Source organism: Gilliamella sp. W8126, from assembly GCF_016102185.1.
GTDB classification, from domain to species: Bacteria; Pseudomonadota; Gammaproteobacteria; order Enterobacterales; family Orbaceae; genus Gilliamella; species Gilliamella apis_A.
In genome coordinates this window covers 1-57,671 of record NZ_JACFPE010000007.1, presented here as the reverse complement: position 1 = coordinate 57,671, position 57,671 = coordinate 1, and the positions used below count along the sequence as shown (strand labels likewise).

55 protein-coding genes (1 of these 55 running past the window's edge) are annotated in these 57,671 nt (G+C 35.6%); 40 read left to right on the top strand and 15 right to left on the bottom strand.

Features of this window, described 5'->3' with window-relative positions; translation table 11 throughout:
• The 5 genes from H3S74_RS10910 to galU all read left to right on the top strand — a co-directional run.
• Positions 1-823, top strand: the 3' portion of a protein-coding gene (locus tag H3S74_RS10910; protein ID WP_198247872.1) for an amino acid aminotransferase. It extends 374 nt beyond the left edge of the window; only the last 823 of its 1,197 coding nucleotides appear in the window; the start codon falls outside the window, past its left edge; the stop codon is at positions 821-823.
• A gap of 24 nt (positions 824-847) precedes the next feature.
• Positions 848-997 carry an entericidin A/B family lipoprotein gene (locus tag H3S74_RS10905; RefSeq protein WP_110448575.1) on the top strand — a complete coding sequence of 50 codons (150 nt, stop codon included), beginning with the start codon at positions 848-850 and terminating at the stop codon, positions 995-997.
• A 102-nt stretch (positions 998-1,099) separates the two neighbouring features.
• Positions 1,100-1,549: a hypothetical protein gene (locus H3S74_RS10900; protein ID WP_110448574.1), complete on the top strand. Its 450-nt coding sequence runs from the start codon at positions 1,100-1,102 to the stop codon at positions 1,547-1,549.
• A gap of 10 nt (positions 1,550-1,559) precedes the next feature.
• On the top strand, positions 1,560-2,060 hold the full coding sequence (locus H3S74_RS10895; protein WP_198201752.1) for a DUF2569 domain-containing protein: 501 nt from the start codon (positions 1,560-1,562) through the stop codon (positions 2,058-2,060).
• A gap of 20 nt (positions 2,061-2,080) precedes the next feature.
• Positions 2,081-2,995 (top strand): UTP--glucose-1-phosphate uridylyltransferase GalU, encoded by a 915-nt coding sequence (gene galU / locus H3S74_RS10890; RefSeq protein ID WP_198247871.1) that lies wholly within the window; start codon positions 2,081-2,083, stop codon positions 2,993-2,995.
• A gap of 89 nt (positions 2,996-3,084) precedes the next feature.
• Here the strand turns inward: galU and H3S74_RS10885 are convergent, their stop codons facing one another.
• The 5 genes from H3S74_RS10885 to orn form a co-directional block, all read right to left on the bottom strand.
• Positions 3,085-4,506: a cation:dicarboxylate symporter family transporter gene (locus H3S74_RS10885; RefSeq protein ID WP_198247870.1), complete on the bottom strand. Its 1,422-nt coding sequence runs from the start codon at positions 4,504-4,506 to the stop codon at positions 3,085-3,087.
• Positions 4,507-4,645: 139 nt separating this feature from the next.
• Positions 4,646-5,977, bottom strand: a complete 1,332-nt coding sequence (locus tag H3S74_RS10880) for a CoA-disulfide reductase (protein WP_198247869.1) — start codon at positions 5,975-5,977, stop codon at positions 4,646-4,648.
• Positions 5,978-6,132: 155 nt separating this feature from the next.
• Complete coding sequence (gene hemH, locus H3S74_RS10875) at positions 6,133-7,110, bottom strand: ferrochelatase (RefSeq protein ID WP_198247868.1); 978 nt, start codon at positions 7,108-7,110, stop codon at positions 6,133-6,135.
• Between the two features lie 3 nt (positions 7,111-7,113).
• On the bottom strand, positions 7,114-8,382 hold the full coding sequence (waaA, locus tag H3S74_RS10870; protein WP_232354893.1) for a lipid IV(A) 3-deoxy-D-manno-octulosonic acid transferase: 1,269 nt from the start codon (positions 8,380-8,382) through the stop codon (positions 7,114-7,116).
• Positions 8,379-8,951: an oligoribonuclease gene (gene orn / locus H3S74_RS10865; protein WP_065614655.1), complete on the bottom strand. Its 573-nt coding sequence runs from the start codon at positions 8,949-8,951 to the stop codon at positions 8,379-8,381. Before orn ends, waaA begins: the two co-directional genes overlap by 4 nt.
• Positions 8,952-9,031: 80 nt before the next feature.
• Here orn and rsgA point away from each other — a divergent pair, with 80 nt between their 5' ends.
• Positions 9,032-10,057 (top strand): small ribosomal subunit biogenesis GTPase RsgA, encoded by a 1,026-nt coding sequence (rsgA, locus tag H3S74_RS10860; RefSeq protein ID WP_198247888.1) that lies wholly within the window; start codon positions 9,032-9,034, stop codon positions 10,055-10,057.
• Between the two features lie 90 nt (positions 10,058-10,147).
• Here rsgA and H3S74_RS10855 read toward each other — a convergent pair whose 3' ends face one another.
• Complete coding sequence (locus H3S74_RS10855) at positions 10,148-10,693, bottom strand: HdeD family acid-resistance protein (protein ID WP_198201746.1); 546 nt, start codon at positions 10,691-10,693, stop codon at positions 10,148-10,150.
• A gap of 187 nt (positions 10,694-10,880) precedes the next feature.
• A complete protein-coding gene (gene dauA / locus H3S74_RS10850; protein WP_198247867.1) occupies positions 10,881-12,554 on the bottom strand; it encodes a C4-dicarboxylic acid transporter DauA in 1,674 nt (557 codons plus the stop codon).
• A gap of 192 nt (positions 12,555-12,746) precedes the next feature.
• Between dauA and H3S74_RS10845 the strand changes: the two genes are divergently transcribed.
• Positions 12,747-14,126, top strand: coding sequence for a histidine-type phosphatase (locus H3S74_RS10845; protein WP_198247866.1), 1,380 nt, complete (start codon positions 12,747-12,749; stop codon positions 14,124-14,126).
• A gap of 54 nt (positions 14,127-14,180) precedes the next feature.
• On the opposite strand, the gene dtd is transcribed toward H3S74_RS10845, so the two are convergent.
• From dtd to rpsT, 4 genes are all read right to left on the bottom strand, one after another.
• A complete protein-coding gene (gene dtd / locus H3S74_RS10840) occupies positions 14,181-14,615 on the bottom strand; it encodes a D-aminoacyl-tRNA deacylase (protein ID WP_065651691.1) in 435 nt (144 codons plus the stop codon).
• Positions 14,616-14,622: 7 nt separating this feature from the next.
• Entirely contained in the window at positions 14,623-15,465 is an 843-nt protein-coding gene (locus H3S74_RS10835; RefSeq protein ID WP_086320892.1) for a virulence factor BrkB family protein, read from the bottom strand.
• A 13-nt stretch (positions 15,466-15,478) separates the two neighbouring features.
• Positions 15,479-16,063, bottom strand: coding sequence for an SPOR domain-containing protein (locus H3S74_RS10830; protein ID WP_110453796.1), 585 nt, complete (start codon positions 16,061-16,063; stop codon positions 15,479-15,481).
• A gap of 117 nt (positions 16,064-16,180) precedes the next feature.
• Positions 16,181-16,444, bottom strand: a complete 264-nt coding sequence (gene rpsT / locus H3S74_RS10825) for a 30S ribosomal protein S20 (RefSeq protein WP_034901681.1) — start codon at positions 16,442-16,444, stop codon at positions 16,181-16,183.
• Positions 16,445-16,673: 229 nt separating this feature from the next.
• Here rpsT and pgk point away from each other — a divergent pair, with 229 nt between their 5' ends.
• The 32 genes from pgk to H3S74_RS10665 all read left to right on the top strand — a co-directional run bounded on the left by pgk (position 16,674) and on the right by H3S74_RS10665 (position 53,250).
• Positions 16,674-17,837 (top strand): phosphoglycerate kinase, encoded by a 1,164-nt coding sequence (gene pgk / locus H3S74_RS10820; protein ID WP_065578363.1) that lies wholly within the window; start codon positions 16,674-16,676, stop codon positions 17,835-17,837.
• A gap of 76 nt (positions 17,838-17,913) precedes the next feature.
• Complete coding sequence (gene fbaA / locus H3S74_RS10815; RefSeq protein WP_086362787.1) at positions 17,914-18,993, top strand: class II fructose-bisphosphate aldolase; 1,080 nt, start codon at positions 17,914-17,916, stop codon at positions 18,991-18,993.
• A 196-nt stretch (positions 18,994-19,189) separates the two neighbouring features.
• On the top strand, positions 19,190-19,618 hold the full coding sequence (gene rplK, locus H3S74_RS10810; protein ID WP_110448561.1) for a 50S ribosomal protein L11: 429 nt from the start codon (positions 19,190-19,192) through the stop codon (positions 19,616-19,618).
• A gap of 3 nt (positions 19,619-19,621) precedes the next feature.
• Entirely contained in the window at positions 19,622-20,323 is a 702-nt protein-coding gene (gene rplA, locus H3S74_RS10805) for a 50S ribosomal protein L1 (protein WP_198201741.1), read from the top strand.
• 223 nt (positions 20,324-20,546) lie between these two features.
• Entirely contained in the window at positions 20,547-21,044 is a 498-nt protein-coding gene (gene rplJ, locus H3S74_RS10800) for a 50S ribosomal protein L10 (RefSeq protein ID WP_086362789.1), read from the top strand.
• Positions 21,045-21,102: 58 nt separating this feature from the next.
• Positions 21,103-21,471: a 50S ribosomal protein L7/L12 gene (gene rplL / locus H3S74_RS10795; RefSeq protein ID WP_034901671.1), complete on the top strand. Its 369-nt coding sequence runs from the start codon at positions 21,103-21,105 to the stop codon at positions 21,469-21,471.
• Between the two features lie 243 nt (positions 21,472-21,714).
• Entirely contained in the window at positions 21,715-25,743 is a 4,029-nt protein-coding gene (rpoB, locus tag H3S74_RS10790) for a DNA-directed RNA polymerase subunit beta (protein ID WP_198247865.1), read from the top strand.
• Positions 25,744-25,833: 90 nt separating this feature from the next.
• On the top strand, positions 25,834-30,054 hold the full coding sequence (rpoC, locus tag H3S74_RS10785) for a DNA-directed RNA polymerase subunit beta' (protein WP_198201739.1): 4,221 nt from the start codon (positions 25,834-25,836) through the stop codon (positions 30,052-30,054).
• An 84-nt stretch (positions 30,055-30,138) separates the two neighbouring features.
• On the top strand, positions 30,139-30,450 hold the full coding sequence (locus tag H3S74_RS10780) for an antibiotic biosynthesis monooxygenase (protein WP_198201738.1): 312 nt from the start codon (positions 30,139-30,141) through the stop codon (positions 30,448-30,450).
• 361 nt (positions 30,451-30,811) lie between these two features.
• The gene (locus H3S74_RS10775) at positions 30,812-31,411 is read left to right on the top strand and encodes a LemA family protein (RefSeq protein ID WP_086358839.1); all 600 of its coding nucleotides are present in this window, start codon (positions 30,812-30,814) and stop codon (positions 31,409-31,411) included.
• A 5-nt stretch (positions 31,412-31,416) separates the two neighbouring features.
• Positions 31,417-32,322 carry a YgcG family protein gene (locus tag H3S74_RS10770; protein ID WP_198247864.1) on the top strand — a complete coding sequence of 302 codons (906 nt, stop codon included), beginning with the start codon at positions 31,417-31,419 and terminating at the stop codon, positions 32,320-32,322.
• A gap of 356 nt (positions 32,323-32,678) precedes the next feature.
• The gene (locus tag H3S74_RS10765) at positions 32,679-33,008 is read left to right on the top strand and encodes a PRD domain-containing protein (RefSeq protein WP_110448617.1); all 330 of its coding nucleotides are present in this window, start codon (positions 32,679-32,681) and stop codon (positions 33,006-33,008) included.
• 45 nt (positions 33,009-33,053) lie between these two features.
• The gene (locus H3S74_RS10760) at positions 33,054-33,422 is read left to right on the top strand and encodes an SFCGS family glycine-rich protein (protein WP_034884881.1); all 369 of its coding nucleotides are present in this window, start codon (positions 33,054-33,056) and stop codon (positions 33,420-33,422) included.
• A gap of 13 nt (positions 33,423-33,435) precedes the next feature.
• On the top strand, positions 33,436-33,732 hold the full coding sequence (locus tag H3S74_RS10755; RefSeq protein WP_065578355.1) for a DUF4312 family protein: 297 nt from the start codon (positions 33,436-33,438) through the stop codon (positions 33,730-33,732).
• 15 nt (positions 33,733-33,747) lie between these two features.
• Complete coding sequence (locus tag H3S74_RS10750; protein WP_110448556.1) at positions 33,748-34,500, top strand: DUF4311 domain-containing protein; 753 nt, start codon at positions 33,748-33,750, stop codon at positions 34,498-34,500.
• Positions 34,501-34,518: 18 nt separating this feature from the next.
• Entirely contained in the window at positions 34,519-35,172 is a 654-nt protein-coding gene (locus H3S74_RS10745) for a DUF4310 family protein (protein ID WP_086358844.1), read from the top strand.
• Positions 35,173-35,221: 49 nt separating this feature from the next.
• The gene (locus tag H3S74_RS10740) at positions 35,222-36,376 is read left to right on the top strand and encodes an amidohydrolase/deacetylase family metallohydrolase (RefSeq protein WP_198247863.1); all 1,155 of its coding nucleotides are present in this window, start codon (positions 35,222-35,224) and stop codon (positions 36,374-36,376) included.
• Complete coding sequence (locus H3S74_RS10735) at positions 36,354-37,493, top strand: DgaE family pyridoxal phosphate-dependent ammonia lyase (protein WP_198201735.1); 1,140 nt, start codon at positions 36,354-36,356, stop codon at positions 37,491-37,493. Before H3S74_RS10740 ends, H3S74_RS10735 begins: the two co-directional genes overlap by 23 nt.
• Positions 37,493-38,233, top strand: a complete 741-nt coding sequence (locus H3S74_RS10730; RefSeq protein WP_198247862.1) for a KDGP aldolase family protein — start codon at positions 37,493-37,495, stop codon at positions 38,231-38,233. The genes H3S74_RS10735 and H3S74_RS10730 overlap by 1 nt, the downstream gene beginning before the upstream one ends.
• Positions 38,234-38,236: 3 nt before the next feature.
• Positions 38,237-40,156, top strand: a complete 1,920-nt coding sequence (locus H3S74_RS10725) for a transcription antiterminator (RefSeq protein ID WP_198247861.1) — start codon at positions 38,237-38,239, stop codon at positions 40,154-40,156.
• 297 nt (positions 40,157-40,453) lie between these two features.
• A complete protein-coding gene (yceD, locus tag H3S74_RS10720) occupies positions 40,454-40,963 on the top strand; it encodes a 23S rRNA accumulation protein YceD (RefSeq protein WP_198247860.1) in 510 nt (169 codons plus the stop codon).
• Positions 40,964-40,967: 4 nt separating this feature from the next.
• Positions 40,968-41,135, top strand: a complete 168-nt coding sequence (rpmF, locus tag H3S74_RS10715) for a 50S ribosomal protein L32 (RefSeq protein WP_025316508.1) — start codon at positions 40,968-40,970, stop codon at positions 41,133-41,135.
• 33 nt (positions 41,136-41,168) lie between these two features.
• Positions 41,169-42,215: a phosphate acyltransferase PlsX gene (plsX, locus tag H3S74_RS10710; RefSeq protein ID WP_232350190.1), complete on the top strand. Its 1,047-nt coding sequence runs from the start codon at positions 41,169-41,171 to the stop codon at positions 42,213-42,215.
• 4 nt (positions 42,216-42,219) lie between these two features.
• Positions 42,220-43,173: a beta-ketoacyl-ACP synthase III gene (locus tag H3S74_RS10705; RefSeq protein WP_110448550.1), complete on the top strand. Its 954-nt coding sequence runs from the start codon at positions 42,220-42,222 to the stop codon at positions 43,171-43,173.
• A 35-nt stretch (positions 43,174-43,208) separates the two neighbouring features.
• Positions 43,209-44,144 (top strand): ACP S-malonyltransferase, encoded by a 936-nt coding sequence (gene fabD, locus H3S74_RS10700; protein WP_198247859.1) that lies wholly within the window; start codon positions 43,209-43,211, stop codon positions 44,142-44,144.
• Between the two features lie 18 nt (positions 44,145-44,162).
• Positions 44,163-44,897 (top strand): 3-oxoacyl-ACP reductase FabG, encoded by a 735-nt coding sequence (gene fabG / locus H3S74_RS10695; RefSeq protein ID WP_110448548.1) that lies wholly within the window; start codon positions 44,163-44,165, stop codon positions 44,895-44,897.
• Between the two features lie 150 nt (positions 44,898-45,047).
• Positions 45,048-45,281, top strand: a complete 234-nt coding sequence (acpP, locus tag H3S74_RS10690; protein WP_025316503.1) for an acyl carrier protein — start codon at positions 45,048-45,050, stop codon at positions 45,279-45,281.
• Positions 45,282-45,439: 158 nt separating this feature from the next.
• Positions 45,440-46,684 carry a beta-ketoacyl-ACP synthase II gene (gene fabF / locus H3S74_RS10685; protein ID WP_065614599.1) on the top strand — a complete coding sequence of 415 codons (1,245 nt, stop codon included), beginning with the start codon at positions 45,440-45,442 and terminating at the stop codon, positions 46,682-46,684.
• A 237-nt stretch (positions 46,685-46,921) separates the two neighbouring features.
• The gene (locus tag H3S74_RS10680) at positions 46,922-48,013 is read left to right on the top strand and encodes a glycerol dehydrogenase (protein WP_110448547.1); all 1,092 of its coding nucleotides are present in this window, start codon (positions 46,922-46,924) and stop codon (positions 48,011-48,013) included.
• Positions 48,014-48,180: 167 nt separating this feature from the next.
• Complete coding sequence (gene dnaE / locus H3S74_RS10675) at positions 48,181-51,660, top strand: DNA polymerase III subunit alpha (RefSeq protein WP_198247858.1); 3,480 nt, start codon at positions 48,181-48,183, stop codon at positions 51,658-51,660.
• A gap of 240 nt (positions 51,661-51,900) precedes the next feature.
• A complete protein-coding gene (gene accA / locus H3S74_RS10670; protein WP_110448545.1) occupies positions 51,901-52,860 on the top strand; it encodes an acetyl-CoA carboxylase carboxyl transferase subunit alpha in 960 nt (319 codons plus the stop codon).
• 21 nt (positions 52,861-52,881) lie between these two features.
• Positions 52,882-53,250: a diacylglycerol kinase gene (locus tag H3S74_RS10665; protein WP_110448544.1), complete on the top strand. Its 369-nt coding sequence runs from the start codon at positions 52,882-52,884 to the stop codon at positions 53,248-53,250.
• Positions 53,251-53,333: 83 nt separating this feature from the next.
• On the opposite strand, the gene H3S74_RS10660 is transcribed toward H3S74_RS10665, so the two are convergent.
• The 4 genes from H3S74_RS10660 to metK all read right to left on the bottom strand — a co-directional run bounded on the left by H3S74_RS10660 (position 53,334) and on the right by metK (position 56,440).
• Positions 53,334-54,176: a 23S rRNA (adenine(2030)-N(6))-methyltransferase RlmJ gene (locus tag H3S74_RS10660; protein ID WP_110448543.1), complete on the bottom strand. Its 843-nt coding sequence runs from the start codon at positions 54,174-54,176 to the stop codon at positions 53,334-53,336.
• Positions 54,170-54,544, bottom strand: coding sequence for a hypothetical protein (locus H3S74_RS10655; protein ID WP_110448542.1), 375 nt, complete (start codon positions 54,542-54,544; stop codon positions 54,170-54,172). The genes H3S74_RS10660 and H3S74_RS10655 overlap by 7 nt, the downstream gene beginning before the upstream one ends.
• 257 nt (positions 54,545-54,801) lie before the next feature.
• Positions 54,802-55,305 carry a SprT family zinc-dependent metalloprotease gene (locus H3S74_RS10650; RefSeq protein WP_110448541.1) on the bottom strand — a complete coding sequence of 168 codons (504 nt, stop codon included), beginning with the start codon at positions 55,303-55,305 and terminating at the stop codon, positions 54,802-54,804.
• Positions 55,289-56,440: a methionine adenosyltransferase gene (metK, locus tag H3S74_RS10645; RefSeq protein ID WP_110448540.1), complete on the bottom strand. Its 1,152-nt coding sequence runs from the start codon at positions 56,438-56,440 to the stop codon at positions 55,289-55,291. Before metK ends, H3S74_RS10650 begins: the two co-directional genes overlap by 17 nt.
• A gap of 210 nt (positions 56,441-56,650) precedes the next feature.
• On the opposite strand from metK, the gene murI reads away from it, so the two are divergent.
• Positions 56,651-57,478 carry a glutamate racemase gene (gene murI / locus H3S74_RS10640; protein WP_110448539.1) on the top strand — a complete coding sequence of 276 codons (828 nt, stop codon included), beginning with the start codon at positions 56,651-56,653 and terminating at the stop codon, positions 57,476-57,478.
• Positions 57,479-57,671: the final 193 nt, after the last annotated feature.

Below are 57,671 nucleotides of genomic sequence, written 5' to 3'. Positions count from 1 at the left end.
GGTAAGTGATCCAACTTGGGAAAATCATATTGCTATTTTTAGTGGTGCAGGCTTTAAAGTAAATAAATATCCTTATTTTGACTCAGCAACTTGTGGTGTGAAATTTGACGCTATGCTAGATACATTAAATAGCTTACCGGCTAAAAGTATCGTGCTATTACATCCTTGTTGTCATAATCCTACTGGTGTCGATTTAACACAGCCGCAGTGGGATAAAGTAATTGAAGTTTTACAAAATCGTGATCTTATCCCATTTATGGATATTGCTTATCAAGGTTTTGGTGAAAGTATCGAAAATGATAGTTATGCAATCAAAAAAGTCGCTGAGAAAGGATTATGTGGTTTGATCAGTAATTCTTTTTCTAAAACTTTTTCACTGTATGGAGAACGGGTAGGTGGATTATCCGTATTATGTGATGATAGCCAAGTAGCAAATTGTGTATTTGGTCAGTTACAAGCAACAGTTCGTCGTAACTATTCCAGCCCAGCTGCGTATGGAGCGCAATTGGTCTCATATGTATTAAATAATACGGAACTTAAAGCTTTATGGCTTAATGAAGTTCAAACCATGCGCAACCGTATTGTAACCATGCGTTCAACCTTAGTCGATTTATTAAAAACAGCAGCACCGGCACAAAATTTTGATTATTTGGTTAAACAAAGAGGTATGTTTAGCTATACAGGTTTTTCTAAAGAGCAAGTCACACAGCTAAAAGATGATTTCGCCGTTTATTTGGTGGGCAGCGGAAGAATGTGTGTGGCGGGATTAAATCACCATAATATACATCGTGTAGCAGAAGCATTTGCCACAATAAAATCATAATGTGACTAACTAGAGGAGAATCACATGTTACGTAAAGTATTTATTTTAATAGTAAGTATTGCGATGACAACAATGGTAGTTGGTTGTAACACGTTTAAAGGTGTCGGTAAAGATGTTCAATCTGGCGGTAAAGCAATTACGAATACGGCTGAAAATGTTAGTGAAAAGATGTAAATAGTGGCTGGAGTTACTTATAAATATTTTATAAGTAAACAATAAATGATGTATCGTGTTTTTAATATTTTCTTTGTATTTTTACTTGTAGGGTGTAGTTCGTTGAATTTTCGAACTGCACCTTTAACAATGGAAAATTGCCAGTATCAAAATCGTTCAGGTATTGAATTCAAGTTAAACCAACTTGAAAGCAATGTTTCAACATATCCCCATATTTACCTTTCTCAAAGTCGAGCTAGTCGTCATTTAACAACTAACTATGTTGGTTTAAAAGGCAAATTAACTGGTCAAATTTTTGTACGAGATTATCCGAAAGAGACATTTTGGCGAAGTCCTAATATATTTGAACGAGCATCAATGTATGATGACGGTTATGATGATTTGTATATTAGTCGTAAACAGAAGGAATCTCGTGATCGTAAGGCAAAATTTGTAGTAAAAGAAGCGGTATTAGAAAACTGTCAGATTATCTATATTTCCATTGATTCTTTAGCTAAAGATAGAGATAATCCTTCATTAATCGAATCTGCGGATTTATCTATTATTAAATAAGGATATTTATATGACTGATAACTTACCCCTTAGAGGATTAGGTGGCTGGCTTATTGTTGTTGCAATAAGATTAATTTTGAGTTGTATCAGTAATATATTTTTGATTATTTATATAAGCATTATCTTTATAAGATTGGCTAATTTTACTAATTCAAATTCCATTTTTTATAGTGAAAATCTTAACTGGATTTATCCATTAGAAATTGGTATGAATTTGATTCTTATTTTTTTTAATATCTACTTACTTTATCTTTTTTTCACTAAAAATTATAAATTTCCATCTTTGATGATTTGTTTTGAACTGTTAGTTATTGGATTGATGCTTTTAGATCAGTTTATTACTCATCAATTTACCACATTTAAAATTGAAAGCCGTGATTTGTTTAATATAGCAAAAAACATTATTTTGAGCGTTATTTGCATTTCTTATATGCTAAAATCTGAGAGAGTTTATAACACGTTTGTTAATGGGCGTCGTAGAGTCGAAAGTAATAACAATATTATTAGTTAATATATTTTTAAGGAACTAAAATGTCATCAAATTTTGAACCATCTTTAAAGGGCAAAGTTAAGAAAGCTGTAATTCCAGTCGCAGGCCTTGGTACGAGAATGTTGCCTGCAACCAAAGCGATTCCTAAAGAGATGTTACCCGTAGTGGATAAACCACTTATACAATATGTTGTTAAAGAGTGTATTGCAGCCGGAATAACTGAAATTATTTTTGTTACACATTCTTCTAAAAATTCGATTGAAAACCATTTTGATACTAGCTTCGAGCTTGAAGCTATGTTAGAAGCGCGAGTTAAACGTCAACTCTTGCAAGAAGTGCAAGGAATACTACCAAAACATGTCACTATTACAAGTGTTCGCCAAGGTTTAGCCAAAGGGCTTGGCCATGCGGTACTTTGTGCTTATCCTTTAGTTGGTGATGAACCTTTTGCTGTTGTATTACCGGATGTGATTATAGATGAGTATGAAAGTGATCTTACTCAGGATAATTTAGCGGCGATGATTAATAATTATCATGAGACTAAGCATAGTCAAATTATGGTTGAGCCGGTACCAAAAGAACTCGTTTCATCTTATGGTATTGTTGACTGTCGTGGTGAAGAGTTATCTGCTGGTAATGTAACACAAATGTATAGTGTAGTTGAAAAACCAGCGATTGAAGAAGCGCCATCCAATCAATCAGTGGTAGGGCGTTATGTGTTGTCTGAAAAAATTTGGCCTTTATTAGCCAAAACACCATTAGGGGCTGGTGGTGAAATTCAATTAACTGATGCAATTGCGATGTTACTAGAAGATGATGCTGTTGATGCGTATTGTATTAAAGGCCGAAGCCATGATTGTGGTAATAAATTAGGTTATGTTCAAACCTTTGTTCATTACGCAATGCGTCATAAAAGTTTAGGTGATGATGTTAAAGCGTGGTTAAAAACGATTTAATTTTTTGCCTAATCACTGATATAAAAAAGACGCCAATTGGCGTCTTTTCGCTATTTGTTTAGAATATATCGGAAGTGTATATTTTATTATTAAACTTCTGACTGCTCATTATCCAAGGTCACATTAGGATCGTTATAGATATCCATATTCATTAATTGAACTTCATGATCGGTTGCAATTGCTGCTGTCATTGCACCGGATACATTGGCTAAGGTTCTGGCCATATCAATGATTGGATCAACAGCTAGCACCATGCCGATTAAAGGGAAGTATTCTGCCATTCCCATGCCTGATAGTACAACGGTTGCTGCAACAGTTGCAGTACCCGGAATACCGGCGATACCAATCGAACCGATAACGACCACAATTACTAGCATAATATAAAATTGGATATCAGTATTAATGCCCACCATATGGGCAACCATTACGGCAAGCAGTGCAGGGAAAAATCCAGCACAACCATTCATTCCCATTGTACTACCCAATGATCCTACTAGATTAGCAGTACCGGTATTTACTCCCATTCTGACGGTCAATGTTGATATTGTCATAGGTAATGTACCGACTGATGAACGGCTGGTAAAAGCCAGTAACCATGTACCAAGTGCTTTTTTAATAAATGTGATTGGTGAAATACCATGTACCATCACAATCACGATATGTACTGCAAGCATTAATATGGTAGCAAGGTAAATTGCTAATACAAAGCTTGATACTTCGACTATTGCAGGAATACCATTGGAAATAATGGTGCGAGCAAGTAAGGCAATTACTGCATAAGGCATATATTTGATGACCGTCATGGCAATTGACATGATAATTTTATAAAGTGCTTCAATAAAGGTTTTAAACAGGGCAATAGGGTGTGGATTCTTTTTTTCCATGCGATTAGCTGCAAGTCCCATTAATGCCGAAAAGATGACTAAACCAACAATATTCTCTTTTACCATGGAAGCAATGATGTTACTAGGGATAAGATTGACGAATGTATCAATGATATTGGTATATTGTTTTGCAACAGCGGTTTTGGCTGAGGTTGAACTTAGTTCACCTAATGATAATACATTAGCCAAGATAATCCCAATAATACAAGCAATGGCTGTAGTGAATAGTAGCCAAAAAATACCTCTGAATGCGATTTGTGGTAAATTTTCTTTACCAGAAAAATCAATAATCACTTTTACAATTGAGACGAAAATCAGAGGAATAACTAGCATGCGAATAAAGGCTATAAAGGCTCGGCCGAATAAACCATACCATGTTGCGATTTCTTGCATCCAAATTGTTGAGCTATTTGGAAAACCTGCAGAGGCTTGAATACCTAAACCCAGTACGGCACCAAGTACTAAGCCAACTAGCATACGAATAGAAAAATTAACTTTTTTGGTTTGCAGTGGTCGCATTATCGCAAAAAAGCAAAACAGCAATAAGCCAATGCCTATTAAGGTTTGATAATGGGTGATAGATAAGAACTTTTCAAAAAAAGTCCCCTGAAAAATGGCATCTGACATGGTTTACCCCCAGCTTTTGGATAAAATTGAATTAATTATGTAATGATCTATTGTGGTAGGATTAATAAATTATTAACCCTACCACATATTTTTAATGTTAATAACTTAACATATTGTAAATAATTAATATGTTTTAATACTATTTAGCTATACCACCGGCTATATTTAAAATATCCCATGGTCTTGAAAAAGGAGGTGCATATAAAAAGTCCATCATGGCTAATTCATCAATTTTCATATTGGCCCAAATGGCTGTGGCTAAACTATTCGTTCTTAATGCAGCACCGTTCCCTCCCGCTATTTGGCCACCTAATAAAATACGAGTTTCGGCGTGATAAATGAGTTTAGCGATTACGCCAGTTTGCCCTTCAACATAGTTACTGTGATTTTTATCTTTAACGATTACTGTCTTGTAAGGGATCCCTGCTTTGATTGTTTGTGATTCTGTTAGACCTGTTCGTCCGGCTTCAATATCAAAGACTTTCAATGCTGATGTACCAAGTGTGCCTGGGAATTGGTTATTTCCACCAGCTAAATTGTCACCAACTGTTTTACCTAATTTGTTGGCACCAGTAGCTAGTGGTATATAAGTCATTGATTGACTAACTCGATGATATAGTGCGACACAATCACCAGCAGCATAAACACCTGCAATATTTGTTTGGCCATAATTATCAATAATAATTGCACCATTATTAAGTGTTTCAATATCCAGATCTTTATATACTTCACTATTAGGTTTTACCCCTGTAGCTATAATGACAATATCTGCTGCATATTTAGCTTTATCGGTAATAACGTGGGTAACTGTCTGTACACCTTCAAAACCTTGTACTCGTTCTTTTAGATGTAAATCACAATGTTGTTTTAAGTTTTCTTCAATAATCTCGGTAAGTTCCGGATCAAAGGCATCGACCAATACTCTATCATCTAATTGAATTAATTTTACATTTTTGTTTAATTCCACTAAAGATTCGGTTACTTCAAGTCCTATGTAACCAGCACCAATAACTACAACATTGGTATTTTGTGGATTAGCCAAGGCGCTTTTTATTGCCAGACCATCATATATATCACGTAAAGTGAAAATATTTTCCAGTTGGCGATTTTCTAAAGGCGGAATTATTGGTACTGCTCCAACCGCAATAAGTAATTTGTCATAATCATCATCAAAACAGTTATTGGTATTAAGATCTTTGACTGTAATTTTTTTTAATTTTGCATCAATAGCAATAACTTCATGTAACGTCTTGATTTCAATCCCATCTTTTGCAAATTGATTTGGTGTTCTAGATATCATTTCATTTTCATCTTGAAAATGATTGCCAATAAAGTAAGGTAATCCACAAGCACCAAATGAAACAATATCTGATTTTTCATAAATGCGAATGGTTGCATTAGGATCCTTTCTTTTGGCTTTTGCTGCGGCACTGGCACCAGCAGCTTGAGCGCCAATGATGATTATTTTCATCGAGTGTTCTCCTTTGAGCGCAAATAACTTTTAACTATCATCGTAACACAGGTTAATCACACTAGTTAGATTAGTTGGTTATTTAGCTTTAATATTAATCAATTTAAAGTTGTGTTGATAAGATTTGATTCCTGTTAAAAATAAATCTTAATCAGTTAAAATTTTTTGAGGAAAGGCGGTTTTTCAAGTATATCTTTGATTAATTCAACCTGTAGAGACGTATCGTTTAAGGCCGGGATGTAATAAAATTGTTTACCGCTAGCATTTAGGAATATTTCTCGATTTTGTTCATCAATTTCATAAAGGGTCTCAATACAATCCGCTGAAAAACCTGGACAGATAACCTGGACATATTTAGAGCCTATTTTAGCCAATTTTTCTAATATATCGCTAGTGTTGGGTTCAACCCATTTCCCTTTACCAAACTTTGATTGATAAGCCATTTTTATTGTTAAGTCGATACCATTTTCTTGGCATTTGTTTGTCAATAAGTTAGTGGTTAACTGGCATCTTTGCACATAGTCGTCATGGCGTTTATCAATATAGCGTTCAGGAATACCATGATAAGAAAGGAGTAATACATCAGGCTGCCCTTGGATTGAAAACGCTTGCAGGATTTGTGAATAAAGAGCATCAATATAACTTGGGTGGTCGGCATAATCATGAATATAGCTAAGATTAATCTTGATATTATTATCTGCAATAAGTTGCTTAACTTTATCTAATACCGCTTGAGTTGTCGTCGTTGAATACTGAGGAAATAACGGTAATAATGTAATTTGTTCACATGACTTTAAGCTATTTAACGCCGAGAGTAAGCTTGGTTCACCATAGGTCATGGCTAATTCACATTGCATATCAGGTAATGCTAATTGTAATTGATTAATTAAGCGTTTACTGTAATGAAGTAATGGTGATTCACCCTCAATCCATATTTTTTGATAATGGTTGATGATGTAGGGGACGCGTTTAGGTAGTACAAGGTATTTTAAAATTGGATACCAAATAAAAGCAGGTAGGTCGACAACATGGCGATCGAGTAAAAACTCGGTCAAGTAGTTGCGAATTGCCATTGGTGTTGCGGCACTTGGCGTTCCTAAATTAACTATCAATAATCCCTGTTTTTTATTCACAAGTCATTCCTCAAGATAGTGATGAATAACCGTCAATAGACGATGTAAAGCACCTTGATTACTTTTTAATACTTGATAGGCATTTTCGCCGATTTGCTGACAGCGATTTTTGTCATTCAATAAACTATTTATGGTTAAATAAAGCGAATCAATATCACTATTACATACCAGCATACCATTAGCATCGATCAATTGTTCGCCAATGACTTTAAAGTTAAAAAAGTGTTTACCGCTAATAATTGGAATATGGTGTAGTGCTGGTTCTAACGGGTTATGACCACCATGTTCAATTAAACTACCGCCAACAAAGGCAATATTCGCCATCCCATAAAGTTCTAACAGCTCTCCCATGGTATCACCCAAAATCACTTGTGTCTGATCTGTAGGGTTTTGTTTGCTACTGCGTGTAATATAATTCAAGCCATTATCGGCAATTAGTTTTTCAACGGTTTTAAAACGTTCAGGGTGACGAGGGACCAAAATAAGTAATAAGTTGCCATGATTTTTAAGAAGCTGTTGAAATGCTGATAAAATGATTTCATCTTCACCTGAATGTGTGCTGGCAGCGATTAGTACTGGTCGATGTAATTGCCATTGCTGTTTTAACTGCGCAAGATTCTGTTGTTGCTTGGCCGTGAGTTCAATATCAAACTTAATACTACCCGTTACCACTAAATGATCTGCCGGTAGGCCCAATGAGATAAATCTATCGCCGTCTTGTTTGTTTTGGGCGGCAACGGTGCTGATTTTAGCAAATAATTTACTAATTGCTTTCCCTAGTTTATGGTATCTTTTGGCTGAACGTTCAGATAAACGGGCATTAGCAATGATCAATGGAATTTTTTTGTTATGACATTGGCTAATTAAGTTTGGCCAAAGCTCTGTTTCCATAATTATTACTAATTTAGGTTGGACTGTTTTTAAAAAACGATGTATTGCGCAAGGTAAATCATAAGGTAAATAGACATGGCCAACACTGTCTTTTAGTAATGATTTAACTTGCTTTGATCCCGTAGGCGTCATGGTTGTGACTGTAATGGGTAACTGTGGATATTGATTTTGCAGCGCTTTAATCAGCGGGATTGCAGCAAGGGTTTCACCGACCGATACGGCATGTACTAAAATTCCCCCTGATTTGACTTTATTTTTGCAAAATCCATAACGTTCTAACCAGCGTTTACGATAATCTGGCGCTTTACGGCTACGCCAAAGTAGTCTTATCCAGACAAACGGTTGAATTAAATAAAGTAAAATCGTGTATAAAATACTCATGATAATTCATTAGTTAGATTAAAAAAGTGTTGTCGGTAATAAACTAATTCGGCAATTGAATCACGAATATCATCCAACGCTTGATGTGAACTCTGTTTACTGATACCTTTTAATATTTCCGGTTTCCAACGTCTGGCTAATTCTTTAATCGTACTAACATCTAGATAACGGTAATGAAAATACTTTTCTAAATTTGGCATGTAATTAAATAGAAAACGGCGATCTTGACCAATGGTATTGCCACAGATTGGTGAACAGTTTTCAGGCACCCATTGTTTTAAAAATTCAATTGTTTGTTGTTCTGCTTGCTGTTCGGCAATGGTACTTTGTCGAACACGTTCGATTAAGCCTGATTTACCATGAGTTTTTTGATTCCAATCATCCATAAGTGCAAGTTGTTCATCTGATTGATGAACAGCAATAACTGGACCTTCAGCAAGGATATTTAAATTAGAGTCAGTTACGATGGTGGCAATTTCAATAATACGATCTCTGTTTGGATCGAGCCCTGTCATTTCAAGGTCAATCCAGATTAGATTATTACTGTTTATATTTGATTGTGTAGTCATAATTTGCGGTATTAATTTTCTTTTTAATGCCGAGTAGTGTAGCATAAGTACTAAATCGTTTGAGCAAAAAATTAGTTATCGTGGCAAAAAAACAACTTTCAAAAAATCAACAAAGGCGTATGGCCGCTAAGCATCAGCAGCGTTTAGAAACTAAGCTAGATGAAAATCTGTCTAATTTCTCTGCGCCACAAGAAGGGGTGGTGATTAGTCGCTTTGGCAAATCTGCTGATGTTGAAGATAACACTGGAATTATTTATCGTTGTAGTATTCGTCGTACGCTGCCATCTTTGGTAACGGGTGATAAAGTATTATGGCGTGAAAGTTTAGAACCAAATACTAATGGTATTATTGAAGCTGTTCATCCGCGCCATTCTGAATTAGTGCGACCTGATTTTTATGATGGCGTTAAGCCTGTTGCTGCAAATGTCGATCAAATTGTTATTATTTCTGCAGTATTGCCGGAATTATCGTTTAATATCATCGATCGCTATTTAGTTGCTTGTGAAGCAACCAATATCACACCGATTATTGTTTTGAATAAAATCGATTTGCTTGATAAGTACAAAAAACAGGAAATTGATCAGCAGTTACAAATTTACACTAAAATTGGTTATCAAGTTTTATATGTTTCATGTTTATCACAGCAGGGTATTGAACCTTTACAAAAGGTGCTGGATGACAAAATATCGATATTGGTTGGCCAATCTGGTGTGGGTAAATCAAGTATCATTAATTTGCTATTACCTCATGATCAAGCGACGTTAACTGGTGAGGTGTCTGAGATATCAGGTCTTGGCCAACATACTACAACTTCAACTCGACTTTACCATTTACCTAATGGTGGCGATATTATTGATTCTCCGGGAATTCGGGAATTCGGTTTATGGCATTTAGAGCCAGAGCAAGTTATTGGTGGTTTTGTTGAGTTTGAGGATTATTTAGGTGGTTGCCAATTTAGGGATTGCAATCACTTAGATACACCTGGGTGTCTATTACAAAAAGCGGTATCAGAAGGAATAATCGCACCATCAAGATTAGATAATTATCATCGAATTTTACAATCAATGCGTGAGGTTAAAGCGAAAACCAATAAGAGTTATAAATAGCCATTGCTAATTAGCAGATTTTTATTTTTGATATGTTGTGGAATATTGCTCACAAGCTGTGTTGTGAGCAATAAGATAAACTATCGCTATTTAGTGATTTTTTAATGCGAAACCAATAGCAATATAGGCAAAACCTTGGAAAACTAGATCGATACCTAAAAACATTCCTAATACCCAAACACTATCATATGGCCAACCAGCAATTAACATTAGTCCTAAAATGATGTTAATAATTCCCGAAAAGACTACCCATCCCCAACGAGGGATATTGCGATTACTCATGGCAGCAAAAATTTGGCTAAATCCACTAATAGTCAATAATAATGAAATCAATAAAGTTAGTGCTGATGAAACGGCAATCGGTTGGAAAAAAGCCATCCCACCGATAAAGATATATAAAATCCCCATGATTGCCCATAAGGCTGTTTGGCCAAAACCTTTGATATTAAATGCGTGTACAACTTGAATGATGCCGGCGATTAACAGTAGTGACCCGATAAAATAAACAGAAAAAACGGTAGCCATGAATTGATAACCCAATGCCAAGCAACCGAGAACAATTAAAATCACACCAATTACAATAAACCAATTCGCTTTATGCTTAACATCTTGAATAGTGTTTTTATTAGTTGTCATATTAATTTCCTATTTTTGTTGTTAATGTAAAGAATTAAACAAGTACTATCTTGCAAGGCTAACTTTTACTTATATTATTTTGGAAAAGGACAAGGTATATAGGTGATGCAAAATACTTAGTGAAAATCAGATACTATGTTTTCACTAAGTATAGTATTTAAGCAATATAATAAAACGAATTTCGCATTTAAATTTTATCTTTCAGTGCTTCATCTAAAGTTGAATAAAACATTAATTTGTTTGGAATTGGTACAATTTTTGCTCGGGCTAAAGTTTTTAATGGTTGAAATTGTAATTCACAAATTGAGAGCTCCACCTGCGCAGGTAATTCATCAATGAAATGAATAAGCGCATTTAAGCCCCCAGCATCAAGAATAGGTACTGCATCCCACTGTAGAACAATGTTTTGATAACCATTAATTTTTTGGTATAACTCTAAAAAGGTACGCTCAGCAGCGGCAAAGAACAATGGACCACTAATACGCAGTACTAATGTTTTCTCATTTCCTTGATTTAATTCGACTAAACGAGTCATTCTTGCAATACGACGCATAAATAAGATAGAAGCTAATACAATACCAATTGTTATAGCAATAACCATATCGAATAATACAGTCAGTGACATGCAAATAAGCATGATTATAATATCATCTTTAGGTGCGCGTTTAATGATATAAATAACTCGCTGTACGGCACTCATATTCCATGCAACAATTAATAATAATGCTGCCATTGCTGATAATGGAATAAAGGATAATAGTGGCGCAAAACAGATGAGTGCCAATAAAACAATTAACGCATGCAATACCGCAGCAATGGGTGAAGTCGCTCCAGCTTTTACATTTGCTGCTGAACGTGCAATAGCGGCTGTTGCTGAAATTCCACCAAAAAATGGGGCAATGATATTACCTAGACCTTGGCCAATCAATTCACTATTCGAATGATGTTTAGTATGTGTCATTTCATCTAAAACTACAGCACAAAGTAGTGATTCAATAGCACATAACATTGCCATAGTGATTGAAATTGGAATTAACGCACTGAATGTTGTCCAATCCCAAGTAAAACCAGCATGTTCCCATGGTAAGATAAATTCTGGTAACACTGGCGGAATACCATGACCAGTAGTATTATCTGCCAATGTATACGTGAATCGTGAACCAATTGTTTCTATTTGATAGCCAAATTGATTGAAGATTAGCATTATTAATACTCCTGCGACTAATGCTGGTAAATGGCCAGAAATTTTCATTCGAAATTTTGGCCAAACAATTAGCACAATAAGTGTTATTAATCCTACTGATGTATCGGCGATATTAATCGTTGGCAACGTCTTCACTAGTTCAATAACTTTATTGATGTAGTTTTCCGGCATATGTTCCAGTGTTAAACCAAAAAAGTCTTTAATTTGCATTGTTGCAATTGTTATTGCAATACCAGAGGTAAAACCTAATACCACAGGTAGAGGAATATATTCTATTAAGCGACCTAACCTAATTATGCCCATTAATATTAAAAATATGCCTGAAAGTAAGGTAGCAATTAATAGACCTGATAAACCAAATTGTATCGAAACCGGATATAAAATTACCACAAAAGCTGCTGTTGGGCCGGAAACACTAAAACGAGAACCACCTGTCAGTGCTATCACGAAACCAGCGATAATCGCAGTATATAAGCCATGTTGAGGTGCAACACCACTTGCTATAGCTAACGCCATAGCAAGCGGAATAGCAATAATGCCAACAGTTATTCCGGCAATCAAGTCTTTAAGAAAACGAATTGTGTTATAAGGGGTGTTAATGCATGCCGAAATAAATGCACTACTAATTTTAGTACCAGAAAGGCCATATAATTTCATTATGTTTTAAATCAATTAAATGAGTTGGAAAAAATACATAATAAGATAATCCTTTTTTCAAAAATTGAAAGAGTGTTATTAAAATAATTGCATTATTTTCAGTTAAATAATGTTATTAATGAGATAAAATAAGCTTATAAGTAATGGCCTGTTATTTTGCTCTTATATTATTAATTATAGATAGGGGTAATTATGTCTTTTATAAAAAATTTTTCTATTACTCAACCAGCAAATCAGATATTAGCCATTATGCTTACGCTTTTTACGCCATTGAGTTTTGCTGGAATGATGATTTCTGGTTCAAAGACTGCATATCAATATGATGCAAGACAATCTCTTACTCCTGCGCCTAGTGGGTATCAAGCGTTTTATATTGATCATATTGGTCGCCATGGTTCCCGTTATATCAGCAAAGCTAAATATGAAGATATTGCTTATAAAATTTTAGTATTGGCGGAAAAAAATAATCAATTAACTGAAAAAGGGAAATTATTATTAACGCAAATTACTACTATTAAAGAACTTAATAAAGATCATTATGGTGAACTTAGTGATCTTGGGCGAAAAGATATAAGTTTAATTAGTCAACGAATGTTAAAGAATAATCCAACAGTGTTTAAAGGTCAAAAAATAGCGGTTATTTCATCAACCTCTCCACGGGCTAAAGAAACGGCTGAAATCTTTATTAATACATTCAAAACCAAATATCCTAATCTAAACGTTCATCAACAACCAGAAGATCAGCAAACGTTGTTACGTTTTTTCGAATATTCGCCTGCTTATGCTAAATATAAGAAAAATAAAATAATTAAAAATACGCTAAAATCATTAGAAAATGCCCCTAAATCAATAGAAATGAGTGAAAATATCGCAAGGCTGATCTTTACATCTAATTTTATTCATCAATTGAATAATGGTATCTCGCTATCAGAAAATTCTTTAGTTAAAACGCAAAATTTTGTGCTTGCTGTTTATCAACTTTATCAAGAATTATTATCCTTTTCACCACCATTATTAGCCGACAATCATCTTGATTTTAGCGGTTACTTCACCAAAGATCAGCTATTATGGTTTAGCACTGTCGTCACCGCAAAAAATTATTTACAAATTGGTCCTGCTTTTGATAGTAATGGTATCCAAATTAAGATTGCTGCACCATTATTATTAGATATGTTAAAAACAGCTGATAGTGCGATAGCTAATAATAATATTGATGCCAATTTGCGCTTTGCTCATGCCGAAACTGTATCACCATTAGCAACATTGATGGAAATTGAAGGTACCAATATAGTAGCTAATCCAGTAAGTGATTATCCTTCCGTTTGGCAAGCCGACAAAATTATTCCAATGGCAGCAAATATTCAATGGATTTTTTATAAAAGTGAACAAGCTGATCAGCCTATATTGGTTAAAGTCATGTTAAATGAGCGAGAAGTCCATTTACCTTTAAAAACCAACAATTATCCTTACTACAAATGGGACGAATTGAAGCAGTTCTATGAAAATAAATTAAATAATTGGGGCCTTACCAACCAAGAAGTAGTATTAAAATGGCTAAATAAAATCAAATAAATGAGTTATATTTACTTAAAAAATTTAGAATATCTTTCCTTTAAGACCGCATAGTTAAACTTGTAGCCAAAATGTTACTGGGCCGTCATTAATCAGTGATACTTGCATATCGGCTGCAAATTGCCCTGTTTGTGTTTCAATATGCTGTTGGCACTGTTTGACAAAAAATTGGTAAAGCTCATTGGCCATATCTGGAGAAGCCCCTTTTGTAAAACTTGGCCGCATACCTTTTTGAGTATCAGCGGCTAGTGTAAACTGGGAAACAACCAATAGTTTGCCATTAATTTGTTGAACATTGAGGTTCATTTTGCCATCCTTGTCACTGAAGATACGATAGCCAAGCACTTTTTCACTTAAACGGATCGCTTTTTGTTCATTATCGCCTTGTTCAACACCAAGTAAAACCAATAATCCCTGATCTATTTCACCAATAATTTGGTTATTTACAGAAACTGAAGCGTGTTTTACTCGTTGGATTAAGGCAATCATTTTTATATTACTCCGATTGGGATGAATGTTTTAGATGCATTTTGTTATGTCTATTATAGTCGGTGAGTGTTGCAGCAAATTCGGCGCCAAATAAGACAATACACCAAGAACAATATATCCAAACTAACATAATAGGAATTGAGGATACTACACCATAAATAAGTTGATAAGTAGGAAATGATGTCACGTACAGCGCAAAAGCACGTTTACCAATTTCAAATAATATCGCTGCGACTAATGCGCCAATTAAGGCTTCTTTAAATGGTACCGATTCGGTAGGTATAATACTGTAAAGTAACCAAAATCCGACAATAGATATAATAAATGGTAAGGTACTTAGTAGTACATCACCGCTGGCTGCATCGGATAACCATTTTAGTGAAAATATATAAGAGCTTACAGCAACACTTGAACCAACTAAAATAGGACCTAAAGTCAAAATAGTCCAATACATAGTTAAGTTATACATGAACGAACGTTTCCGCTTAGTTCGCCAGATACGATTAAGTGCATTATTAATAGAGTTAATAAGTAATAGTGATGTCACTATTAAGCCGATAATTCCGACCAAGGTCATTTTTCTGGTATTGGCGATAAATTGCTCAAGATAATTTTGGATAGTATCACTAGCAGTTGGAACGAGATTACTATAAATGAGTTGCTTTAATGATTGACTCACCTCGTCAAACATAGGAAAGGCTGAGAGTAATGCAAAAATTACCGTTATCAGGGGGACTAATGCAAGTATAGTTGTGTAAGCTAGTTCTGCTGCTGAAGTAGTTAATCTATCATGATTTATTCGAGCCCATAACATTACTAAAAATGACTGCATATGCTTAAGTATATTCATAATATACCTTCATTTAGTTAGAAAGAATGCAATTATTGATCCCATTATCTTTTAATGTGTTTAATATTTTTTGTGCATCAGTTTTATTTGTATATGGGCCAACAGTAACTCGATATAACTGTTGACTGGAGGTTATATTACCACTAATACCGGTCATAGCTAGAGATGCTTTTAATGTGTCTGCATTTGTTTTTTCTTTAAATGCACCACATTGTAGTAACCATTTATTATTTTCAGTATTGGTTGATGTAGTTGGTGTTGTAGAAGAATTATTGATAAAACTATCTAATATTTGTTGCCTTTCACTTGCAGTGGAATTAGTATCACTACTCGCATTCGGTGTTTCTAATTCTTTAAGATAGGTCCAACGTTCTTGTGGTTGTTCAGGTAAAGTTGCTACCGGCGACTCAGTTTTTACTTTTGGTCGCTCAATAGGTTTTTCTGGGTGATTTGTTGATAGTAAATATAAAATAGCAGAAAACAAAACAATAATGATAACTGCAAGAACTATCATTAACGATGGTAATATTCGTGACTTATTCTTTTTAGCTTTTGATTTTGATTGGCTCTTTTTTCTTACATAATCACGTTGAACCACAATATGCTCTCTTTTCTTTCATTCATATAAATTGAAATAACAGTATATAAATAAAAAAAGTGGCTTACACCACTTTTTTTCAATTTTCTTTAACTCTATTGTCAACAGATTAGAACATTAAGCTAGTGCTTTAATCTGTTTAATTAAATTCGCTTTATGACGTGCAGCTTTGTTTCTGTGGATTAGACCACGAGCCGCTTGACGGTCAACAACTGCTTGCATGTCTTTGAATGCTACTTCAGCTGTTTGTTTATCACCAGCTGCAACAGCTGCGTAAACTTTTTTAACATAAGTACGCATCATTGAACGGTTACTAGCATTATGTTTACGACGTTTTTCGGATTGAACCGCACGCTTTTTAGCTGATTTGATATTAGCCAAAGTCAACTCCCAAGTTTAAATAAAAATACATATTAATAAGGCGGGGAAATATGCCTGATTTTCTTTCCATTGTCAATGCTGTTACATAAAAAAATTTACTATAAAAAGTACAAAGCACAAATTTCGAGTAATGTTTACTATATAACCGATATTGATTGTAACCTAATTAGAAATTTTATGTTAGAATAGCAAAAATTTTATTGTTTTTATATTTATAAGAGGAAGTCTCATGTCTATCATTAGAATGCAAGATCTTGATCTAAAAGGGAAACGTTTATTTATTCGCTCAGATCTTAATGTGCCTGTTAAAAATGGTAAGGTTACTTCAGATGCGCGAATCAAAGCATCATTACCTACTATTGAAGAAGCCATTAAAAAAGGTGCTAAAGTAATGGTTACTTCTCATATTGGCCGACCAACTGAAGGCGAATATAACCCAGAGTTCTCTTTACAACCTGTGGTTGATTACTTAAAAGAACATGTTTCTTTCCCTGTTCGTTTAGTTAAAGATTACCTTGATGGTGTTGATGTTAACGAAGGTGAACTTGTCGTTCTTGAAAACGTACGTTTTAATGTTGGTGAAGGTAAAGATGATGAAACTTTATCTAAAAAATATGCGGCTCTTTGCGACATTTATGTAATGGATGCGTTTGGTACTGCTCACCGTGCTCAAGCTTCAACTCACGGTGCTGGTAAGTTTGCGCCAGTTGCTTGTGCAGGTCCATTATTAGCTGCTGAACTTGATGCATTAGGTAAAGCACTTGATAATCCAGCCCGTCCGATGGTTGCGATTGTTGCTGGTTCTAAAGTATCAACTAAATTAACAGTTCTTGATTCTTTATCAAAAATCGCTGATCAAATTATTGTTGGTGGTGGTATCGCTAATACCTTTATCGCAGCTGAAGGCTATAATGTAGGTAAATCACTTTATGAAGCTGATTTAATTCCTGAAGCAAAAAAATTAATGGCTAATTGTCATATTCCAGTTCCAACTGACGTTCGTGTAGCAACAGAATTTAGCGAAACAGCAACGGCAACTGAAAAATCAGTTAAAGATGTGAAAGAAAATGAACAAATCCTTGATTTAGGTGATGAGTCAGCAGAAGCGTTAGCTGATATTATCAAAAAAGCAAAAACCATTTTATGGAATGGCCCTGTCGGTGTGTTTGAGTTCCCTAATTTCCGTCGTGGTACTGAAATTGTTGCTAAAGCAATTGCTGATAGCCAAGGATTCTCAATCGCTGGTGGTGGTGATACATTAGCTGCAATTGACCTATTTGGTATTGAAGATAAAATTTCTTATATTTCTACTGGTGGTGGTGCATTCCTTGAGTTTGTTGAAGGTAAAAAACTACCAGCTGTTGCAATGTTAGAAGAGAGAGCAAAAGCTTAATATTCTATTTTGATAAGAAGGATGAGCCAATTACTCATCCTTTACTTTTTATATAAATAAATCTATAGGAATTAAAATGGCTACAAAGATTTCTGATGTCGTTAAACCTGGTGTTGTTACTGGTGATGATGTACAAAAAGTTTTTCAAATCGCGCGTGAGAATAATTTTGCTTTACCTGCTGTTAATTGTGTTGATACAAATACAATTAACGCAGTAATTGAAACTGCAGCTAAAGTTGGTTCAGCTGTAATTGTTCAATTTTCTAATGGCGGTGCTCAATTTATCGCTGGTAAAGGCTTAAAATTAGATGGACAAGAAGCTGCTGTTTTAGGTGCGGTTTCAGGTGCTAAACATGTTCACCTAATGGCCGAAAAATATGGTGTGCCAGTTATTCTTCATACTGACCACTGTGCTAAAAAACTTCTTCCATGGGTTGATGGATTACTTGATGCTGGTGAAGCTCACTTTGCTAAAACAGGTAAACCTTTATTCTCTTCTCATATGATCGATCTTTCCGAAGAAACATTAAAAGATAATATTGATATTTGTTGTCAATATCTTGCTCGTATGTCTGCGATGAAAATGACATTAGAGTTAGAATTAGGTTGTACTGGTGGTGAAGAAGACGGCGTAGATAATAGTCATATGGATAGTTCTGCATTGTATACACAACCAGAAGATGTTGCTTATGCTTATGAACGTTTAAGCGAAATTAGCCCACGTTTTACTATTGCTGCATCATTCGGTAATGTTCACGGTGTTTACAAACCAGGTAACGTGAAATTAACGCCAAAAATTTTAGATAATTCTCAAAAATATGTATCTGAGAAATTCAATTTACCAGCTAAATCATTAAACTTCGTTTTCCATGGTGGTTCAGGTTCAACTCAAGAAGAAATTGCTGAAGCAGTTAGCTATGGTGTTGTTAAAATGAATATCGATACTGATACTCAATGGGCAAACTGGGCGGGTGTTTTAGATTACTACAAAGCAAATGAAGCTTATCTTCAAGGTCAATTAGGTAACCCTGAAGGTATCGATGCACCGAATAAAAAATATTACGATCCACGAGTATGGTTACGTAAAGGTCAAGAATCTTTAGTTGCTCGTTTAGAACTTGCATTTAAAGAACTTAACGCTATCGACGTACTGTAAAACTTTCTAATATTTTTTATTGTATATATAGAAGCAGAGTAATGAACTCTGCTTTTGTTTTATCCTTCAACAAATAAATGTTGCATTTTTGTATTAGTTGTAGGATAATTTCGCCCTCATTTAACTTAGGGGAGCTGTCTATTTATTAATAACTATTATTAATAGAGGCGTTTGCACCCGAGAGAAGGAAACTAAAATGGCAAAAAAAGTACAAGCCTACATCAAGTTGCAAGTTGCAGCTGGTGCAGCAAATCCTAGTCCACCAGTTGGTCCAGCACTTGGTCAACACGGTGTGAATATTATGGAATTCTGTAAAGCATTTAATGCTAAAACAGAAAGCATGGAAAAAGGTTTACCTATTCCAGTAGTTATCACTGTATATTCTGACCGTTCATTCACTTTTATAACTAAGACTCCGCCTGCTGCAGTATTATTAAAGAAAGCGGCTAAAATCAAGTCTGGTTCTGGTGAACCGAATAAGAAAAAAGTCGGTAAAGTAACTAGCGCTCAAATTCGCGAAATCGCTGAATTAAAAGCTGCTGATATGAATGGTGCAACCATTGAAACGATGATGCGTTCTATCGAAGGAACTGCACGTTCAATGGGCTTGGAAGTGGAGGGTTAATTCATGGCTAAATTATCTAAAAAAGCTAAACTTATCCGCGAAAAAGTAAACGCTACTAAACTATATGATATCAATGAAGCAGTCGCTTTATTGAAAGAACTTGCTACAGCTAAATTTACTGAAAGCGTTGATGTTGCTGTTAATTTAGGTATCGACTCACGTAAATCAGATCAAAATGTGCGTGGCGCTATCGTTCTTCCACATGGTACGGGACGTAGTGTTCGTGTTGCTGTATTTACTCAAGGTGCAAATGCTGATGCTGCTAAAGAAGCTGGTGCTGAATTAGTTGGTATGGATGATCTAGCAGATCAAATCAAAAAAGGCGAAATGAACTTTGACGTTGTTATCGCATCTCCAGACGCAATGCGTGTTGTTGGTCAATTAGGTCAAATTTTAGGACCTCGTGGCTTAATGCCAAACCCTAAAGTTGGTACTGTAACACCTAACGTAGCTGAAGCGGTTAAAAATGCTAAAGCAGGTCAAATCCGTTACCGTAATGATAAAAATGGTATTATCCATACTACTATCGGTAAAGCTGATTTTGATGCAGATAAACTTAAAGAGAATTTAGAAGCATTACTTGTTGCTTTAAAACGTGCAAAACCAGCATCTTCAAAAGGTGTATTTGTGAAGAAAGTTAGCCTTTCTACTACAATGGGCGCTGGTGTTGCTATCGATCAAGCAACTTTAAATACATCTGTTTAATTAACAATTAAACAAAGAATCGGTTGGTGTCTGGCCTTAACCAGACCCCGTCCAAGACCGTAGGTGTAATTGATATTTGATTACTTAATTTTCCTACGTAGACGGTGACAGAACCTGATAAGATATAATACAGGAATTCTGCTCATCGTGATTGTGCTAACTACATTTGTAGTTAGTTAAAGTAATTCTAGGCTTTGCCTAGTTTAATCCAGGAGCAATACCAATGGCACTAAATCTTCAAAATAAACAAGAAATTGTTGCTGAAGTTAATGAAATAGCCAAAGGTGCGCTATCTGCAGTTGTTGCTGATTCTCGTGGCGTAACTGTAGAAAAAATGACTGCATTACGTAAATCTGCTCGTGAAGCTGGTGTTTATATGCGTGTTGTTCGTAACACCTTATTACGCCGTGTTGTTGAGGGAACTCAATACGAGTGCTTAAAAGATACGTTTGTTGGTCCAACTCTAATTGCGTTTTCAAATGAGCACCCAGGTGCTGCAGCGCGTATTTTTAAAGCGTTTGCAAAAGAAAATGATAATTTTGAGATTAAAGCCGCAGCCTTTGAAGGTGAGTTGATTACTGCAGCGAACATTGATCGCTTAGCAACATTACCTACTTATGAAGAAGCATTAGCTCGCTTGATGTCAACCATGAAAGAAGCCGCAGCTGGCAAATTGGTTCGTACTCTTGCAGCGGTTCGCGATCAAAAAGAAGCTGCTTAATAGCAGTATGATTGTGAATTTTATTAATTAAAAAAATGTAAATTTGGGAAACTATATTATGTCTATCACTAAAGAACAAATTTTAGATGCAGTTGCTGAAATGTCTGTAATGGATGTTGTTGAACTTGTATCTATGATGGAAGAAAAATTTGGCGTTTCTGCAGCAGCAGCTGTAGCAGTTGCAGCAGCTGGTCCAGCTGAAGCAGCAGAAGAAAAATCTGAATTTGATGTAATCTTAAAAGATGTTGGCGCTAACAAAGTAGCTGTTATCAAAGCAGTTCGTGGTGCAACTGGTTTAGGCTTAAAAGAAGCTAAAGACCTTGTTGAATCAGCTCCAGCAACTGTTAAAGAAGGTGTTAGTAAAGCTGACGCAGATGAACTTAAAAAGGCACTTGAAGAATCTGGTGCAGTTGTCGAACTTAAGTAAGTTTATCGATAACAAGCTAACTGGCTGGGGGTTTTATACCTCCAGCCTTTTTGCGCTGTAATAAGTCAAAGAATTTTATTTGAAGATTATCAATAAAAAGTAATAAAGAAATAATATATTTATTAAGCCTAATCATTTGATATTTATAGATATTTTCGATGAGGTGTCAGGCGTTATTATTTCGTAGTACCCTGATGAATATTTAATCATGCTAAAATAGCAGATAAGCAAGTTGAGGAACTAATGGTTTACTCTTATACCGAGAAAAAACGAATTCGTAAGAATTTTGGTAAGCGTCCACAAGTCTTGGATATACCGTATCTTCTTTCTATTCAACTTGATTCGTTCCAGAAGTTTATTGAGCAAGACCCTGAAGGTCAATATGGTTTAGAAGCCGCTTTTCGTTCAATATTTCCGATAAAAAGTTATAGTGGTAGCGCTGAGTTACAATACGTGAGCTTTAAGATGGGCGAACCTGTATTTGATGTAAAAGAATGTCAAATTAGAGGGATCACTTACTCAGCACCATTGCGCGTTAAATTACGTTTAGTTATTTATGATAAAGATGCGCCAGAAGGAACAGTTAAAGATATTAAAGAGCAAGACGTCTATATGGGCGAAATTCCTTTAATGACTGACAATGGTACGTTTGTGATTAACGGTACAGAACGTGTTATCGTTTCACAATTACACCGTAGTCCAGGTGTGTTCTTTGATAGTGATAAAGGTAAAACACACTCTTCTGGTAAAGTTTTATATAATGCTCGGATTATTCCTTATCGTGGCTCTTGGCTTGATTTCGAATTTGATCCAAAAGATAATCTTTTTGCTCGTATTGACCGTCGTCGTAAACTTCCTGCAACAATCATTTTGCGTGCGTTAGGTTATGAAACTGAAGAAATTTTAGATATGTTCTTCGAAAAAACTATTTTCGAAGTGGGCAAATCAAAATTAAAAATGGATCTTGTGCCAGAGCGTTTACGTGGTGAAACAGCGTTATTTGATATTGAATCAAAAGGCAAAGTTTACGCAGAAAAAGGTCGTCGTATTACAGCTCGTCATATTCGTGAGCTTGAAAAAGATAAAGTAACTAAGATCGATGTTCCAGTTGAATATATTGTTAATAAAGTATTAGCGAAAAATTATGTAAATCAAGAAACAGGTGAAGTTGTTGCTTTTGCTAATACACCAATTTCACTAGAGCTATTGCTTGAATTAACTAATGCTGGCTATAAGAAAATCGAAACATTATTCACTAATGATTTAGATCATGGTGCATTTATTTCTGAAACCTTAAATGTTGACTCTACTCGAGATCGACTAGGTGCATTAGTTGAAATTTATCGAATGATGCGTCCAGGTGAGCCACCAACAAAAGAAGCAGCTGAAGCTTTATTTGATAACTTATTCTTCTCTGATGAGCGTTATGACTTATCAGCAGTAGGTCGTATGAAGTTTAATCGTTCTTTAGGACGTGACGATATTGAAGGCGAAAGTGTCTTAACTAAAACTGATATCGTTGATGTAATGAAGAAATTGATCAGCATTCGTAATGGTCATGGTGAAGTCGATGATATCGATCACTTAGGTAACCGTCGTATCCGTAGTGTTGGTGAAATGGCAGAAAACCAATTCCGTATTGGTTTAGTGCGTGTAGAGCGTGCTGTAAAAGAACGTTTATCATTAGGCGATCTAGATTCACTAATGCCACAAGATATGATTAATGCTAAACCAATTTCAGCAGCTATCCGCGAATTCTTTGGTTCAAGCCAATTATCTCAGTTTATGGATCAAAACAATCCATTATCTGAAATTACGCATAAACGCCGTATTTCTGCATTAGGTCCAGGTGGTTTAACACGTGAACGAGCGGGCTTTGAAGTACGTGACGTACATCCTACTCATTATGGTCGTGTATGCCCGATTGAAACACCAGAAGGTCCAAACATCGGTTTGATTAACTCACTAGCGGTTTATTCTCGTACTAATGAGTATGGATTCCTTGAGACTCCATACCGCCGAGTAGTTGATGGTGTGGTAACTGATGAAATTAACTATTTATCAGCAATCGACGAAAGTGAATTTGTTATTGCTCAGGCTAACTCAAATCTTGATGACGATGGTCGTTTTAAAGAAGATTTAGTAACTTGTCGTTTAAATGGTGAGTCTGGTTTATATAGCCCTGAACAAGTCCACTATATGGACGTATCAACACAACAAATCGTATCGGTTGGTGCTTCATTAATTCCATTCTTAGAACATGACGATGCGAACCGTGCATTGATGGGTGCAAACATGCAACGTCAAGCGGTACCAACATTAAAGGCAGAAAAACCATTTGTTGGTACAGGTATGGAACGTGCAGTAGCGGTTGACTCAGGTGTAACTGCAGTTGCTCGTCGTGGTGGTACAGTACAATATGTTGATGCATCACGCATTGTAATTAATGTTAACGATGATGAAATGTACGCTGGTGAAACAGGGATTGATATTTATAATTTAACTAAATATACCCGTTCAAACCAAAATACCTGTATTAACCAAATTCCATGTGTGGAATTAGGTGAAAAAGTTGAGCGCGGTGATGTTCTTGCGGATGGCCCATCAACTGACTTAGGTGAGTTGGCTTTAGGTCAAAACATGCGTGTGGCATTCATGCCATGGAATGGTTATAACTTTGAGGATTCTATTTTAGTTTCTGAAAAAGTGGTACAAGATGACCGTTTCACTTCGATTCATATTCAAGAATTATCTTGTGTATCTCGTGATACTAAACTAGGTGCAGAAGAAATTACCGCAGATATTCCAAATGTTGGTGAAGCGGCGCTTTCTAAACTAGATGAATCAGGTATTGTTTACATTGGTGCTGAAGTTAAAGGTGGCGATATTCTGGTTGGTAAAGTAACACCAAAAGGTGAAACACAATTAACTCCAGAAGAAAAATTACTACGCGCTATTTTTGGTGAAAAAGCGTCAGATGTTAAAGATACTTCACTTCGTGTACCAAATGGTGTTTCAGGTACAGTTATTGATGTTCAAGTCTTTACTCGTGATGGTGTACAGAAAGATAAACGTGCACTTGAAATTGAAGAGATGCAACTTAAACAAGTTCGTAAAGATTTAACAGAAGAACTTAAAATCCTTGAAGCAGCATTATTTGCTCGTATTCGTGATGTATTAATTTCTGGTGGCATTAAAGCAGATAAATTAGATGCGTTACCACGTGAAAAATGGTTAACCATTGGTATTGCCGATGAAAGTAAGCAAGCTCAATTAGAGCAACTAGCTGAACAACACGAAGAAATTAAAGCTGAGTTTAACAAAAAACTTGAAGCTAAACGAATGAAGATTACTCAAGGTGATGATTTACAACCAGGTGTACTCAAAATCGTTAAAGTTTACTTAGCGGTTAAACGTCAAATTCAGCCTGGTGATAAGATGGCTGGTCGTCATGGTAACAAAGGGGTTATCTCTAAAATCAACCCAATTGAAGATATGCCATATGATGATAAAGGTCGCCCAGTAGATATCGTATTGAATCCTCTAGGTGTTCCTTCTCGTATGAATATCGGTCAGATTTTAGAAACTCACTTGGGTATGGCGGCGAAAGGTATTGGTCAAAAGATCGATGCAATGCTAAAAGAACAGCAAGAGTTAGCTAAATTACGTGATTTTATCCAAAAAGCTTATGACCTTGGTTTAGGTGCAGCACAAAAAGTAAATGTTGCTGAATTTACCGATCAAGAAGTGATGACATTGGCGCAAAATTTACGTAATGGTATGCCACTTGCAACACCGGTATTTGATGGTGCAAAAGAGCAAGAAATTAAAGCATTACTTGAACTTGGTGATTTACCAACTTCAGGTCAAATTACCTTGTATGATGGACGTACCGGTGAACAATTTGAACGTCCAGTAACTGTAGGCTATATGTACATGTTGAAATTGAATCACTTAGTTGATGATAAGATGCATGCCCGTTCTACAGGTTCATATAGTCTGGTTACGCAACAACCATTGGGTGGTAAAGCTCAATTTGGTGGTCAACGTTTCGGTGAGATGGAAGTATGGGCACTTGAAGCATATGGTGCAGCTTATACCTTACAAGAAATGTTAACTGTTAAATCAGATGATGTGAACGGTCGTACTAAGATGTATAAAAATATTGTAGATGGTGATCATCGTATGGAACCTGCGATCCCTGAATCATTTAACGTATTGTTAAAAGAGATTCGTTCGTTAGGTATTAATATCGAGTTAGATGAAGAGTAATCTTAGCTAACTAAAATGATTTCTATTTATAGGGATAACTTATCAGTAATGATAAGTTATCTAATTGGTTTAACTCCATAGGAGTCAATTGTGAAAGACTTACTAAAGTTTCTAAAAGCACAAACAAAAACTGAAGATTTTGATGCTATCAAGATAGGCCTTGCTTCTCCTGATATGATTCGTTCATGGTCTTTTGGTGAAGTTAAAAAACCTGAAACAATTAACTATCGTACGTTTAAACCTGAACGTGATGGATTGTTTTGTGCGCGTATTTTCGGGCCAGTTAAAGATTATGAATGTTTGTGTGGAAAATATAAACGTTTAAAACACCGTGGTGTTATTTGTGAAAAATGTGGTGTAGAAGTCACACAAGCTAAAGTACGTCGTGAACGTATGGGCCACATTGAACTTGCATCACCAACTGCACATATTTGGTTTTTAAAATCATTACCATCTCGTATTGGTTTATTACTTGATATGCCACTTCGTGATATTGAACGTGTGCTTTATTTTGAATCATTTATGGTTCTTGATGGAGGCATGACAAATTTAGATCGTGGACAAATCTTAACTGAAGAACAGTATTTAGATGCGTTAGAAGAGTTCGGTGATGAGTTTGATGCACGCATGGGTGCAGAAGCTATTCAAGAATTATTACGTAATATTGATGTTCAAGCTGAATGTGAAGCATTACGTGATGAACTCTCAACCACTAATTCTGAAACAAAACGTAAAAAGTTAACCAAAAGAATTAAGATCATTGAAGCATTTATCCAATCAGAAAATAAACCTGAATGGATGATCTTAAATGTATTACCTGTGTTGCCACCAGATTTACGACCATTAGTACCACTTGATGGCGGTCGTTTTGCAACATCAGACTTAAATGATTTATATCGTCGTGTTATTAACCGTAATAATCGTTTAAAACGTTTATTAGATTTAGCTGCACCAGATATTATTGTACGTAACGAAAAACGTATGCTACAAGAATCTGTGGACGCATTATTAGATAATGGTCGTCGTGGTCGTGCAATCACTGGTTCAAACAAGCGACCATTAAAATCACTTGCCGATATGATTAAAGGTAAGCAAGGTCGTTTCCGTCAAAACCTATTAGGTAAACGTGTAGACTATTCAGGCCGTTCAGTAATTACTGTAGGTCCATACTTACGTTTACATCAATGTGGTTTACCGAAGAAAATGGCTCTTGAGCTATTTAAACCATTTATCTACGGTAAATTAGAGCGTCGTGGTTATGCAACAACCATTAAAGCTGCTAAGAAGATGGTTGAACGTGAAGATGCAATTGTTTGGGATATCTTAGATGAAGTTATTCGTGAGCATCCGGTATTATTAAACCGTGCACCAACACTTCATAGACTTGGTATTCAGGCGTTTGAACCTATCCTAATTGAAGGTAAAGCGATCCAATTGCACCCATTAGTTTGTGCGGCATTCAATGCTGACTTCGATGGTGACCAAATGGCGGTTCACGTTCCATTAACGTTAGAAGCACAATTAGAAGCGCGTGCGTTAATGATGTCAACCAACAATATTCTTTCACCAGCAAGTGGTGAACCTATTATCGTTCCATCTCAGGACGTGGTATTAGGTCTTTACTATATGACTCGTGATAAAGTCAATGCTAAAGGTGAAGGCATGGTATTAACCGGCCCTAAAGAAGCAGAAAAACTGTATCGTTTAGGTCTAGTTGAATTACATGCTAAAGTTAAAGTACGTATAACGGAAAGTCATCGTAACAGTATTGGTGAATGGGAAGATACAACTTCTGTAATTGATACTACTGTTGGTCGTGCTATCTTATGGTTAATTATGCCTAAAGGTATGAGTTTCTCTGTTATCAATCAACCGCTTGGTAAAAAAGCGATTTCACGAATTTTAAATATTTGTTATCGCCAATTGGGCATGAAAGAAACTGTTATTTTAGCTGACCAAGTTATGTATACCGGCTTTGCTTATGCAGCTCGTTCTGGTGTATCGGTTGGTATTGATGATATGGAAATTCCTGCTAAGAAATTACAAATTATCAATGAAGCTGAAATCGAAGTTGCAGAAATTCAAGAACAGTTCCAATCAGGTTTAGTAACTGCAGGTGAACGTTATAACAAAGTTATCGATATTTGGGCAGCAGCTAATGAGCGTGTTGCTAAAGCGATGATGGATAACTTATCAACTGAAAAAGTGATTAACCGAGAAGGTGAAGAAGAAGTTCAATCTTCATTTAATAGCATCTATATGATGGCCGACTCTGGTGCTCGTGGTTCTGCAGCTCAGATTCGTCAGTTAGCGGGTATGCGTGGTTTGATGGCTAAACCAGATGGTTCAATCATCGAAACACCAATTACGGCAAACTTCCGTGAAGGATTAAACGTACTTCAATACTTTATCTCGACCCATGGTGCGCGTAAAGGTCTTGCTGATACCGCATTGAAAACAGCGAACTCAGGTTACTTAACTCGTCGTTTAGTTGATGTGGCTCAAGATTTAGTTGTTATTGAAGATGACTGTGGCACGTTAGAAGGTGTGGTAATGACACCTGTGATCGAAGGTGGTGATGTTAAAGAACCATTACGTGAACGTGTATTAGGTCGTGTAACAGCTGAAGACGTATTAAAACCAGGTAGTGCGGATATTTTAATCCCTCGCAATACATTACTTGATGAAAGTTATTGTGATCTACTTGAACAAGAATCTGTTGATAGTGTCAAAGTTCGTTCAGTCGTTTCGTGTGATACTGATTTTGGTGTTTGTGCGAAATGTTATGGACGTGACTTAGCTCGTGGTCACTTAGTGAACAAAGGTGAAGCAATCGGTGTTATTGCAGCTCAATCAATCGGTGAGCCAGGTACACAGTTAACCATGCGTACGTTCCATATCGGTGGTGCGGCATCTCGAGCAGCAGCAGAATCTAGTGTTCAAGTTAAAAACAAAGGTAGTATTAAACTAACTAATGCTAAATTTGTGACTAACCCAGATCAGAAACTAGTTATTACTTCACGTAATGCTGAATTAACTATTATTGATGAATTAGGTCGAATGAAAGAAACTTATAAAGTTCCTTACGGTTCGATTTTAACCAAAGGTAATGGTGCAGCGGTTGATGCCGGTGAAACAGTAGCAAACTGGGATCCGCATACAATGCCAGTTATTTCGGAAGCGAAAGGTTTTGTTCGTTTTGTTGATATGATCGATGGCCAAACCATTACTCGTCAAACTGATGAGTTAACAGGTTTATCCTCTATCGTGATCTTAGATGTAGCTGAACGTACTGGTGTTGGTAAAGATCTACGTCCAGCAATTAAAATTGTTGATGCTAAAGGTAATGATATCTTTGTGGCAGGTACAGAAATGCTTGCGCAGTACTTCTTACCTGGTAAAGCATTAGTACAATTAGAAGATGGTGCGGAAATTAATGTTGGTGATACACTTGCACGTATTCCACAAGCATCTGTAGGTACTAAAGATATCACCGGTGGTTTACCTCGAGTAGCTGATTTATTTGAAGCTCGTAAACCTAAAGAGCCGGCAATTCTTGCTGAAATTGATGGTATTATCTCATTCGGTAAAGAAACTAAAGGTAAACGTCGCTTAATTATTACTCCACTAGATGGTAGTGAACCATATGAAGAGATGATTCCAAAATGGCGTCAACTTAACGTATTCGAAGGCGAACAAGTTGGCCGTGGCGATGTGATTTCTGATGGACCTGAATCAGCACATGATATTTTACGTCTACGTGGTGTTAATGCAGTAACTCGTTACATTGTGAATGAAGTTCAAGAAGTTTATCGTTTACAAGGTGTAAAAATTAATGATAAACATATTGAAGTTATTGTTCGTCAAATGTTACGTAAAGCAACTGTTATTCATCCTGGTGGTTCTCGTTTACTTGATGGTGAACAACTTGAAGTTTCACGCTTGAAGATTATTAATCGTGAGCTTGAAGCACAAGGTAAAGAACCAATTGTTTACTTGCATGATTTGCTTGGTATTACTAAAGCATCACTTACTACTGAGTCATTTATTTCTGCGGCATCGTTCCAAGAAACGACTCGCGTATTAACTGAAGCAGCAGTTGCAGGTAAAAATGATGAACTTCGTGGTCTGAAAGAAAACGTTATTGTTGGTCGCTTAATTCCAGCTGGTACTGGTTATGCATATCATAAAGAGCGTTTGCGTAAACGCGCAATGCCATCTGATGATGCAATTCAACCAACAACTGTTTCAGCTGAGGAAGCTACAGCTAACTTAGCGGAATTATTGAATTCAGCAGAAGAAAATCAATAGATTTTAGATAAATCGACTAAAGTAGCACGTGTTATCACGTGCTATTTTTTTTGTCGAGTGTATGAGGTATGAAAGGAGTATTAGATGTATATTGTAATGAATCGTTTTAAAATTAAGTTAGGTAGTGAAGACACTTTTATTGAAATATGGCGTAATCGTGATAGCCATTTAAAAGAGATGAAAGGTTTTAATCGTTTTTATTTCCTTAGAGGTAAAACTTATGAAGATTACACATTGTTTTCATCATATGTCGAATGGGAATCAAAACAAGATTTTGAAAATTGGGTTAATTCTGCTCATTTCAAACATACTCACCGTAACACCGATAGTCGTCCAAATAACGAAGATATCTATTTTGAACCGGCTCAACTTGAATGTTTTGAAGTCATTATCTAAGTAATTTTTAAACTAAAAAATCAAATTTAAAAATAAGCATTGTGAGCAATACCAATAAAAAATTACCGATGATAATTCTTCGCAAATTACATAAAAAAAGATATAATCAAATAAAATTACATGAGCATAACATCTATTAAAGAAGGCGATCAGCCCATGTAAGTTAAGTCCATTATCTAAAAGTCTCTTCTTTATATTTTATAGTTCATAATTATTTTTATAAAAAGTTGTAAAAATATATTCTTCAATTAAGCATTATAAGTTTGTTAGTAACCAAATTTTTAGGCTACTGGTTAGTATTTTCTAATTATCATAGCTTTTTTAAGTTATTTGAAAGTTTAACTATTTACAGGGGCTTGCCATGAAATCGAAATTACTATTGCTTATTCTTATTTTAATCATTGTTGGTGGATTTTTCTTTTTTAAAGACTATAACAGTATTCAAACTCAAGACGAAAAAGTTGCTGCATCTTGGTCGGAAGTGATTAATCAGTATAAACGTCGAGCAGATTTAGTTCCGAATCTTGTCAATACAGTAAAAGGATATGCAACTCATGAAAAAGATGTTTTTACTCAGGTAACAGATGCGAGAGCGAAAGTGGGTTCGATCCAAATTAATGCAGATCAACTTAGCGATCCCGCTTTATTCTCAAAATTCCAACAAGCCCAATCAGAGTTAAGTTCCGCATTAAGTCGCTTAATTGCTGTTAGTGAAAATTACCCTGAACTTAAAGCAAACACTCTTTATCAAGATTTAATGAGCCAATTGGAAGGTACTGAAAACCGAATAACGGTTGCTAGAGGTCGATATATAGAAACAGTACAATCATTTAATACTTATATCCGTCAATTACCAACCAAGTGGATTGCAAATGTTATAGGGGTACAACCAAAACAACAGTTTACTGTTGAAAATGAACAACAAATTTCGAATCCACCAGCAGTCAATTTTGGACAATAAGCATAATGAAAAAATATTATCTGCTCTTTTGTTTACTGTTTTTTAGTGCTGTAAGTTATGCATTAACTGAAATTCCAACATTTGATCACCGTGTTATTGATACGTCAGATACTTTAGAATCATCACAAATAGATGATTTGGAATCAAGCTTGATTTCTTTTGAGAAAACGCGAACTGATGGTGCACAGATCGCGGTATTAATGATCCCCAAACTCGATAATGAAACGGTTGAACAGTATGCCGATAGGGTGTTTATTCAATGGAAAATAGGTAAAAAAGAGCAAGATAATGGTATTTTATTATTAATTGTTAAAGATGATAAGTTGATGCGAATTGAAGTTGGTTATGGTTTTGAAGGAATCATTACGGACTTAATTGCTAGTCATATCATTCGTGAACAATTAGCGCCACAATTTAGACAAAATAACTATTATCAAGGTATACATGATGCACTTTCAGTTTTAATTAATAAGTTAAATGATCCTCAACAGGTACCGGCGACTAATAATGATCCAGATCTCAAAACGGTACTTGCTGGTGATTTTGGTGCTAATTTATTTAGTTATGGATTAGCATCCTTTTTTATTTGTTTCACTATTGCTAGCTTATTTTCGATTAGTTCCACTAAACGTAGTGCTAGCCGAAGTTTAGGTACTGGTTTACTTAATGCTATATCAGTTGGTGGTTTTACTTTGTTCAATGGTTATTCATTACATATTGTCTTACCTCTAATATTTTTAGCATTTGTTGCCAGTGCGATTTTAAGTGGAATTTTAACTATGAGTGGCGGTAGCGGACGTGGTGGTCGAGGAGGCGGTTTCGGTGGTGGTTTTGGCGGAGGTTCATTCGGCGGATTTGGTGGTGGAGGCGGTGGCCGTAGTGGTGGCGGTGGTGCCTCTGGCAGCTGGTAAACTTTCTTAAAAAGTACCAAAAGAAATTGGCAATTTACTTTTTTAACAAAAATACTACTTAGGTTCATAGCCTCGATAGCAAAAATAACTATCTGTGCTTGAAAAATTTTGAGGAGAGGGGTTTTTTATATCATAAAAATTTATTAATGATACTTTTAAGTAATAGTTTATTTAAATTTAAAATCAATTTAGTTAATCTTCAATTACATCCTACATAATAATCCTTGTTTACAATAGCTTTTAGCCTGCCTGACAATAAATTTCCTTTTGCAATAGGAAAAAGTCTCTCTCCACATTGATAATTATTTCCTTTAGGCTAAGTCATCTTAAAAAGAAACAAGAGAATTAGAATGACTATGGCACAAATACAATTCCGTATGATCGAAGATGATTTAGATCCCGAAGTTGTGACTGCGCAAACGATAGAAATTATTAATCGTTGGTTGACTGATCATCAAATATCCCAAAATGACGTGCAAAAAGCGATGTTGTTATCACATGTTAAAGCAATGGTTGAAAGAGCGAAAACGCTAGAAAAATTACCTGAGGTTGATCCTTCTTTATTTGATGAGCTCTCAGAGCAATCCTTAATGCTTGCACGTAAAACCATACAATTATTCAATAGCCTACCAATGGAAGAGGCTTATTTACTGGCTGTTCATTATGAAGTAGCTATAGCAAATTAAACGAATTAATAAATTTAAAAAACAATAATTGATAGGAGCATAATTATGGCAGAAGTAATCATTGTCATCGGCGATAGAATGGGCAAAGGACAAAAAATTGCAGAGGGAATTAATTCTATAGAAGGGTGTCGTGCAATTGTTATTCCAGGTATGGCAGCTGATATGAAATTGGGTGACGTAATGAATAATGAGAATGCAGATCTAGGGCTTTCGTTTTGTGGCAGTGGCGGTGCAGGCGCCATAACGGCACAAAATAAATATGGCTATTCTCAACGACACGGTATGCGTTCAATTGAAGAAGGTGAAACAGCCATTAATGACGGTTGTAAAGTATTAGGTTTTGGTTTTATGGATACAGTAGAACTTGGCCAACGTATAGCCCAAGCATTTTTGAAAAAATATCCTCGTTCTTAAATAGGTTAGAAATATGAAAAAAACTGAGCAGATACAAGTAAGAGTAACTGGGCAAGGAGATTCGAAGCAGCGTGCGTTTGCTATAGCGCTAAATCAAGTGCAAAAGCAGGTACTTAAAAATACTAATAATGTCATGTTACGAATTGAACCGCTTGATATTAGTGTTGTTTCTGCTATTGAAAAGATAACTACAGAACGCTTTTTATTTATCTTTTTACCTAGAAAAAAGACATTTTATGACATCACACTCGATGTCTCAGTAAATGTTACGTTTATCGATCTAAACGATATTAAATTTATCTCTAAATAACGTAAAAGGAAAGTCATGGAAATTCTAATTATAGCATTGAAGTCCATTGTAATTGGTGGACTGTGTGGATTTGGAGTAGGCGCTGGTGCAGCTCGAATGTTTCATGCTCCAACTTATCAAGGTATGGGGGCTTTTCGTACCCTAGGTGAACTTAATTCTTGTGAGGGTGATCCTGCTGCACATTTTTCATTTGGCTTAGGATTCTTTTTTAATGCCTGGGCTTCATCTGTTGCTGCTGGTTCATTTACCCAAGATGTTGATCATCGTATCATTCCAAACTGGGGTGCTGCACTATTGATGATAAAAAACCGAAATTTAGCACAAACGTTACATGATCCTAAGAAAATGGCCTTTGCTTGTGCATTTATCGGTGTGATTGTTGTGTTATTTTTAAATACAACCACCTCGGTTATTCCTGATTCTTTAAAAATTACCGCAACTAAAGTTTTAGTTCCAGCCGCAAATTTACTAGTCGCGACTGTGATGCCGGTTATTTTCTGGTTGGCAGCTTTAGATGCCGGTAGAAGAAGTGGTTTTTGGGGAACTTTGTTTGGTGGGCTAGCGCAATTAATTATGGGTAATGCAGTACCTGGTTTAGTGTTAGGTATTTTGATTGGTAAAGGAGTGGATGATAGTGGTTGGAATCGAGTGATGAAAATCATGTTAGCTGCGGTAATTGTTTTATTTATCATGAGCGGATATTTCCGTGGATTTGATATGAAAATGATTAATTCATTCCGAGATGGTTTGTCTTATTGGTTTAAATAATATAGGGAACAACAGATTATGAATACTCAAACAACCATTAATAAAAGTTTTTGGTATGCCGATTGGTCATTCCCTATTCTTTGTGGATTACTCTCTGCAGGTATTTTCGCTGGAACACATACTTTTTATGTATATGGGATTGGTGCTTTTAACGAAATAGCATTTGTTGCAATGCTTAAATCAGGTATGACGACAGGCGATTATGGTGCAGTAGCCGCTTTTGGTGCTAGCTTTTTATTTGCGCGTGTCATTGAGGGATCGCTGGTTGGGATACTTGATATTGGTGGTGCGCTACAAACAGGTATTGGTTTAGGTGTGCCAGCGTTGCTATTAGCTGGTGGCTATACATTGCCAATTGAGAATTTTTTGGTAGCGTTATTAACCGGTTTATTGCTCGGTATGGTAATCGGCTTACTTATCATCCTTATTCGTAAATTTACAGTTAACAGTGGTGGTGGATCAACCTTTGGCGCAGATGTCATGATGGGAGCGGGAAATGCATCAGGTCGATTTCTTGGTCCAATGATTATTTTATCAGCTATGGTTGCATCTATTCCTATTGGTATAGGGTCATTGCTTGGTGCACTATTATTTTATGTATGGAAAAAGCCTATTACAGGTGGTGCAATATTAGGTGCCATGATTTTTGGCGGTATCTTCCCAATTATATAATATTATGTCCCCTCTATCATGATTATGGTCGAGGGGATTGGATTAAATTATGTATGATTTAATTATAAAAAATGCCAAATTCATTGATAATTCAATAACCGATATTGCCATTCAACAAGGCAAAATTGTGGAAATTGGCAAAAATATAATCGCAACATCAAATCAAGTATTGGATTTACAAAATCAACACTATATAAGTGCCGGCTGGATAGATTCCCATACTCATTGCTTTGCTCACTCACCAATTTACCACGATGAACCAGATCTCATTGGTGTTAAAACTGGTGTGACGGCAGTGGTTGATGCCGGCAGTGTTGGCGCACTTGATGCGGACGAATTTTATGATTTAGCGATGCAGGCTAAAACTCATGTTTATTCTTTTTTAAATATCTCAAAAATTGGCTTAATAAGGCAGAGTGAGCTTGCTGATATGCAAGATATCGATGTGCCGTTATTTGACCAAACTTTAGTTAAATATCCTAATTTTATTATTGGAATAAAAGTTAGGATGAGTCGTAGCGTTGTTGGCGAAAATGGTATTTTACCGTTAATCAAAGCGAAAGAGATGCAGAAAAAGACGGGTTTGCCACTAATGATTCATGTAGGAAATAATCCGCCTGAACTTGATGAAATTGCAGATTTATTAACTAAAGGCGATATTATTACTCATTGTTTTAATGGTAAGCCAAACCAAATATTTGATAAGCAGAATAATCTGCGTGATTCAATTAAACGCGCCATTGAACGTGGGGTGATTTTAGATATTGGTCATGGTGGTGAAAGTTTCAGTTTTTCGGTAGCTGAGCGAGCTAAATGCTTAGATGTTTATCCAAACACTATTAGCTCTGATATATATTCTAAAAATCGCTTGCAAGGTCCTGTATTTAGCTTAGCAAATGTGATGAATAAATTTATCTGTCTAGGTTATAGCAAAACTAGAATTATTGATAGTGTCACTAAAAATGCGGCACAAATATTGCATTTAAATAATAAAGGGGAAATAGCTATTGGCTATGATGCCGATTTGACTATTTTTGATATAAAACAGCAAACCGTCTCTTTAACTGATTCAGAAGGTGAGCAGAGGGAATGCCATGAACAGTTTGTTCCTTTAGCCTCTATCGTAACAAATACAACCAAAAAAGTTACACATATTGAAATAACACAAGAAGGTAGTAAAAATGAGCTCAGAATCTCAAACTGAAAAAGAAATATACAGTAAATACCACTTGAAAAAAGTGATTAATGCTTCGGGGCGAATGACTATTTTAGGTGTTTCAACACCCAGAGCAGAAGTGGTAGATACTGTATCCCACGGATTAAATGAATATTTTGAAATAAAAGATTTAGTTGATAAAACGGGTCAATACATTGCTAAATTACTCAATGTCGAAAACGCTGTGGTCGTATCATGTGCCTCGGCTGGCATTGCGCAAGCTGTCGCAGGTTTAATCGTTAAAGATGATCGTGATTTATTATTTAATTTACATAGTTCTGATAAATGGGTAGCAAGGGAAATTATTGTGCCAAAAGGACATAACGTAAATTTTGGTGCACCTATTAGTACTATGGTCGCTCTAGGTGGTGGAATTGTGGTTGAAGCGGGTTATGCAAATGAGTGCAAACCAGAGCACATTGAATCATTAATTAATTCTGATACCGCGGCTATTTTATATGTTAAATCACATCATTGTGTGCAAAAAAGTATGTTATCAGTTGCGCAAGCCGTAACAGTGGCCAAAAAATATAATATTCCATTAATTGTTGATGCCGCAGCGGAAGAGGATTTACAAACCTATTATCAACAAGGCGCTGATTTAGTTATTTATAGTGGTGCAAAAGCAATTGAAGGGCCAACTAGTGGCTTAGTTATTGGCCGCCACCAAGCTATTGAATGGCTTAAACTTCAGTCTCAAGGTATTGGCCGACCAATGAAGGTTGGTAAAGAAGGTATTTTAGGCTTAACCAGGGCAATTGAGTTATATATTAACGATCCTAAACAAGAAACTGGGCAAGAAATGGTTGTCAAAATGACACCATTTATCGAAAAGTTAAATTCTATTAATGGTATATCGGCAAAAGTTGTCTGGGATGGTGCTGGCCGAGATATTGCTCGTGCAGAAATATCATTTGATGCAAAGGTTATTGGTAAAAGTGCTGTTGAAATGATAGACCTGATGAAGCAAGGCGAGATTGCAGTCTATTTTCGGGAATATAAAGCCAATGAGGGTAAAGTAGATGCAGATGTTCGTAGTGTAACGGCGGAACAGCTTGATATTGTCTATAACAAAATTATAAAAATTATCCAAGGAGTTAAATAATGCAATTGACACCAAATTATTTTAACGATCGCGTTTGTTTAAACGTATTAGCCAATTCAATTGATAATGCTAGTGCTATTTATGAAGCTGCACAAACTTATGTTGTTGTGGGAGTGTTATCTAAAAATTATCCAGATAATCAGCAAGCAATAGAAGATATGAAAAAATATGCGTTAGCCATTGATAATGCTATTTCAGTTGGTCTGGGAGCGGGTGATCCTAATCAATCTACTATGGTGTCAGAAATATCTGCAGTTCTACAGCCTCAACATGTTAATCAAGTTTTTACAGGGGTGGCAACAAGTCGTGCTTTATTAGGACAAAAAGAAACGGTAATTAATGGTCTTGTATCACCAACAGGGAAAGTAGGATTAGTTAATATAGCTACAGGACCACTAAGCTCAAAATCACCAGCTGCTATCGTTCCGGTTGAAACCGCTATTGCTTTATTAAAAGATATGGGAGGAAGCTCAATTAAATATTTCCCTATGGGTGGGTTAAAACATATAGATGAATATGAGTATGTGGCTAAATGCTGTGCTGAACATAATTTCTATCTAGAACCTACTGGTGGTATCGATTTAGACAATTATGAAACAATTTTAAAAATTGCCTTGAATGCTGGTGTGAAAAAAGTTATTCCACATATTTATACCTCAATTATTGATAAAACAACTGGGGCGACAAGAACTGAAGATGTTAAACAACTATTAGCGATTACGCAAAAGTTAGCAGGATGAGTAATGGCATCTAAATTGCTATTCCCTTATCAACGATTAGCGTATATTTTTGATACGATAAAAAACGAATTGCTACCTCAAAAAGAGCTAGCAAATCGTTTTACAGTATCAATCAGAACAATTCGGTCTGATATTGTTGCTCTTAACGATGTATTAAATAAGTATGGTGCGCAAGTTGATTATATTAAAAACGTTGGTTATCACCTTGTCATAACAGATCCTAATCTGTATGCAACCATTCCGATTGTTCAGCAAATAGAACGAGTTCCTCGAACTAATAAAGAGCGCGTTTCCGCTTTATTAATTGCATTTTTAACTCAATCAAAGTCGGTAAAATTGGATGATATTGCTGGTGAATGGTTTTTGAGCCGTAATACATTACAAAATGATGTTATTGAAGTTAAGCAATATCTGGATAAATACCATTTATCGCTGGATAATCGTCCTTATTCAGGTATGCGATTAGTTGGTGAGGAATCGGCTATTCGAGCATGTTTAACTGATATTTTATGGCAACACCATATCACAGGGGACACTATCAATGTTAATCGGTTAATTCAGACGATATTATCTGATATTGATTTAGATTATCTGGAAAATGTCCTACAAAATCAGTTTGAACGTTTTGAATTAAAATTAACCTCGGAAGGGCAAGGATATTTGCTCTATTGTTGTGCCGTTTCAATCACCAGAATTACGCAAGGGTATGAATTAGTCGAATATCAAGTCGATAATATTGATTCGACAGTTATTGGCGCTGCACGTGAGGTTTCTGAAGGCTTCTCCTATTTTTTAGGTAGTACCCTTTCTGATGCTGAATTTAACTATTTATGTGTGCAGATTATGTCGCGCACTATTATGGAATCACCTAATCAAGCTAAAAGTTTAGAGTTATTTGAACATATCTTATCTTATATCAATGATTCTTATCACTATAATTTGAAACAAGATATGAAGCTACGTCAAGATATGTTAATTCATATTTCATCGTTGCTATCTCGTATAAAATATCAAATTCATACTTCTAATCCGTTATTACATGAAATTAAACAATATTATCCTTTTGCTTATGATATTACTTTATCGGCATTAGCGAATATTCCTAAGTTTACTGATGTGAAAATGACTGAAGACGAAATTAGCTATTTAGCAATTCATATAGGGGTAGCATTAGAGCGCAATTATAGTGCAGGATATAAAAGATTAGTGCAAATTTTATTAGTCAGTGAATTGGGTAACGCTACTTTGCGTATGATTGAATCAAAAATTAAACGCGATTTTCCTCATATTTTAATTAATCGAACGATTTCTTATAGAGAATATGAACAGTTAACGCATATTGAAGAAGATTTTGTGGTATCGACGGTTCGCTTAAACGAAAAAGATAAGCAAATAGTGAAAATAGCACCATTTCCAACGCCTTATCAACTAGAACAATTAGGGCGTTTATCAATGGTTGATCGCACTATGCCATATATTATTGAGCGTTTTTTTAATGAAAAATTTTTCCTAATTATTGACAAACCGATGACACAAAGCGAACTATTCCAGAGAGTTTGTCAACGGCTGGAAAAATTTGGATATGTGGGAAAGGACTTTTATCCATCGGTAGTAGAACGAGAAAGTATTGTATCGACTTTAATAGGTGAAAATATTGCTATTCCTCATTCAGTTGGGTTGTTGGCCAAAAAGACAGTAGTTACCACTATTTTGGCTCCTCAAGGTATTGAATGGAATAAAAATGAAATTGCGCATGTTATTTTCTTATTAGCAATTAGCAAAGATGAATACGAAGATGCGATGCGAATTTATAACTTAGTCGTCAATTTTGTTAAAGAGAGATCAACTAAGCGGTTGTTAAATAGTCGTAATTTTGATGATTTTCAAGCTATTGTAAAAGATAGTTTTGGGCGTTTATCGTAATAAACTCGATTTAATTTGCAATTAAAAAAGGGATTTAACTAAGCGAGTAACACAAGTTATTTAGTGATTAAATAAATAACAATTGTGAACGCTAAAAAACCCCGTTCCTCAAAATTTTTTGTTAAGAAATAAGTAAAATTATAATTATAAATATTTAAGAAATAATCAACAATTAAAACAAATTATCATGTGCTTGCCCATTGACGAAATGGTGATTTAAAGGTATTATGCGCGCCTTATGGCTTTGTGTGGTTTTTAGCTGCACTTAATAATTTTTAAGGTAGGCATGCATATCTTATGCAAAATAAATTACCATTAACAATTGACCCAATCAAAGCAGCACAAAAAAGACTTGATTATGTTGGATATTATCCAGCAAAAAGTGCAACAAGGATTGAAAGTCCAAAAAGTGATATCGAATGTCATTTGTCTTTTGATTTTGATGAGCAAAGACTTTGCGTTATCACTATTGATGCAAAAATGACGCTAGAACAAATTTGTCAGCGTTGTTTTAAACCTTTTATCACTGAAGTTCATGTGATGAATAAATTTAGTCCTGTTAAGAGCGATGCTCAAGCAGAGACATTACCGGAACATTATGAACCCGTTTTAGTTAACGAGTTTGGTGAAGTAGATATATTAGCGTTAATTGAGGACGAAATTATTCTCTCATTACCAATTGCGCCGGTGCATGATAGTAAACACTGCGAAGTGTCAGAGGCAGATATGGTGTTTGGTAAAATTCCTGCTGAGAATGAAAAACCAAATCCATTTGCAATTTTAGTTAGTTTAAAGAATAAGGGGTAAATCCATGGCTGTTCAACAGAATCGTAAAACTCGTGCAAAACGTGGTATGCGTCGTTCTCATGATGCATTAACTGTTGCTAATATCTCAGTTGATGAATCAGGTAAAACTCATTTACGTCATCACGTAACCGCTGATGGTTATTATCGCGGCCGAAAAGTGATTTCTAAATAATTAATTAGTAATTAGAAATCTTCAGGTGACATTTTGGATAATCTAACCATTGCGTTAGATGCTATGAGCGGGGACTTTGGTCCTCGTATTGTTGTTCCTGCTGCAATTCAAGCATTACATCATTATCCAAATCTTTCTATCTTTCTTGTTGGTGACATAAAGGAAGTTAGATTTTTTTTATCTAAAGAAAATACCAAGCTAGTTACCCAGTACCAAGAAACTGGTCGCTTGATGGTGACAGAATCAACATCTATCATTACTAATGATATGAAACCTTCTTATGCGATTAGGCATAGTCAAGGTTCGTCAATGAGAATTGCATTAGAGTTAGTAAAAAATAATAAAGCTCAAGCTTGTGTTAGTGCTGGTAATACGGGTGCGCTGATGGGGTTGTCTAAGTTATTATTACATTCTCTAACCGGTATTGATAGACCAGCATTAGTTGCCACCATTCCGGCGTTAAATAATCAAAATACTGTGGTACTTGATTTGGGAGCAAATGCTGAATGTGATAGCGATATGCTGGTTCAATTTGCTATAATGGGTGAAATACTAGCAAAATCGGTTCTTCATATTGAAAATCCTCGTGTTGCTTTGCTTAATATTGGTGAAGAAGACATTAAAGGATTGGATAAAATTCGTGCTGCTGCGTCTATTTTGAAAGCTAATCATCAAATTAATTATATTGGTTATTTAGAAGGTAATGAGCTATTAACTGGTAAAACAGATGTATTAGTTTGTGACGGCTTTGTTGGTAATGTGACTTTGAAAACGGTAGAAGGGTTAATTAAAATTTTTCTATCTTCGTTCAAAATGCTTTTAGGGCACAACTCATTAGTTATGAAGTTTTTGAGTAAATGGCTGCAAAGAAAATTAGTAAAAAATTTTGGTTATTTAGACCCTGGGCGATATAATGGCGCGTGTTTACTTGGTCTTCAAAGTATTGTGATTAAAAGTCACGGTAGTGCCAATCAAAAATCATTTTTTGCAGCAATAGAGCAAGCTATTTTAGCTATCGAAACAAATATACCAGAGAAGATTGCCAATAGCCTTTCTTCTGCACTACCCAAGAGCGAATAATTCGATGTATACAAAAATATTAGGAACAGGAAGTTATCTTCCAAAACAAATAAGAACTAATGCCGATCTTGAAAAAATGGTGGATACTAGTGACGAATGGATAACTACTCGTACGGGTATTAAAGAAAGAAGGATAGCTGCACCCGATGAAACTGTTACTAGTATGGCCTATGAAGCGGCGATTAAAGCTATTGAAATGGCGGATATTGATAAACAAGAGATTGGTTTAATTATTGTTGCAACAGCAACATCTGCTAATGCTTTTCCTAGCTCGGCTACAGAATTACAAGCTAAATTAGATCTCGGTGATGTGGTTGCCTTCGATGTGTCGGCAGCTTGTTCTGGATTTATTTATGCATTAGATATTGCTGATAAATACGTAAAAAGTGGTGTAATAAAATATGCCTTAGTTGTTGGTTCTGATATGTTAACCCGTGGTGTTGATCCAACAGATAGAGGTACAATTATCATTTTTGGTGATGGTGCTGGAGCAGTTGTGGTTGGAGCTTCTGAAGAGCCTGGTATTATTGCCTCTCATTTACATGCCGACGGCCGTTATGGCGAATTATTAAAATACCCATATGTTGATCGCCGTTCACTTAATGATCCTCTCTATATGACAATGCAAGGCAACGATGTATTCAAAATTGCAGTCAAAGAACTTTCTAATCTAGTTGATGAACTTTTAACCGAAAATACATTCAATAAATCTGATTTAGATTGGTTAGTGCCACATCAAGCTAATTTACGGATTATTTCAGCTACAGCTAAACGTCTTGATATGGATATGAGTAAGGTGATTGTTACACTTGATAAACAAGGAAATACGTCTGCTGCATCAGTACCTTGTGCATTAGATACAGGTGTACGAGATGGACGTATTAAACGTGGGCAACTAATTTTATTAGAAGCTTTCGGTGGCGGCTTTGTTTGGGGCTCAGCACTCGTTAGATTTTAATTTTATAAATTATTTAGGTAATCAAGGATTTCAAAATGACCAAATTTGCAATGGTATTTCCAGGACAAGGCTCACAAGCTGTTGGTATGTTAAAAGATCTTGCTGAAAATTATCCAGTTGTGAAATCAACTTTCGATGAAGCATCACAAGTATTAGGTTATGATTTATGGGCTTTAGTTCAAGCTGGTCCAGCTGAAGAATTAAATAAAACTTGGCAAACACAACCGGCATTACTTGCTGCATCGGTTGCGATTTACCGAGTTTGGCAAAGTATTAATGGCCCTCAACCAGAATTTATGGCTGGTCACAGTTTGGGTGAGTATTCAGCATTAGTATGTGCTGGTGTGATTGATTTTAAAGACGCTATTAAATTAGTAGAGTTACGCGGTAAATTAATGCAAGAGGCAGTGCCAAGTGGTACTGGTGCAATGTTTGCTATTATTGGTTTAGATAACGATTCAATTCAAAAAGCATGTGAACAAGCGGCTCAAGGTCAAATTGTTGCGCCAGTTAATTTTAATTCACCAGGCCAAGTTGTTATTGCCGGTAATAAAGAAGCCGTTGAACGTGCCGGTGCGCTTTGTAAAGAGGCCGGCGCTAAACGTGCGTTACCATTGGCGGTAAGTGTTCCTTCACATTGCGCATTAATGAAACCAGCGGCTGATAAACTAGCGACAACTTTAAATAACATGACGTTTAATCCACCTCAATTTGCTGTGATTAATAACGTTGATGTAAAAGTTGAATCATCGGCAGATAATATTAAAGCGGCATTAATAGCTCAGTTATATAGCCCAGTTCGTTGGACTGAAACAGTTGAAGAAATGGCAAAACAAGGTGTAACACTGTTAGTTGAGATAGGCCCAGGTAAAGTTTTAACGGGCTTAACTAAACGTATTGTTGATTCATTATCAGCTTGTGCTGTTAATGATAAAGCGTCATTAGATGTTGCAATTGAAAATACTAAATAGAATACAAAAGGGGTAGTTATGAACCTATCAGGAAAAATTGCTTTAGTAACTGGTGCAAGCCGTGGGATTGGAAAGGCCATTGCAGAAAAATTAGTTGCATGTGGTGCAACAGTGATTGGTACTGCAACGACAGAAAAAGGCGCACAGGCCATAAGTGAATATTTAGGCTCTAACGGAAAAGGTTTAGCACTAAATGTAACTGACGAAGCATCTATTGAATCAGTTATTAATGCAATTAAAACGGAGTTTGGCGATATTGATATTTTAGTTAATAACGCAGGTATTACCCGTGATAATCTATTAATGCGAATGAAAGAAGACGAATGGCAAGATATTTTAAATACTAACTTAACATCAGTTTTTCGTTTATCAAAAGCATTAATGCGTACTATGATGAAAAAACGTTATGGTCGAATTATTACTATAGGCTCAGTTGTAGGTACTATGGGTAACGCTGGTCAGGCTAATTATTCTGCAGCAAAAGCCGGATTAATCGGATTTAGTAAATCTTTGGCACGTGAAGTTGCATCTCGTGGTATTACAGTTAATGTTGTTGCACCAGGATTTATTGCAACTGATATGACAGAAGCACTAACGGATGAGCAAAAAGCGTTAACATTAGCGCAAGTACCAGCAGGACGTTTAGGTGAACCGGCTGAGATTGCTAATGCGGTGGCATTTTTGGCTTCTGATGAAGCATCTTACATTACAGGTGAAACTTTACATGTCAATGGCGGCATGTATATGGTGTAATTGATCAGAATAGTGTAAAATGAACCAATAATTTGAAGTTTTGAACAAAAAATAAGCAATTGGGTTGAAAAATGATTGGCATCTTTTTCAACATTTTATAAACTTACATTCACCGCCACTTTCGGCGATATTTATAGGAAAAAAAAGAGTATGAGCACTATTGAAGAGCGAGTTAAGAAAATTATTGTTGAGCAACTTGGTGTGAAAGAGGACGAAGTTAAGAATGAATCTTCTTTCGTTGAAGATCTTGGCGCTGACTCTCTTGACACAGTTGAATTAGTTATGGCTTTAGAAGAAGAATTTGATACAGAAATTCCTGATGAAGAAGCTGAAAAAATTACAACTGTACAATCAGCAATTGATTATATTACTGCAAATCAATAAGGTTAGCAGAGTTTTCACAATAGGCGGTCAAATGATCGCCTAGTTTTTATTTATGTCTCTATTTTTATAGAGTGAATTTGACATAATTTAATTCTGAAAACTCATAATAAAATTTTCAATGATTCAAATTTCATTTCAATCCTTTTCTGGAGGACAATGTGTCTAAACGCAGAGTTGTTGTTACTGGAATGGGCATGATATCTCCATTAGGTAATACAGTTGAGTCTACTTGGCAAGCTTTATTAGCAGGTCAAAGTGGCGTAGAACTTATAGAACACTTTGATACAGCCCCTTTTGCAACCCGCTTCGCAGCGATGGTTAAAGACTTTAATGGCGAAGATTATAATATTTCACGTAAAGATGCTCGTAAAATGGATTATTTTATCCAATATGGTATTGCTGCAGGTATGCAAGCAATGCAAGATGCTGGCATTGAAGTTACTGAAGAAAACGCAGAACGCATCGGTTGTGCTATCGGTTCAGGTATTGGTGGACTAGGATTAATTGAAGAAAATCATAGTGCATTAGTCAATGGTGGACCTCGTAAAATTAGCCCATTTTTTGTGCCATCAACAATAGTCAATATGATTGCTGGCCATTTATCAATTATCTACGGATTAAAGGGGCCAAGTATTACTATTGCTACCGCTTGTTCATCGGGCGTGCATAATATTGGTCATGCTGCACGTATGATTGCTTATGGTGATGCCGATGCAATGTTAGCCGGTGGTGGTGAAAAAGCTAGTACACCATTGGGTATTGGTGGTTTTGGTGCTGCTCGTGCATTATCAACAAACAATGATAATCCTAAAGCTGCTAGTCGCCCATGGGATAAAGATCGTGATGGTTTTGTGCTTGGTGATGGTGCAGGTATCATGTTCTTAGAAGAATATGAACATGCTAAAAAACGTGGCGCTAAAATTTATGCTGAGATCGTTGGTTTTGGTATGAGTGGCGATGCTTATCATATGACTTCACCTCCAGAAAATGGTAGTGGTGCAGCATTAGCTATGAAATGTGCTATTCGTGATGCAGGTATAACGGCGGAACAAGTTGGATATATTAATGCGCATGGTACGTCAACTCCGGCTGGCGATAAAGCAGAAACGCAAGCAGTTAAAAGTATTTTCCAAGAAAATGCTAATAAAGTAATGGTAAGTTCAACTAAATCAATGATTGGGCATTTATTAGGTGCTGCTGGTGCTGTTGAATCTATCTTTACGGTGCTTGCATTACGTGATCAAGCTGTTCCACCAACAATTAATCTTGATAACCCTGATGAGGGTTGTGATCTGGATTATGTTCCACATACAGCTCGTCAAGTGAAAAACTTAGAATATGCGCTTTGTAATTCATTTGGTTTTGGTGGTACTAACGGTTCAGTTTTATTCAAGAAGATCTAATCTTTTTCTTCCCATCACAATTAAGTGATGGGAATCACTTATTCTATTATCTTTTTTTTGATAATACACTTCACAGATTAAAAAATGTGGCATATACCTCATTTTTAAAAATATTTAGTAGCTTAATATTAATAAAAGCGTATGTTTTAACTTAATACATGGATAAAAAATATTTTGCTGAATAATGGTAATAAGATTTATCTATGCAGGATTTTTTAATTTTTAGGAGCTGTTATTATGATTACTACTGCACTTTTCCCCAATCGATACATTCAAGGCTTTAATGCAATTGAAAATAGTTTAGGCGAAGAATTAGCGAGACTTGGAAAAAAAGCGTTATTGCTTGAAAGTCCATCTGCCCACAAAAATTTATCTAAAACTATCGAAAAATCACTATCAGATAAGATTGAAAGTGTCGTTGATATTTTTAACCGAGAATGTAGTGATGAAGAAATTACAAGAATAATTGAGTTAGCCAAATCTCAAAACATTGATGTGATTGTTGGTATAGGTGGAGGGAAGGTTATTGATACAGCGAAAGCTGTAGCCGCAACTATTCATTATCCTTGTGTTGTTGTGCCAACGCTTGCCTCAACAGATGCACCTTGCAGTGCTTTATCAGTAATTTACACTTCAACAGGTGAATTTAAACGCTATTTTGTGTTACCAAGAAATCCTGATGTTGTTTTAGTTGATTCAAAAGTTATCGCTAATGCTCCTGCAAGATTTTTAGTTGCAGGTATGGGCGATGCTTTAGCAACTTGGTTTGAAGCCGAAGATTGTAGGCAATCAAAAGCAGGGAATATGAGTGGGCGACCTGGCCCAATGACCGCATTTGCGCTAGCAAAATTTTGTTTTGAAATATTGTTAAAATATGGTGTACAAGCTAAAAATGCCTGTGAACAAAAAGTAGTAACCTCAGCACTGGAACATGTGATCGAAGCTAATACGTTACTTTCTGGATTAGGATTTGAAAGTGGTGGCCTTTCAGCTGCACATGCCATTCATAATGGATTTACTGCATTAGAAGCGACACATGATTACTGGCATGGTGAAAAAGTGGCGTTTGGTACACTTGCTATGTTAATGTTAATTGATAGTGATCCACAAATGATTGAAACCGTTTATGATTTCTGTCAGTCCGTTGGGTTGCCAATCACATTAGCAGAAATTGGCTTAGCTAATGTTAGTGATGATGACTTAATGCAAGTGGCAATTTTAGCTTGTGCGCAAGGTGAGTCAATTTATAATTCTCCTGCTGAAATCAATCCCGACACAGTATTTGCAGCAATAAAAGCTGCAAATGCTGAAGGTTTACGACGCAAATAACATTTCGCATTTATCTACACTAATTTGATTAACGTCCGTTGTTTTATAACGGACGTTTTTGTAATTGATTAGTTGGTATATTTAGTGATAAATAAAGACAATAAGAATATTCATATGGTTTATGCTATAATTGTGGCTAATTTTCTGGGTAATTATTTTTGGTAAATATGACTGAACCTAAGTTTATTCATCTTCATTTACATAGCGATTTTTCAATGATTGATGGCATAGCTAAAGTAGGTACTTTAGTTAATGAAGTAAGCAAGTTGCAAATGCCTGCTTTTGCCATTACTGATTTTACCAATCTGTGTGGACTGGTGAAGTTTTATGGTTCAGCAATGGGTAAGGGCATCAAACCGATTATTGGTGCCGATTTAGCCATTAAAAATTCACAATTAAGTGATGATGTTTATCGATTAACATTGTTAGCAGCAAACAATGAAGGCTATCAAAATCTTACATTATTAATCTCTAAAGCTTACCAGCGTGGCTATATTGGAGATATGCCGGTTGTTGATCAGGAATGGTTAAGGTCACATCGCGATGGTTTAATTATATTAGCTGGTCGTGACAGTGATATAGGTATTGGTATTATTCGCGATAATCAGGAAATTATTGAAGATGCAATTAACTTTTATCGAGAAAATTTTAATCAACACTTTTATTTTGAATTAGTTCGCACTAATCGGCTTAATGAAGAATTATTTATTCATAGCGCCATTCAGCTAGCTGAACAATATTCCTTACCTGTTGTGGCGACTAATGATGTACGATTTTTGAAATCTTCGGATTTTGAAGCTCATGAAATTCGAGTTGCTATTCATGATGGTAATACACTTGACGATCCTAATAGACCGAAAAATTATTCTGCTGAACAGTATTTGCGTACTGAACAAGAGATGTGTGATTTATTTTCAGATATTCCAGAGGCATTAGAAAACAGCGTAGAAATAGCTAAGCGATGTAATGTTACTATAAGGCTTGGTGAATATTTCCTACCGCAATTTCCTACTGGTGATATGTCGACGGAAGATTTTTTGGTACATAAATCTCGAGAAGGTTTAGAGGAGAGATTAGAATTTCTTTTTCCTGATCCGGAAGAACGAAAACAAAAACGTTCACAATATGATGAGCGATTAGAAACAGAATTAAACGTAATAAATCAGATGGGGTTTCCGGGTTACTTTTTGATCGTAATGGAATTTATTCAATGGTCGAAAGATAACGATATTCCCGTTGGTCCTGGACGTGGTTCAGGGGCAGGATCACTGGTTGCGTATGCTTTAAAAATAACTGATTTAGATCCATTAGCATTTGATTTACTGTTTGAACGTTTTTTGAATCCAGAACGGGTTTCTATGCCGGATTTTGATGTCGACTTTTGTATGGAAAAGCGTGATATGGTTATTGATCACGTTGCTGATATGTATGGTCGGGATGCGGTATCTCAGATTATTACCTTTGGTACTATGGCTGCTAAAGCGGTTATTCGTGATGTAGGGCGAGTACTTGGCCATCCTTATGGATTTGTTGATCGTATATCAAAATTAATTCCTCTTGATCCTGGTATGACCTTAGCTAAAGCATTTGAAGCTGAACCACAATTGCAAGAGCTTTATGATAATAATGAAGAAGTTAAGTCTCTTATTGATATCGCAAGACAGTTGGAAGGTGTTACTCGAAATGCGGGTAAACATGCTGGAGGTGTCGTAATATCACCAACTAAGATTACTGATTTTTCTCCTATTTATTGTGATCCCGAGGGGCTCCATCCTGTAACTCAATTTGATAAAAATGATGTTGAATATGCAGGACTGGTTAAATTTGACTTCTTAGGATTACGCACCTTAACCATTATTGACTGGGCGATTAAAATGATTAATGAGCGCCAGTTAAGGGATGGTAAGCCAACAGTTGATATTACTCGTATTCCATTAGATGATGAAGAATCTTTCCAATTATTATTAAAGGCTGAAACAACTGCGGTTTTTCAATTGGAATCGCGTGGTATGAAAGATTTGATCAGGCGATTAAAGCCCGACTGTTTTGAAGATATGATCGCTTTAGTTGCTTTATTTCGACCGGGGCCGTTACAGTCAGGGATGGTGGATAATTTTATTGACCGTAAGCATGGACGAGAAGAAGTATCTTATCCAGATATCAATCATCAACACGAATCTCTTAAACCAATATTAGAACCAACTTATGGCATAATTTTATATCAAGAACAAGTTATGCAAATTGCCCAAACACTATCTGGTTATACGCTAGGTGGCGCAGACTTGTTACGACGAGCGATGGGTAAGAAAAAACCAGAAGAGATGGCTAAGCAGCGTTCTGTTTTTAAAGAAGGTGCGGAAAAGCAAGGCGTTGATGGTGAACTTTCAATGCATATTTTTGATCTGGTTGAAAAATTTGCTGGTTATGGCTTTAATAAATCTCACTCTGCTGCTTATGCACTTGTTTCCTATCAGACTTTATGGTTAAAGACACATTATCCGGCTGAATTTATGGCTGCAGTAATGACTGCTGATATGGACAATACTGATAAAATTGTTGGTTTAGTTGACGAATGTCTACGAATGGGGTTGCAAGTTAATCCTCCTGATATTAATAGTGGTCTTTACCATTTTCATGTGAATGATAAAGGTGAAATTGTTTACGGTATTGGTGCTATAAAGGGAGTAGGGGAAGGCCCAATAGAAGCTATTGTTGAAGCTCGTAATAGCGGTGGTTATTTTAAAAATATCTTCGAGCTTTGTGCTCGAACGGATATGAAAAAAATTAATCGTCGAGTGTTAGAAAAATTAACTATGGCTGGTGCTTTTGATAAACTAGGACCACATAGAGCGGCTATTTTACATAGTATCAATGATGCCATGCAAGCGGCAGATCAATATGCTAAAGCGCAGAATATTGGTCAAGAAGATATGTTTGGCGTCCTTGCTGAAGAGCCAGAACAAGTTGAGCACGCATATGCCGCTGTACCTGAATTACCAGCACAAGTTTTACTTGATGGTGAACGTGAAGCATTAGGACTTTATTTAACCGGACATCCGGTTACCCAATATTTAAAAGAACTCAATCGATATTCTGGAGGTGTTCGTATTAGTGAGGCAGCACCTACTGGATGGGGAAAAATGGCTACTTTTGCCGGTATAGTTGTTGATGCCCGAGTTCGGATTACCAAAAAAGGTAATAAAATTGGATTATTCACTTTAGATGATAGGTCAGGACGAATTGATGGCATGCTTTTCTCTGAAGCATTAGATAAATTTGGGCATTTACTTGTAAAAGATAAAATTTTAATTGTTTCTGGTCAAGTAAGTCATGATGATTTCAATGGTGGCTTTAAATTATCTGTGCGAGACATTGTTGACTTAAAAGATGCTCGGGCTAAATATGTTAAGGGGTTAGCTATTACATTAACTGATATTGAGGTTAATCGGACAATCCTACAAAGGCTTCAACAAATTATAGAACCTTATCGACATGGTAGTGTGCCTGTTAATTTATATTATCAAAGAGAAGACTCCATCGTACGCCTGCAATTTGGTACCACTTGGCGTATAGTACCTGAAGATGCATTAATAATAGAACTAAAAACCTTACTAGGTAATGAACGTGTGAATTTTGAATTTGATTAATTAAGTTATATTAATCGAATAAGTAATAAAAAATCTGGGCTATTTAGATGTAAAGATTTAAATAAACATTAAAGGTGCTATTTAACCTGTTTAAGTGTATTAATAATAAATATTGATGACTTCAATGACAATTACATAGTAAAATTGATTTAATTTTATTTTAATAAATAGTCTGTATACTAAATTTAGTGACGTATTTTTTATAAAATACAAATAATACAAGAGGCAATCACAAGCGTTATGAACAATTTTTTGGAATTTGAAAAGCCGATAGCGGAATTAGAAGCAAAAATTAATTCCTTAAAGAATATTGATTCGCAACAAGTTGAATTAGATATTAATTTAGATAAAGAAATTAAGCAATTAAATCAGAAAAGTCGTGAATTGACTAAAAAAATATTTTCTAATCTATCGCCTTGGGATGTGGCTCAGTTAGCTAGGCACCCTAATCGTCCTTACACATTAGACTATATCAATGAAATTTTTACTGATTTTGATGAGTTAGCTGGAGATAGAGCCTATGCTGATGATAAGGCAATTGTTGGTGGTATAGCGCGTATAGATGATCGCCCTGTTATGGTGATTGGCCATCAAAAAGGACGTGAAACTAAACAGAAAATCTATCGTAACTTTGGTATGCCAGCTCCAGAAGGTTATCGTAAAGCATTGAGATTAATGCAACTGGCTGAGCGGTTTAAGTTACCAATTATTACATTTATTGATACGCCAGGAGCTTATCCTGGAATTGGTGCAGAAGAAAGAGGACAAGCAGAAGCAATTGCGCGTAACCTGCGTGAGATGTCACGATTAAATGTACCAACAATTTGTACTGTCATTGGTGAAGGTGGCTCGGGAGGAGCACTTGCAATTGGTGTCGCAGATAAAGTCAATATGCTACAGTATAGTACTTACTCCGTTATTTCTCCGGAAGGATGTGCATCAATTTTATGGAAAAGTGCTGATAAAGCGCCAGTAGCAGCAGAAGCAATGAATATGACAGCTGACAAATTGATAAAATTGAATCTGATCGATTCTGTCGTACCTGAGCCTCTTGGTGGTGCTCATCGTGATTATACAACTATTGCTAATTCACTTAAAAAACAATTATTAGCTGATCTGGATGAATTACAAGGTTTAACATTACCTGAACTGCTTGAAAGAAGATTTCAACGTCTTATGAACTATGGTTATGTGCGATAATTTAGAATTTGGAATATAAAGATGGAAAAATCGACTGGATTGCAACGTATTATTAATGCGACAAAATATTCTTTAAAAGGATTTAAGTCAGCAATAAAATATGAAACAGCATTTAGACAAGAATTAATTTTGTTAGTTATTGCTTATGTAACGGTAATGCTAATTGATTTTTCAATTTATGAGCGCATTTTATTATTGGGATCAATTGGCGTTGTGATGATTGTTGAGTTACTCAATAGTGCTATTGAATGTGTTGTTGATCGAATTGGTACAGAGCGTCATGAATTATCAGGGCGGGCAAAGGATTATGGTTCGGCAGCAGTTTTTCTTTCCCTGCTTCTAACTGTAATTTTATGGATTTATCTGTTTGCTTGTCATTTCTTTCCTTAATTTTAAATGTTTAGTTGTTGTTTAAATATTATTTATAAAAAATGCGAGAGATTCTCGCATTTTTGATCTATAACCATTAGAAATCATTCTGGAACTAATTCCTTAATAAGATAATTCCCTGTTTTTTCTGTATCAAGGGTGTTTTTCAACCACGGCATAATGGTTTGCATTTGTTGCTGTAATTTCCATGGCGGATTAATAACGATCATACCTGAAGCCGTCATACCTTTCTGGTTATTATCTGGTTTGATTGCAAATTCAAATTGAGAAATTTTCTTAATACCTAAGTTAACTATTTCATCTATCATCTTTTGCGTTTGAGTTCGAGAAACAACCGGATACCAAATTAAATAAATGCCAGTTGCGAAACGTTTATATGCTTCTAATAATGCTTTAGGGATTTTTTGATAATCATCTTTTATTTCATATGAAGGATCAATCAAAACAATTCCTCGACGAGATTCGGGAGGTAGTTTTGATTTTAATTGTGAAAATCCATCTTCTCTTAAAACTCGGGCCCGTTTATCTTTACTGAATTCTTGTCGCAATAATGGATAATCTGTAGGATGAAGTTCTGTAAGATTGATTTTGTCTTGTTCTCTTAGTAATTGTTTAGCTATTAAAGGGGAGCCTAAATAATATTTTAAATTATCGAAAGGGTTATAACGTTTTAAAACCGATAAATAAGTATTAAGTAATTCAGGTGTTTCGGATTGTTGCCAAATTAAATTGATACCAGATAAATATTCCCCTGTTTTTTCAGAATGTTCACTTTGTAGTAAATAACGACCAGCTCCCGAATGAGTATCTAAGTATAAAAATGGTTTTTCTTTTTCTTTTAATGAGTTAATACATAATGTTAATACAATATGTTTTAAAACATCGGCATGATTGCCTGCGTGATAGCTATGACGATAGCTTAACATGACTTATTTAACCTCTTTTTTTCATTTTTTTGCATATAAAAAGTAGTTAAAGCTAGACTTAACAGGCAGGGTATTTCCATTAACTCCTCAATTAAATCTTTGCGCTGTGGATCTAACACCAAAAATTGGTAACCTAAACGACGGTGTTCAGCAGTATCGGCGATACCTAAGAATAAAAAGGCGAAAAATAGATGCCAGACCGGAATTGTTTCATATTTATATCGACGAATTATTTCTTGGCGAATAGTTGGCAAAAATGTAGTTAGTAATGGAATTGCCATGATAATACCAGCAATAATTTTATAATAAAAACGAGGAACATCTGGGAAAAAATCTCGTCCCCAGCTGATACCTCTACCAAACAGCATAAACCACCAAAATATTGTCCAAATCCAAAATTTATACAGGTTTGAATGATTTTTAACACTTTTCGCATAAAAATAGCTATAACCGCACATAAATAATAAAAATAATGACTGGAGATGTTCGACTAAACTTACGGTTAGTTTGCCATATAATGGCAGACAAAAGTTACCTACGATATATAAAAAAAAGCTTAAGAGTACAATAAATATAGAACTTTTGTAAAAGTGGGTATCAAAATTAGGCATAATTTATTTTAAAATTAACTAATGTTTTTAAGTTTTAGTATAGTACCGCATTTACGACATTGATAACTAGTTTTATTATTTATAATTTTTTTATGTCGTATTGGTGATAAATAATGCTCTTGGCAGTCACAAAAATATATATATTCGTTGCGTTTAATTTTGAAATTATGGGTCACTTTTGGTTCTTTTTTCATTATTTCAGACATGACATATTGCCATTCTTTGCCATGTGGTTTTACTTTACCAAAATATTGAAAAGTAATGAGATGAGCTAATTCATGAGGCACAACTTCATTAATAAAATCTTCCCTATTCTCATAGAGCATTGTGCTATTAAGTTGTATTTCCCAACGGGTTAATAATGCGCAGCCAGCAATAGTTCCTTTTGGTTTGTAACTGATTTTAGGCTCTTTATAATTGGTTGTTAATATTTGATTGGCTTGAATTAAGTGTGTTCTTAAACAAGCCAATACTTGATTTTGGAGATAAATTGGTACGCGTTTATAATCCTGCTGCATCGCGAAGAATAGCTGCCTTATCGGTTTTTTCCCATGGGAAGATATCTCGACCAAAATGGCCATAGCTTGCTGTTTTTTGATAAATTGGCTGGATAAGATCAAGCATTTGAATTAATCCATAAGGACGTAAATCAAAAAATTCTTTTATTAATGATATAATTTTATCTTGAGCAATTTTTTCAGTGCCAAAAGTATTAACATAAATAGAAGTTGGGTGAGCAACACCGATAGCGTAAGAAATTTGTAATTCACATTTATCAGCAAGTCCTGCGGCTACAATATTTTTGGCAACATATCTTGCAGCGTAAGCTGCTGAACGATCCACTTTTGAAGGATCTTTCCCTGAAAATGCTCCACCACCATGTCGTGCGGCACCACCATAAGTATCAACAATAATTTTTCGACCAGTTAAACCACAATCTCCCATAGGACCACCAATAACAAAACGTCCAGTAGGATTGATAAAATATTTTGTTCTTGAAGTTAACCACTCGCTTGGTAGGGTTGGTTTAATGATCTCTTCCATTACCGCTTCATGCAACGCTTTTTGTTCAATGTCTTCTGAATGTTGGGTCGATAAAACTATAGTATCAACGCCTTGAATTTTTCCATCTTGGTAAATTAATGTGACTTGGCTTTTGGCATCAGGTCTTAACCATGGGAGACAACCATTTTTTCTTACTTCAGCTTGACGACGCATAAGATCATGAGCATAACTAATTGCTGCTGGCATTAAGTTAGGCATTTCATTGGTAGCATAGCCAAACATAATACCTTGGTCACCAGCACCTTGTTCCAGTGGATTTTTACGATCAACACCTTGGTTAATATCCGGCGATTGCTTACCAATTGCATTGAGAACTGCACAAGAATTGGCATCAAAGCCCATTTCTGAACTAGTATAACCAATATCATTAATGGTTTTTCTGGTTAATTCTTCAATATCAACCCAAGCCGAAGTTGTAATTTCTCCACCGACTAATGCCATACCGGTTTTTACGTAAGTTTCGCAAGCAACTCGTGCTTTAGGATCTTGTTCTAAAATAGCATCTAATACTGCATCAGATATTTGATCGGCTATTTTATCTGGATGACCTTCTGATACAGATTCTGAAGTAAATAGAAATTCTGACATGTTTTACCTTCTTTAACTTATTTAGTGCAATTCTCTAAATATAAAATAACTATGAAAGATGCTTATGTTTAGCAGTTTTACCATCTAGACGTCCATTTTAATGATTTATTCTAAAAAAAGCCAGCATTACCGCAAACAAAATTACTTGCATAAAATTTTAATCAATTTAGGATATGGCTCGTTTATTTTTTTAACCTTCATTAACTATATATGAATATTGTAAAACAATCTCCCACAGTATTAGTTTTTGATTCGGGTATCGGTGGATTATCTATTTATAATGAAATCTATAATAAAATACCGAATCTACATTATATTTATGCTTTTGATAATGAAGGTTTTCCCTATGGTGATAAATCATCTGAATATTTAATCACTAGAGTGAATCGTATCATTGCTACCATTTTACAATCATACTCTATTGATTTAGCAGTCATTGCATGTAATACCGCTAGCACTATTTGTTTACCCAGTTTACGAACAAACTTTACCTTTCCAATTGTTGGTGTTGTACCTGCAATTAAGCCTGCCAGCAAAGTTACTAAAAATAAATGCATAGGTTTATTGGCAACAAAGGCAACAATACAACGGGCATATACAAATAATTTGATCCAAGAATTTGCGCCAGATTGTAGTGTAAAGTTACTTGGTTTATCAGAATTAGCTCATATCGCTGAAAATAAGCTACAAGGGATTGCTGTTGATATGCAGCAACTTGAAACATTATTGCAGCCATGGCTTAATTTATCTACTATCCCCGATACTATTGTGCTTGGCTGCACTCATTATCCATTTATTAAAGATGAGTTAAAAATACTTTTTCCTAATACAACTTTCATCGATTCAGGATATGCAATTGCTTCAAGAGTCAATACATTGCTTAATGATCAGTATGATCTAAATAGTTTAAGCGAACTATCCACTCTAGATAATATTGTGATAAGTACATTACATAATCAGCAGGTTGAAAAATTAACTAAAAAATTCACTGAATATAATCTTAATAAATATCATTGTATTAGCGTTCATGCTGATTAAAGCTTATTCGAACAAATAAATAATTGCAATTTTTCACTTGCCAAAAAAAATGAAGTGCCTATAATGCGCATCCACTGACACGGCGTCAGCGACAAGCAGACAAAACCAGTGTTAGTGAGCAAGGTCAAAAATTTTAAAAAAAGATCTTGACGAATGAAAAGGTGTAGCGTAGTATACGCAGCCCTTGAGACAG

Excerpts from the sequence above, each read along its gene's own strand:
- H3S74_RS10770 (WP_198247864.1), top strand. The coding sequence starts at position 31,417 with ATGAAAAAATATTATCTGCTCTTTTGTTTACTGTTTTTTAGTGCTGTA.
- H3S74_RS10905 (WP_110448575.1), top strand. The coding sequence starts at position 848 with ATGTTACGTAAAGTATTTATTTTAATAGTAAGTATTGCGATGACAACA.
- H3S74_RS10855 (WP_198201746.1), bottom strand. The coding sequence starts at position 10,693 with ATGACAACTAATAAAAACACTATTCAAGATGTTAAGCATAAAGCGAAT.
- accA (WP_110448545.1), top strand. The coding sequence starts at position 51,901 with ATGAACAATTTTTTGGAATTTGAAAAGCCGATAGCGGAATTAGAAGCA.
- H3S74_RS10765 (WP_110448617.1), top strand. The coding sequence starts at position 32,679 with ATGGCACAAATACAATTCCGTATGATCGAAGATGATTTAGATCCCGAA.
- rpmF (WP_025316508.1), top strand. The coding sequence starts at position 40,968 with ATGGCTGTTCAACAGAATCGTAAAACTCGTGCAAAACGTGGTATGCGT.
- fbaA (WP_086362787.1), top strand. The coding sequence starts at position 17,914 with ATGGCTACAAAGATTTCTGATGTCGTTAAACCTGGTGTTGTTACTGGT.
- waaA (WP_232354893.1), bottom strand. The coding sequence starts at position 8,382 with ATGAGTATTTTATACACGATTTTACTTTATTTAATTCAACCGTTTGTC.
- dnaE (WP_198247858.1), top strand. The coding sequence starts at position 48,181 with ATGACTGAACCTAAGTTTATTCATCTTCATTTACATAGCGATTTTTCA.
- H3S74_RS10775 (WP_086358839.1), top strand. The coding sequence starts at position 30,812 with ATGAAATCGAAATTACTATTGCTTATTCTTATTTTAATCATTGTTGGT.
- rplJ (WP_086362789.1), top strand. The coding sequence starts at position 20,547 with ATGGCACTAAATCTTCAAAATAAACAAGAAATTGTTGCTGAAGTTAAT.
- galU (WP_198247871.1), top strand. The coding sequence starts at position 2,081 with ATGTCATCAAATTTTGAACCATCTTTAAAGGGCAAAGTTAAGAAAGCT.
- murI (WP_110448539.1), top strand. The coding sequence starts at position 56,651 with ATGAATATTGTAAAACAATCTCCCACAGTATTAGTTTTTGATTCGGGT.
- H3S74_RS10880 (WP_198247869.1), bottom strand. The coding sequence starts at position 5,977 with ATGAAAATAATCATCATTGGCGCTCAAGCTGCTGGTGCCAGTGCCGCA.
- H3S74_RS10665 (WP_110448544.1), top strand. The coding sequence starts at position 52,882 with ATGGAAAAATCGACTGGATTGCAACGTATTATTAATGCGACAAAATAT.
- H3S74_RS10895 (WP_198201752.1), top strand. The coding sequence starts at position 1,560 with ATGACTGATAACTTACCCCTTAGAGGATTAGGTGGCTGGCTTATTGTT.
- rplK (WP_110448561.1), top strand. The coding sequence starts at position 19,190 with ATGGCAAAAAAAGTACAAGCCTACATCAAGTTGCAAGTTGCAGCTGGT.
- H3S74_RS10885 (WP_198247870.1), bottom strand. The coding sequence starts at position 4,506 with ATGTCAGATGCCATTTTTCAGGGGACTTTTTTTGAAAAGTTCTTATCT.
- yceD (WP_198247860.1), top strand. The coding sequence starts at position 40,454 with ATGCAAAATAAATTACCATTAACAATTGACCCAATCAAAGCAGCACAA.
- H3S74_RS10725 (WP_198247861.1), top strand. The coding sequence starts at position 38,237 with ATGGCATCTAAATTGCTATTCCCTTATCAACGATTAGCGTATATTTTT.
- H3S74_RS10680 (WP_110448547.1), top strand. The coding sequence starts at position 46,922 with ATGATTACTACTGCACTTTTCCCCAATCGATACATTCAAGGCTTTAAT.
- metK (WP_110448540.1), bottom strand. The coding sequence starts at position 56,440 with ATGTCAGAATTTCTATTTACTTCAGAATCTGTATCAGAAGGTCATCCA.
- dauA (WP_198247867.1), bottom strand. The coding sequence starts at position 12,554 with ATGAAATTATATGGCCTTTCTGGTACTAAAATTAGTAGTGCATTTATT.
- H3S74_RS10705 (WP_110448550.1), top strand. The coding sequence starts at position 42,220 with ATGTATACAAAAATATTAGGAACAGGAAGTTATCTTCCAAAACAAATA.
- H3S74_RS10750 (WP_110448556.1), top strand. The coding sequence starts at position 33,748 with ATGGAAATTCTAATTATAGCATTGAAGTCCATTGTAATTGGTGGACTG.
- H3S74_RS10745 (WP_086358844.1), top strand. The coding sequence starts at position 34,519 with ATGAATACTCAAACAACCATTAATAAAAGTTTTTGGTATGCCGATTGG.
- fabG (WP_110448548.1), top strand. The coding sequence starts at position 44,163 with ATGAACCTATCAGGAAAAATTGCTTTAGTAACTGGTGCAAGCCGTGGG.
- rplA (WP_198201741.1), top strand. The coding sequence starts at position 19,622 with ATGGCTAAATTATCTAAAAAAGCTAAACTTATCCGCGAAAAAGTAAAC.
- acpP (WP_025316503.1), top strand. The coding sequence starts at position 45,048 with ATGAGCACTATTGAAGAGCGAGTTAAGAAAATTATTGTTGAGCAACTT.
- H3S74_RS10845 (WP_198247866.1), top strand. The coding sequence starts at position 12,747 with ATGTCTTTTATAAAAAATTTTTCTATTACTCAACCAGCAAATCAGATA.
- H3S74_RS10760 (WP_034884881.1), top strand. The coding sequence starts at position 33,054 with ATGGCAGAAGTAATCATTGTCATCGGCGATAGAATGGGCAAAGGACAA.
- H3S74_RS10740 (WP_198247863.1), top strand. The coding sequence starts at position 35,222 with ATGTATGATTTAATTATAAAAAATGCCAAATTCATTGATAATTCAATA.
- fabD (WP_198247859.1), top strand. The coding sequence starts at position 43,209 with ATGACCAAATTTGCAATGGTATTTCCAGGACAAGGCTCACAAGCTGTT.
- rplL (WP_034901671.1), top strand. The coding sequence starts at position 21,103 with ATGTCTATCACTAAAGAACAAATTTTAGATGCAGTTGCTGAAATGTCT.
- H3S74_RS10655 (WP_110448542.1), bottom strand. The coding sequence starts at position 54,544 with ATGCTGTTTGGTAGAGGTATCAGCTGGGGACGAGATTTTTTCCCAGAT.
- H3S74_RS10835 (WP_086320892.1), bottom strand. The coding sequence starts at position 15,465 with ATGAATATACTTAAGCATATGCAGTCATTTTTAGTAATGTTATGGGCT.
- orn (WP_065614655.1), bottom strand. The coding sequence starts at position 8,951 with ATGACTACACAATCAAATATAAACAGTAATAATCTAATCTGGATTGAC.
- H3S74_RS10730 (WP_198247862.1), top strand. The coding sequence starts at position 37,493 with ATGCAATTGACACCAAATTATTTTAACGATCGCGTTTGTTTAAACGTA.
- rpoB (WP_198247865.1), top strand. The coding sequence starts at position 21,715 with ATGGTTTACTCTTATACCGAGAAAAAACGAATTCGTAAGAATTTTGGT.
- H3S74_RS10755 (WP_065578355.1), top strand. The coding sequence starts at position 33,436 with ATGAAAAAAACTGAGCAGATACAAGTAAGAGTAACTGGGCAAGGAGAT.
- H3S74_RS10735 (WP_198201735.1), top strand. The coding sequence starts at position 36,354 with ATGAGCTCAGAATCTCAAACTGAAAAAGAAATATACAGTAAATACCAC.
- H3S74_RS10660 (WP_110448543.1), bottom strand. The coding sequence starts at position 54,176 with ATGTTAAGCTATCGTCATAGCTATCACGCAGGCAATCATGCCGATGTT.
- dtd (WP_065651691.1), bottom strand. The coding sequence starts at position 14,615 with ATGATTGCCTTAATCCAACGAGTAAAACACGCTTCAGTTTCTGTAAAT.
- H3S74_RS10650 (WP_110448541.1), bottom strand. The coding sequence starts at position 55,305 with ATGCAGCAGGATTATAAACGCGTACCAATTTATCTCCAAAATCAAGTA.
- pgk (WP_065578363.1), top strand. The coding sequence starts at position 16,674 with ATGTCTATCATTAGAATGCAAGATCTTGATCTAAAAGGGAAACGTTTA.
- H3S74_RS10780 (WP_198201738.1), top strand. The coding sequence starts at position 30,139 with ATGTATATTGTAATGAATCGTTTTAAAATTAAGTTAGGTAGTGAAGAC.